Genomic DNA, 57,671 nt, shown 5'->3' on the forward strand with positions numbered 1-57,671 from the left:
CGGCACGCACTACAGGCCATGCACCCACCGGGACCGAGAGGTCACAACCCTACTCGTGAGGGCTGCAGAAGGGATGGTCCTCTAATGAGCACCACGGTTTCTCCCCACGGCACACGACCCCGTCGGCAGACGGGCGCCGTCGTCGAGAACGTAGTCCGCCGGTTCGGGGACCGGGTCGTCCTCGACCGGCTGGACCTCACCATCGCCGACGAGGAGCTGGTGGTCCTGCTGGGCCCCTCCGGCTGCGGCAAGAGCACCCTCCTCAGGTTGCTGGCCGGTCTTGATCGGCCCGACGGCGGGCGGGTGGAGGTCCCGGCGAAGCGCGCGATCGTGTTCCAGGCCGACCGTCTGCTGCCGTGGCAGCGGGTGCTGCGCAATGTCACCCTCGGCCTGCACGGACCGGACGCCGACCAGCGGGCCCTCGACGTACTCGCCGAGGTCGGACTCTCGGGCCGCGAGAGGGCATGGCCCAAGGAGCTCTCCGGCGGCGAGGCCCAACGGGTGTCACTGGCGCGGGCACTGGTCTCGGAGCCCGAACTCGTGCTGCTCGACGAACCGTTCGCGGCGCTCGACGCGATCACGCGGCTGCGCATGCACGATCTCGTGCGGGCGCTGCGGAGCAAGCACCACGCGGCCATGCTGCTCGTCACCCACGACGTCGACGAGGCGATCGCGCTGGCCGACCGCGTCGTCGTCATGAGCAACGGACGCATCGGCACCTCGCACCGTGTCGAACTGTCGGCCGCGGACCGCGAGGCGAGCATCGCGCGCGAGGAGCTGCGCTCCGCGCTCCTGGAAGACCTCGGCCTGGCCAACCAGCACTGAACTCTCCCGCCACACCAATGACTTCGCCTGGCCACACCACTGCTTTACCCGTCGCACTACTGAACTCTCGTGCCACACCACTGATTTCGCCCGCCGCACCAATGAATTCCCTCTCCACACAACCGACTTCTCCCAGCACACCTACTGACTTCTCCCGCCCCAGCACAGAAAGCACGTGAGAAACCATGTCCAGAAAGAGCTCCCGCATCGTCGCCGCCATAGGCCTGCTCGCCCTGGGGAGCACCCTCGTCTCCTGCGCATCGACGTCGGAGGCCGCCGCGCCCCTGAGCAGCCCCAGCGGATCGGGCGCCGGCAGCCATCCCGAGTGGGCGAAGTACACCTTCACCATCGGTGACAACGGTGGTGACGGCAGCCAGGAACTGGCGAAGATCACCGGCGTGTTCGACAACGCGTCCTACAAGGTGAAGTTCGCCCGCTTCACCTACGGCCCGCCGCTCGTGCAGGCGGCCGCGTCGGGTGACATCGACCTGGGCAGCGTCGGGGACGTACCACCGATCACCGGCGCCGCGAAGGAATACGGCTTCAAGGTCGTCGCCGTCAACCGTTCCCTCAGGCCCACCCAGGCGAACGAGAACATCATCGTGCCGAAGGGCTCGACGCTGAAGACGCTCGCGGACCTCAAGGGCAAGAAGATCGCTGTGCCGCAGGGCAGTTCGGCTCACGGTCTGGCACTGAACGCGTTGAAGAGCGTGGGCCTCACCCCCAAGGACGTGAAGCTGGCCTTCCTCGACCCGGCGGCCGGCGCCACGGCGTTCAACACGGGCAAGGTGGACGCCTGGTCGATCTGGAACCCGCAGTCGGCGATCGCGGTCAAGAACGGCGCGCGGATCCTGGCGAAGGGTCTCCCGCCGATCGACCAGACGAGCAGTTACTACGTCGCGAGTGAGAGTTCGCTGAGCGACAAGACCAAGCGGGCGGCTCTCACCGATGTCCTGCAGCGCCTCGCCCACGAGTTTGCCTGGGCGATCAAGCACGAGGACAAGTACGCGGAGGCGATCTCCAAGGAGGAGGGCATCCCCCTGGACGACGCCAAGGTGTCCCTGAAGGCCTTCGAGACCCGGGTGACCCCGGTGGCGAAGGCGGACATCGAGGCGGAGCAGAAGCTCGCCGACGCCTTCCTGGAGGCGGGCCAGATCACCAAGAAGGTCGACGTCTCGTCGATCACCGACAACCCCCTGCCGACCGGATACGACAGCTCGAAGCTGTCGGTCGGCTGATTCAGCGCACCACGAACGGACTGGAGAGCAGTTGTGAGCGACCAGAAAAGACGTCGGCTCCACCTCAACGCCTTCCTCATGGAGGCGGGACACCACGAGGCGGCATGGCGACTCCCGCACAGCAACCCGCGAGCGGACTTCGACCTGCGGCACTGGATCGAACTGGCTCAACTGGCGGAGAGCGCCAAGTTCGACTCACTGTTCCTCGCGGACGGCCCGGCGATCACCGGCACGGGTGAGTTCCGGCCGCCGGGCCAGCTCGAGCCACTCACCCTGCTGACCGCGCTGTCGCAGGCGACCAGCCGGATCGGACTCATCGCGACCGTGTCGTCGACGTACAACGAGCCCTACAACCTCGCCCGCCGCCTCGCGTCGGTCGACCACGTCAGCGGCGGCCGGGCCGGCTGGAACATCGTCACCTCGGCGGGCGCCGACGAGGCGGCCAACTTCGGCCTCGTCGACCGTCCGGACCACGCCGAGCGGTACGCCAGGGCCGACGAGTTCCTGCACATTGCCAAGGCACTGTGGGACAGCTGGGAGTCCGAGGCCGTCGTCGCCGACAGGACCACGGGCCGCTACGCCGACCCCGCCCGGCTCCACAGGCTCGACCACCGGGGCAAGCACTTCTCGGTGGCCGGTCCGCTCAACGTCGAGCGTCCGCCGCAGGGTCACCCCCTGCTCGTGCAGGCCGGCTCCTCCGAGGACGGCAAGGACTTCGCGGCACATCACGCCGAGGCGATCTTCACCGCCCACCAGACGTACGAGCGCGCGGCCGGCTTCTACGCCGACATCAAGTCCAGGACCAGGGCCGCGGGGCGTGATCCGGACGGCGTGATCGTGCTGCCGGGAATCGTCCCGTACATCGGGTCGACCGAGGCGGAGGCCCGGGCGCTGGCCAAGGAGTTCGACGACCTGCGCGTCCCGGAGTACGGGCTGCGTCAGCTGGCCGCCGTCTTCGAGACCGAGCCGTCGGTGTTCGAACTCGACGAGCGGCTGCCGGACTTCGTTCTCGCGAGACCGAAGCTGGAGGGCTCGCAGAGCCGCTCCGACCTGATCATCGAACTCGCCGTGCGCGAGAATCTGACGGTCCGCCAGATCATTTCGCGGCTCGGCGGCGGCCGTGGCCACTTCGAGTTCATCGGCACGCCCGAACAGGTGGCGGACGCGATCATCACCTGGTTCGAGGGCGGTGCCGCGGACGGGTTCAACATCATGGCGCCGGCCCTGCCGTCCGGCCTGGAGAGCTTCATCGAGCACGTCCTGCCGATCCTTCGCGGCAAGGGCCTGTTCCGTGAGGAGTACGAGGGCACCACGCTGCGCGAGCACTACGGGCTGGCGGTGCCGGCCAACCGGTTCCACCCGCAAGAGCTCGCCCTGTGAGGTCGGCTGTGGGCGCGCGGTGTCAGGGGTTTGCCCAGGCGTCCGGGGTGGTGGTCAACGCGGAGACCTCGGGAGGCAGTTGGGCCGACGCGACGTCGGCGAGCGAGACGCCCTCGAGGATCTCGCGCACGTTGGACCGCAGAGCGATCCACAGGGGGAGCAAGGACTGCGCCGGGCCGGTGTAGGAAAGGTCCGGGGGACGCACCCCGCGCACCGAGACGAGTGGTCCGTCCACGGTGCGTATGACGTCGGCGATGCTGATGGACTCGGCGGGCGTGGCCAGGCGGTAGCCACCGTTGCCGCCGCGCTGGCTGAGCACGAGACCGCCCCGGCGCATGTCGTTCAGGATGCCTTCGAGGAATTTGTGCGGGATGTCCTGGGCGTCGGCGATTGCCTCGGCCTTCAATGGCACGTCATCCCGTGACGCGGCGAGCTGCAGCGCGGCACGTACCGCATAGTCCGCCCTGGCTGAAATCCGCATGTGTGCATTATCCCGTACGGCTTCGGTCGGTTTCCATCGCGGGCGGTCCGTCGGGCGGAGAGCACCGGTCCCTGTCCCTGCCCGACGGCCCAGGTGCCCGGGCGGCCGCAGGCGTGCAGCGGTCGGCGTCGCCGCTATCGACGACGGGGCTGCGTGGAGGGTCGGCACCGGCCGGGGGATGGTCGCCGACCGCGACTGTCTCGGCGGCCCCACCTCGGCGCCGGCGCATGGGCGACGCCACCGCTCGGGCGCCCGGTCGGCCGCGAGTTGCCGCCGCCCGGGCGCGCGGTCACATGTGGAGCGTGCGCGCCTTGTCGCTGATCCGCCGCTCCACGGTCTCCCGGTCAGCCGGGCAGGACGAACGGAGGGTGCGCGCCGTTGAGGAAGTAGTCCCCGACGTCCCGGAGTCGGTGGGCGACGGGCTCGTACAGGGCGAGGGTTCGCGCATTGCGCCAGAAGCGGTCGAAGCCCAACCGCGAGGACGTGGAGCGGACGCCGATGATGTCGAGGGCACGTGTGGTGGACTCCTGCGCAGCCCGGGAGGCGGCGGCTTCGGCCATGGCGACGAGGACGGCGATCTCCGCGTACTCGTCGTAGGTCAGGTCTTCGCCGCGTGCCAGCCCGCCGTGCACGGCTCGCACTGCCTGCTCGCTGAGTGCTGCGGCGGAGCGGGCGAGGACGGTGAGTTCTCCGTAGAGGGTGAGCATCCGCGGGTCCTGGGGAGAGCCCACCGGCCAGGCGGGATGCCAGAGCGAGTGGCCCGACCTGCTGCACTCGCGGACTTCGGCGAGCACTCCCTCGGCGATGCCGAGAAGGAGCTGGACGGAGAGAAGGCGTCCGACCGGCGATGCGAAGGCGGTCAAGGGTGACAGGACATCCTCGTCCGCGGACAGGGAGCCGAGTACGTTGTCGGCGGAGACCCGTACGGCGTCGAACTCCACGCTGCCGCCGGCCGCGAGCCGCTGGCCGAAGGTGTCGGCGTCGCCGTCGATCTTCACGCGGGGATGGGCGGGATCGACGAGAACGGCGAAGGGTTCGCCGGTGTCGGCCCGCTCGGCGCGCACGGCGAGGCGGTCGGCGACCAGGACCCCGGTGGCGTAGCTCTGCCGGCCGTCCAGTACATAGCCACTGCCTTTCCGGGCCAGCCTCAGAGGTGCTTCCTGGCGGGCGAAACCACCACCCCAGGCCAACTGCTCCGCCGCGGTCTGCCGCCCGAGCTGAACGGCGCGTGCGGGCCCGGTGAAGAATTGGGCGCTCCACGACAGGAAGTAGTGACAGCCCAGCAGTTGACCGATCGCACCGTCCGCGGCGGCGATCTCCCGGACGACGGCGTAGGCCGTGGACCAGTCCGCGCCACCTCCCCCGGCCTCGGCCGGTACGAGGAGCGTCAGCAGTCCCGCCTCGCGCAGCCGGGACACCTCGTCGAAGGGGGTCTTGCCCGCCTGCTCCCTGGCTACCGCGTCCGTGGCCAGGTCGTCCGCCGTTTCGCGGGCCGCGCGCAGCCAGTGCGCGCGGTCGGGTCCGGCCCGGTCTGATTCCGGGGTGGGTCCGGACGGCGCGGTGGCAACGCCCATGGTGGTGGTCTCCTCAAGGTGGTGGCGAGGCGCGGTATTGGGGCTCGCCGGCTGGTCCGGCATGTACTCGCAGCCCCGACCCCGTGCGGTGACGACCCGGTGCGGACGGCGCCGTCTCGCGTGTACCGCACGGGAGGTGAGCCCGTGCGGGCGACCGGTCGGATCGCCGGCCGTGTCACGTCCTTGCCGAAGAGCCGGGTGGGATCGGTGCCTTCGCGGACGAGCACTGGGTGGCCGGCGAGGGGGTGCGGAGCTGTATTCCGCGGCGTGGTGTCACTCCGCGCTGCGCCGTCCACGAGGCGGAGGTGGCGTCCGCCGGGGAGTGCGACGTGGGTGCCGCGTGCCCTATACGCGACAACAGGCGGCGCTGGCGACGTGACCAAAGTCGACATGCCGACGACGAACGAGTCGTTGCTGCGTATGGGCCATGTACATCATCCTGCGCATCCGTTGGACGGACGGTCAATACTTTCCTAGTAAATCGATAGGAAATATAGAGAAGGCAGCACGTCCGACTGGTTCACCGGCCGCCGCGATTCTGGCCGAACTCCGCGCCGCCGCAGACGAAGTGGGGTTCTTCCAGGTCACCGGACATCGTGCTCCCGCGTCCCTTAATTCCCGGGGCCGATCCGCCTTGATGACGTAGGCTGGGTTCACCGACGCGGGGTGGAGCAGCTCGGTAGCTCGCTGGGCTCATAACCCAGAGGTCGCGTGGTTCAAATCCCGCTCCCGCTACGAACATCCGGCCTCTTGCGACACACGTCGCAAGGGGCCGGAGTCCGTGGTCGTCCGTTCGTGCGTATGCGTTCGACCACGGGGTTCGAGTCCAACTGGTGCGGGGCGAGGCCTTGCTGCGACGGTGGATGGCGGCCTGGCGGCCTGACGGCCTGACGGCCTGGCGGCCTGGCGGCCTGGCGGCCTGACGGCCTGACGGCCTGGCGGCCTGGCGGCCTGGCGGCCTGGCGGCCTGGCGGCCTGGCGGCCTGGCGGCCTGACGGCCTGACGGCCTGACGGCCTGACGGCCTGACGGCCTGACGGCCTGACGGCCTGACGGCCTGACGGTTCGCGGGTGGTGGGATGGTCCGGCCGGTCCACGGCCCGCGGCGGCGCCGGTACCGGCGCCTGCACCGGGTCCGAACCGGTGTGCCGGTCCATCTGCCGGGCGGTCAGCGGCAGCGGCCTGGAGGGCAGTTGAACCCAGAATGTGCCGGGCCGCCGACACCGCCCCGGTCCCGGTCGGCCGCCCCCGCGTCCTGATGTGGCTCGACCGGGGCGCCGGGTCGCACGGTCGGGCGCCTCGCACTGGTGGCGGCAAGCCGGCCACGGATCGTTCGCGCGAGGTGAGATGCCGGACGATGCCAGAGCCAGACGTCTCCACGGGGCGATTCGTCGAAGTAGCCCTGGTATGAGGTGGTCCTCTCTAGCATGGGACGCCGGGTGGGAACCCGGGCGGGGGAGGGCGTATGGGGACTGGGGGGCACTGCCGTCACGGGGCCGTCGTGTCCGTGCGGGGTGCGGATGGCGGAATCGCGGACGGGGGCGCTGTTTCAGCACGCGCGGACAGCTCCGCCGCATGCGTGGCCTGCGTCAGTTCGACCAGCTGCCGCGCGGTCAACTGCCCTGCGACGTGGCCGTGTTTGAGCAGCCAGCGCTGCTGGCGCTGTGCGGGTGCGAGCGTCCGGCGGGACACGGCTCCCACGACCTGGCGGCCGAGGCCTGCCACGATCGTCACCAGGGCGGCGAGCACGAGGCCACGCCAGCCGTGCCGGACACCCAGAATCGCGAGCGGCGTTCCCGCTGACACCGCCAGCGCACGGGAAAAGGCACTCATCGGGACCACCCACCGGCGACGACGGGACGACCGGGCGTGGAACGCCCTCCTGTACGGAACATGGGTGCCTCCTCGGGCTCGGGGCCGTACGGAGGGTCAGGCCGGGTCCGGCGGATTTTTCCCGCGTCCCGAGCAAGTTTCTTCAACAGGCTTTCTCCGACCGCCGTTTCCGCAGCTCACGGGGGCGTCGGATGAATGAGCGGGCTTCCAGTCACACACTGGCCGACGAGACGGACGAGGAACTGCTGCGCCTGCTCGCGCGGTACCCGGACCCTGCCGCCCGGGCCGACGTCTATGCCGTGATCGCGGAGCGCCACCGCCCCGTCGTCCTGCGATTCGTCGCCGGCCGGGTGAACGCCGACGACGCGCCGGACATCGTGCAGGACACGTTCGTCGACGCCTTCCGTTACTTCGACCAGTACACCTCGCTGGGACCGCCGTACCAACTCGAGGCCTGGCTGGTCGAGGTCGCCCGGCGCCGGGTGCTGAAGTACTGGTCGCGAGGCCGCAAGGAGCGCCCAGGTATGGCCGACGGCGCGGTCGAAGAGCTGAAGGAACGCGAACGCGTCGTCGAGGCGGGCCATGACCTGATCCGCCTCGAACGGGTCCACCGGCTCCTGGGAACGGTGTTCGAGAGCCTCGATGACGACCAGCGGGACCTCTATCGACTGCGGAACCTCGGAGGGCTGACGGGACGGGAGATCGCGGCCCGCAAGGGCGAGGACCCCAACGCCGTCAGCAAGGCGTGCACCAAGCTCGACAAACTGGTGGCCAAGCGGTTCCACGTCCTGCTGCTCGTCCGGGACGGCGGAACCCGGTGTGCAGCGCTCAGTGAGCTGCTCGCGGACCATGAGCGGCAGAACGGCCCCGGCTACACAGCGGCCCTGGCCGAGCGCGTGGTCGAGCACTACAGCACCTGCCGGACCTGCGGCAACTGTGCCGTGTGCCGCACCACTCAGCAACGGCTCGTCTGGCAGGCCGCCCCGGTCGCCATTCCGGTCATCCTGGCCGCCGCCTTCCGCGAGCGCGTCGAGCTGGCCATCCAAGAAGTCTCCAACTCCACCGGCGTACTCACCCGTTCACCTCAGGAGCCGCCCCCGCCACCCGGACCTCCGGACGGCCGACCGCCGGCGCCAGGGAAGGGCAGGACGATCCGGCGGCGAGCCGTCGGCACCGGAGCGGCCGTCGCTGTGACGGCCCTGCTCGCCCTGCTCGCCCTCCGCGCTCTGAACGGGGGCGCGGCGCCGAACACCGCTCCGGACCAGCGGGCCGCGGCGGCATCCGCTGTCACCTCCGCGATGCTCAAGCAGGGGCTGGTCGCCTTCGACATCAACGCCAGGCCCCCGGGCGACCCGAACTTCTTCGTCGGACAGGGCCGGCTCGACATGACCCGAAAGCCGGTCAGAGCCGCGACACATGTGCTGTACGACTACGGCGAGGGCCACACCTGGACTCCGCCGGACATCGTGCTGGTCGGCCGGAGCGCGTACGTCACCCCGGACAACACACCGGTTACCAAGGGCGCCGGAGCCTACGGGGCCACCAAAGTCGTCCCCGTGCCCGTCACCGGCACGGTCACCGACCTCTCCGTCCGCAACGCTCTGGAAGCCCAGTGGCTCGCGCAACCCGCGGACCTGTCGGCCCTCATCGCGAAGGCCTCGGGGTTCACGGAGAAGATGCAGCGGGGCAGCGGACCAACTCTCCGCGGCACCGCCACGCTGAGCGACCTGGCCGCCGATCCGACGGTGGGAGCGTTCTACCGCCCGTACCTCAAGGCCTCCCCGTCCGGAACGGCAACCTTCACCCTGGCCACCGACTCCCGCCACCTGCCGACGTCGTTGACACTGAACATCCCGGTCACCCGCACGGACGGCTACGCGGGAGAAAAGCCCGTCGACACCTTCACCATCACCTACAGGAACTGGGCCGGCGGGAAACCCGTCACCGCCACGGACCCGGGCAAGCCGACCCCGCAGTGGGGCGGTACGGCCTAGCCACGTAGAGACCTTCGGATCGTCAGGGTGGCCTCGGCCACCCTGACGGTCGAAGCCGCTCCTGGCGTGGCAGAGTGTGCGTGTGCCGACCACTGATGCCGCCCGTGACACCGACGCCGTCGACGTCTCCCGCAACGTGACCGATGCCGCCCACGAGGGGCCCGGTCACCTCATCGATCTGCGCAGCGACACCGTCACCCGGCCCGGCGAGGCGATGCGCCGGGCGATGGCCGAGGCCGAGGTGGGTGACGACGTCTTCGGTGATGATCCCACCGTCAACGCGCTGCAGGAGCGGATCGCCGGGCTGCTCGGATTCGAGTCCGCGCTGTTCGTCTCCTCGGGGACGCAGAGCAATCTGTGTGCTCTGCTGACCCACTGCGGCCGCGGGGACGAGTACATCGCCGGCCAGATGGCCCACATGTACCGGTGGGAGGGCGGTGGCGCCGCCGTGCTCGGCGGCATTCAGCCCCAGCCGCTGCCGCATCGGGCGGACGGGACGATGGACCCACTGGACATCGCGGCGGCCGTGAAACCGGACGACTCGCACTTCGCGCGCACGCGGTTGCTCTGCCTGGAAAACACCATCGGTGGCCGGGTCGTGTCAATGGACTACCTGAAGACCGCCACACAGGTCGCCCGCGACCACGGACTCGCCACGCACCTTGACGGGGCGCGGCTGTTCAACGCGGCGGTAGCCGGCGGGGGCGACCCGTACGAGCAGGCACGGGCGATCGCGGGCCACTTCGACAGTGTCTCCGTCTGCTTCAGCAAGGGCCTGGGCTCGCCGGTCGGCTCGGCGCTCGTGGGATCGGGTGAGTTCGTGGCCGAAGCGCGGCGCTGGCGCAAGGTCCTGGGTGGCGGAATGCGCCAGGCCGGCGTGCTGGCGGCCGCGGCGCTCTACGCGCTCGACCACCACGTGGGGCGGCTCGCGGACGACCATGCGCACGCTGCCCTCTTCGCCGAGGGACTGAAGGACGTGGAGGGCCTGACCGTCGAGCCCAGCGGGACCAACATGGTCTTCGCGAGGTCCGCTCCCGGCCTCGATACCGACGAGGTGAGCGACCGACTGGCGCGCCGGGGCCTGCTGTGTGGGGGATACCCCGGCCAGTTGCGCTTCGTGTTCCACCTGGACGTGACGCGCGCCGACACGGAACGCGCGGTGCGGATCGTGCGCGAGACCATGGCCGAGACGGCAATACGCTGAGCCTGTAGGGCCGTTGGCCCCGCGTTCGTCCTGCGGCAGGGCTGTTGTACTCGGTGAGTTGACGGGTCAGGCGGGTCAGTCGGGCGCGGTGGTGGAGCGCAGGCACGTGGCGGGCTTTCGTCAGTCCACCGGCCACGTGTGGACCGGCGCGTTCAGGTGCATGTAGTCGATGTACTGCCGCGTCATGCGCCGCAGGGCCTCGTGACGGCCGCAGTGCTCCGACGCCTCGAAATGGTGCAGCATCTCCTTCTGCCAGACCGCGCCGTTGCGCGCGGTGACGCACCGCTGCTCGATGATGCCGAGCAGCGGTTCCCGCCAGGCCGCGTCCATGCCCGAGCGCTCCAGGCCCTCGTGCGCCAGCGGCAGCAGCCGTCGCAGGACGAGTTCGGGCGCCGGCACCTCACCGACCCCGGGCCAGTACAGCCGGGCGTCGATGCCGTGCCGTGCCGCGGCGTGCAGGTTGTCCTCGGCGGCCGAGAAGGACATCCGTGACCACACCGGCCGGTCCTCGTCCACCAGGGCGCGGGTGAGACCGTAGTAGAAGGCGCCGTTGGCGAGGGTGTCCGCGACCGTCGGGCCCGCGGGCAGCACGCGGTTCTCCACTCTCAGGTGCGGTCTGCCCTGGGCGACGGCGTAGACCGGACGGTTCCATCGGTAGATCGTGCCGTTGTGCAGTGTGAGTTCGGACAGGTCCGGTGTGTCTCCGCGGTCCAGCGTCTGTGTGGGGTCCTGGTCCTCGCACAGAGGCAGCAGCGCCGGGAAGTACCGGAGGTTCTCCTCGAAGAGATCGAAGACGCTGGTGATCCACCGCTCCCCGAACCAGACCCGGGGCCGTACTCCCTGCGCCTTGATCTCCAGCGGGCGGGTGTCCGTCGCCTGCTCGAAGAGCGGGATGCGGGTCTCGTGCGCCAGCTCCTTGCCGAACAGGAAGGGCGAGTTGGCCGCCAGCGCGACCTGGACTCCGGCGATCGACTGCGCGGCGTTCCAGTAGTCGGCGAACTCCTCCGGCGACACCTGGAGATGGAACTGCGTGCTCGTGCACGCGGCCTCCGGCGTGATGGTGTCCGCGTACGTCCGCAGCCGGTCGACTCCGTCCACCTCGATGAGCAGATCCTCGCCGCGCGCCGCGAAGACCTGCTCGTTGATCAGCTGGTAGCGGGCGTTCTCCGACAGGGCTTTCGGGCCGACGTCCGACTCCCGCAGGGTGGGCAGGATGCCGATCATGATCAGATGGACGCCGACCGTCCGGGCGCGCTCGTCCGCGTGGTTCAGCGCCGCGCGGATCTCCTCCTCCCAGGCGTCGGGGCCGCCCGCGGTCAGCCGCCGGGGCGGAATGTTGATCTCCAGGTTGAACCGGCCCAGCTCGCTGTCCCAGGCGGGATCCGCGATCGCGTCGAGCACGTCGGCGCTCCGCATCGTCGGCTCGGCCTCGGCATCGGTCAGGTTCAGCTCGATCTCCAGGCCCACCTGAGGCCGCTCCGCGTCGAACCGTGACTCGCGCAGCATCTGCGCGAAGGCATCGAGACATTCCTGCATCTTGATCCGGTACCGGCGACGGTCCTCGCGGGTGAAGACCAGCGCCGGAACATCGCGTCCCATCGGCCCTCCCGGGTTGCCCCACGGATACCTCTGCCCTCCAGCGTCGCACCACCGGGCGGGTCTGACCATGCGGGACGGGGCTCCGCCCCCGTGACCGGGGCCGACGACCGCGTGGAGCCCCGGACACGGTGTGGAGCCCGGGACACGGCGTGGAGCCCCGTGGCCGGAGGCCCGGCGGCCGGGGCCGGCGACCAGAGGCCGGGGGCGGCGACCACGATCTGCCTACGCTGTCCGGACGGGCACCGGTCCTGCACCCGGGGCACCGGTCTCGTATCCGGACTGGGACGAGTGCCTCGGTCCGGCCCGAATCCGTCAGAGATCGTGACGGCACTGCATGGCCTCGGACGGGTGCTGCCGGGGTGTGAGTGCTGGTCGTTCCGCAGCGCATGCGATGAGCGACGTCGTCAGTCCTGTGACCGGTCGACGGCGGGCACGGCGGTGACGGGGTTGTGGCCCGCCGCGACCAGCCGCATGACGAAACCCGCCACGTCTTCAAGCTGCCGGGCGTGCTCCAGTCCGCCTATGACGGCGGGTACGCCACCGAGGTCGCGGATCAGCTCGGCGGCGATGCCGAGCGACGCCGTGTCGTCGCCGCACATCGCCACGGTCCGCTTCGGTTGCCCCGTCGGTGTGGGCGCCAGCCAGCTCATCCCCGCGAACAGGTGCAACGCCTTGACCACGTGGCTGCCCACGGCTCGCTCCGCGATGTGCTGCACCGCCGACCCGGTGGGCGGCTTGAGCAGGCCGGAGGTGTACTCGACTGCGTTGGTGCAGTCGATCACGGCCTTGCCCGCCAACGACCCCTCGCCGGCCTCGGCGAGTGCGAGCACGTGGTCGAGCCCCTCCCATGCCACTGCCACGACCACGGCATCGCTCGCCCTGGCCACCTCCATGGGGCCGACCGCCTCGACCGCGTCGCCGAGCCGCTCGGCGATCGCCCGAGCCCTGTCCTGTGAACGGCCTCCGACGAGGACGTGATGACCGTGTCGCGTCCACGCCTCCGCCAGTGCCGAGGCCATCACACCGGTGCCCAGAATTCCGATACGCACGTCGCTCTCCCATTCCTCGAAGGCCTGATCCCTCGCTACGGTAGGAACTTCGGGCCTACCGATCGGTAGGCCCGAATCCGGTAGGAAGAGACGCGTGAAAGACCACTGCCCGCCCTTCACCGCCGACTGCGCGGTGCGCCTGGCCGCCGATTTGATCGCCCACACCTGGGACCCCGTGGTGCTGATGGCGCTGCGAGCGGGCAGACGCCGCCGGATCGACCTGCTGCGCGACATCGCGGGCGTCAGCGACAAGGTCCTGACCCAGACGCTTCGCCGTCTGCACGCCAACGGCTTGATCAAACGGATTGCCACGCCGGCCGACCGCTCCGTGGCGTATGAACTGTCCGAGTTGGGCGGCAGTCTCGCTGACGGACCGCTCGCTGCCCTCGGCCAGTGGGCGATCGATCACGTCGATGAGGTCCTTGCCGCTCAAGAACACCACAGCACCGGCACCGGCATCGGCAACCGGGCGACGGCGACCCATTAGCCCTTCAGTAGGCCCTTTCGGCGCTGTAGTTGGTCTGCCGGAGCGTCATGGTCGACCCGCAGGGCAGACAAGGCGCTGTTGACCTGGTCCTTCCGGAGCCAGAGGGGCGTCGGCCGTCCGGGCTCCGGCTGACCCAGTCCCTGGCGGACATCCCGGGGACCACGGCGTCGGGTGCCCTCGTGGAGCTGTCGCGTGACGGGGACCGCGCCGTTGCGCTGACTGCGGTATACCTCCTCCGGCTACGCGACGCACGGTGACACATCTGGCCTGCGCTGCCGTGTATGTCCCGCTGGCCGGAAGGTCCCGGACCCGACCCTCGCCGCGTGAACCGGCCGATGGACGGCGGGAGTTCGTAGCGGGCCGGGGCATGGTGGAGCGTCGGTCCCTCACCCTGGGCTCGAGTCGGCGGGCGCCGATGAGCCGTGCGTCCGAACGCTCACGACGGCGGTTCCGTCCCGGCCTGCTCGCTCACCATGTACCGCGCGTACCAGTCCGGCCAGTCCGGGTCCTCCGCGCCAGTGCGCGCCTCGTGCTCACCGTGCGCTGCCGCGGCCCGCCGCAGTGCGCTCGCCAGTTCCTCGGCCGAGGCGAACGAGGTGGTCGCGGGGTCCAGCCGTCCCGGAAGCCGTGTGGTGATCTCCTGCAGGAGCCAGCCGTTGCCGTCCGGGTCGCTGAACGACAGGAAGGAGCCGTAACTGCCGCGTTGAGGAGCGGGGCCGGGCACCCGGGCATCCGTCCCGGCGTGGTGGAAAACGCCGCCGGCGTCGTGAAACACATCGCTCGGGTCGGCGCCGCCCCGTCTCAGCTCGTCGCGGGCGGCCTCGATGTCGTCGACGACCAGGTGCAGTCCGCGAGCGGAGCCCGGGGCCTGATCAGTGACCGATCTGCCGAAGATGACCGAGGCCGGAGAACCCGGAGGGGTCACCTGCACCACCCGGAAGTCCCCGTCGGTGGCGACGTCCGCGTCGAGTCTCCAGCCCAGCGCCGTGTAGAAGTCCTTGGCCCGGTCGACGTCGGACACCGGCACCACGACGACCTCGAGTTTCATGTCCATGGCATGCTCCTCTCGTCTCGGACCCGGATGGGATACCGGCGACGACCTCATCCGCGAGTGGCGCCTGACCGTGCTCGACTGCCACTGCCACTGCCACTGCCACTGCGGCTTGGGCTTGGGCTTGGGCCTGGGGCAGTGAAGGGTCAGTGAACGGTCAGTGCGCGACGAGCTGCTGGCCGCCGTCGATGTCGTATGTGGCGCCGGTGAGGGCGCCGTTGGCCATGATGTGCAGTGCGAGAGCGGCGACGTCCTCAGGTCCGACCACCCGGCCGATGGGCAGTGTCTTCCTCAACTCCTCGCGGCGCGCGTCGAGTCGGTCACCGAGGAGGGAGGCCGACAGCGATGTGTCCACGAACCCGGCCGCGATGAGGTTGACCCGAACAGGGGCGACCTCCAGTGCCAGGTTGGCGGTCAGAGCCGGCAGCGCCGCGGTGAGAGCGCCCGTCACGGCCATCCCGAGCGCGGGCCGCCGACCGCCGGTGCCGCCGATGAACAGCAGCGTTCCCCCGGCTCTGACTTTCTCCCGGCTCGCCCGTGCCACTGCCAGCATCATCGCGATACGCCCGCCGAAGTCATACCCGGACTTGGCCAGGTCGAGTTCGGCGATGGGGGTGTACGACGGGCTGCCCGCGGTGACCATGACATGGTCGACCTGCCCCGGCAGTTCGCCGATGAAGCGCTCCAGGCGTTCGACGTCCCGGGCGTCGAACGCGGCCGTGCTCAGGGGGTTCAGTTCGTCCGCGGCCCGCTGGAGGCGTCCGGTGTCGCGCGCCACGAGAACCAGTTCGCCGCCGGCCGCACGCACCTGTCGCGCGGTCTCCAGGCCGATGCCCGCGCTGCCTCCCACCACCACGACCGTCTGCCCGGCAAATCCTCCACGTGCTCCACCGGCTTCTCCATCGGTCCCACTCACAGGGAGTCACCACCCTCAGAACACGGTTTCCGTACGTTCCCCGCTCGCGCCTACGAACGCGCGGCCTCGGCCGCTGCCGAAGGAGGTGGTGGAAGGCACCAGCCTGCTCGACCACGTGCGCAGCACGCTTGCCGCACCCCTCGGCTGGGGCTCCGCGTCGGCCGCGTCATGTCCCATGCCCTCCGACCCGGCGCGCCGATTCGTCTCTCAGTCTGTCACCCGTTCGACTGGACGGCATCCGCGCCGCGGACTGCCTGCGGGACTGGCCCCTGACGATGACTTTCCCCGTGACGAGGTCGGTCTGACTGGGCTGATGAATGCGGCAGGGCTCAGCGAGACGGTGTGGGAGACCCTGCGCTGGGGTCATCGTGCGACCGCCGACGAGTGGTGGAGCGGTCCTGCGAGTGACGTCGCCTTCGGCGGCCAGTTGGTGCAGAGCCAGATCCCGCAGATCCGTGCCGAGATCAAGCACCACGATCTGTTCAGCTCCGGGTTTTTGGTGAGGACGGTGAACTCACCTTGCCGCATACGGCGTTGCTCGCCAGCGCTCGTCGATAAGGCCATCTGCAAGGTGTGGAGTGGTGCCCAGGGCCGGAGTGCGTCCCCCGGCGTCCCCCTTTACGCCGGAGGGAACTCCCTTTGTGCCAGAAGCCGTCTCCCTGGGGATCGCCTTGTACCGAGCGTTTGACACAAGGTTCCGACCAGGGCATCTTGTACCCACTGCTTGATACAAGATTCTGGGGGATCTCCGTATGCTCGACCCCGTCCCGCTCCAGTCCCGGTTCCTCGACCACGCCGACCACTACGCCCGCTGGTCCGGTCTGGCCATCGGCATCGTGGTCGCACAGCAGTTGGTCACGATGGACAGCGACGACATCACGATGCCCCTCGTCTTCGCCATCACCGCTTTCGGCCTGTGCGCGGTGGGCGGTGTACTGCTCGGCGACGCCCTGACCCTGCGTCCCCAGGAGGCGGTACGCACCGCGAGTCTCGCCCCGCGCCTGGTCCGAGACCAAGTGCCGCCCCGTATGGCGCCCCTGCTACTCGTGCAGGCGGCGTCCCTCGTCACCATGCTGGTGCTTGGTGCGGTCACGGCCTCCTCCGACTTCGACCGGCCACGCGAAGCGGGGCGTGTCATCACCGTCACCTGCGAAGGGATGCGCACATCGCTGGGGCCCTGGCCCGGCCTGTACTACAGCGGTCCGATGGTCGCCGCCCTCGCGGTCGGAACCCCGGTCTGCGTCTGGGCCCTGCGCCGCATCGCTCACGGCCCGGGCGACGACCGGCAGCGCCGCGACCGGGCGTGGGCGATCACTGGAGCCTGGGGGCTGCTGGTGTCGAGCCAGGTGCTGCTCGTCGTGCTGATGGTCTTCGTCGCGCTCACGGACAAGGCCTGCGCCGGACCGCTGGGCGCCGCCACCATCGTGGCGATCTGCCCCCTGGGTCTGCTGGGCATGTTCACCTTCGGATGGTCCCTGGTCACCGTGGTGGCACCCCGGGCGGTCGACGACGAGGCAGCCGACGACGGGACTTTCGACGATGAGTGACCCCGCCGTCCGCGTCGACACCACCAGCCAGGTACCGCCGTACGAGCAGATCCGCGCCCAGCTGGCCGCGCTGATCCGGACCGGCCGGCTGGCCGAGGGTGAGCGCCTGCCGACCGTGCGCCAGCTCGCCGCCGACCTCGGTCTGGCGCCGGGCACCGTGGCCCGCGCCTACCGCGAGCTGGAGATGACCGAGCTGATCCGCACCCGCCGTGGCGCGGGCACCCGGGTCGCGGCGCTCCCCTCTGAATCGCACGCGCACGATGCTGGCCAACTCGCGACTCTGGTAAGGGACTTCACGTCCGCAGCCCGAGCGCTCGGTGCCGACACGGAGGACATCCTGACCGCCGTCCGCGAGGCCCTGGCCCCCGGGCCCGCCTCCTCCTCGGCCACCGCCGACAGCAGAGCGGGTGGCCCCAACACGCCAGGCGTCTTCATCGTCGACGGTGACCCGGGCGACCGCATCGAGGGCGATGCCATCGCGACGCACTCACGGCGGCCGTCCCGGAGCTAGGCCGACCGCGTAGTCACGGTGGGCGCAAGCCGCCTCTTGCCGCACGCGGTGGGACGGGCCGGCCGGCGCAGTGTCAGTTCTCCTCGTGGCCGCCGCGGTTCGGTGGCGAAGGTCTCCTCCTCCCGTTCTCCACCGTTGCCGGCGCTACCCGAACGGGCGGGTAGCGAGCTGGGTACGGGGAACAAGGGCGCCATCACCAGGGTCGGCAATGCCGCCCCGGTGATCGTGACACCTCCGCCGGGCCGCATACTCGTTGCTCGCCCGTCCGTGCCGTGAACCGGGACGGGTGCACCGAGGGCATGAACTGGAAGGACTGATGGGGGACATGAAGGTCGCGAACGAACCGGTCATACCGGCAGAGGTGGAAAGTCCCGCTCTACGGCCCCAGCCGACCGGACGCCTTGCGCTGTGGCTGCTGCGCCACCGGGTGCAGCCGGTCGGACCAGCGGCGGGCGAGGGACACGCCGAGCAGCACGCCTGGTGGAAGGTGATGTGCCTGACAGGGGTCGACTACTTCTCCAGCCTGGCCTACGTCCCGGCGATCGCCGCCCTCGCGGCAGGAGCGGTCTCGCCCCTGGCGACGCTGTTGATCGTGGCGCTGACCCTGGTGGGGATGCTGCCGATGTACCGGCGGGTGACTCATGAGAGCCCCAACGGAGCGGGGTCGGTGGCGATGCTGGAGGATCTGCTGCCGTTCTGGCGGGGCAAGCTGTTCGTCCTGGTCCTGCTCGGTTTTGTCGCCACTTCGTGGATCATCACGATCACGTTGTCCACGGCGGACGCTTCCGTGCATGTGGTGGAGAACCCCTACTTCCCGCATGTGCTGCACGGTCACGAGGTCGCTCTCACCGTGGCGTTGCTGGTGGTGCTCGGTGGAGTGTTCCTGCTCGGGTTCAGCGAAGCGGTCAAGGTGGCCATCCCCCTGGTCGTGGCCTTCCTGGCGCTCAACGCGGCTGTCATCGGCGTCGGTCTGGTGGACGTCTTCACCACGCCAGGCGCGTTCTCGGCGTGGACGGACGCCCTCGGCGACGGCGGAGGCGGTCTCGGAGATCTGGCGGGGCCCGCACTCCTGGCGTTTCCCCTGCTGGTGCTGGGCCTTTCCGGTTTCGAGACGGGCGTGAGCATGATGCCTCTCATCTCCGCGAAGGGCAGCGATCCCGAGGAGCAGAAGCAGGCACGGATCCGCAACACCCGGCGGCTTTTGACCACCGCCGCGCTCGTCATGAGCGTCTACCTGCTGGCCGCGAGTTTCGTGACCACTGTCCTCATCCCGCACAAGGAGTTCGAGTCCGGCGGCCAGGCGAACGGCCGGGCGCTGGCCTGGCTGGCGCACGAGAAGGTCGGCGAAGTGTTCGGCACCGCCTACGACATCAGCACCATACTGATCCTGTGGTTCGCGGGCGCGTCCGCGATGGCAGGGCTGATCAACATCGTGCCCAGATATCTGCCCGACTACGGCATGGCCCCGGAATGGGGACGCGCGGTACGCCCCGTCGTGATCGTCTACACCGCTCTCTGCATCATCATCACCATCGCGTTCGGTGCCGATGTCGACGCACAGGCCGGCGCCTACGCCACCGGAATCCTGGCCATGATGGTCTCCGGAGCGTTCGCCGTCACGGTTTCAGCCGTCCGCAGTCGCCGACGCGTGGCCGGTACGGGATTCGCGCTCCTCACCGCTGTCTTGTCCTACGCGCTGATGGCCAACATCGTCGACAAGCCCGACGGCATCACCATCTCGGGCATGTTCATCGCCGGCATCATCGCCGTGTCGCTGATCTCCCGGGTCTCACGCACCACTGAACTGCGCGCCGATCGGATCGTGTTCGACGACGAAGCCCGCCGGTTCATCACGGACACCCTCGCGCACGACAACGCCATCAACATCATCGCCAACCGACGACAGGCCGGCGACAGCGCCGAGTACGCCCATAAGGAGCGGGAGCAGCGCGGCACCAACCCCGTGCCCGGCCCTGCCGACGTGCTGTTCCTGGAAATCGACGTGGTCGACCCGTCCGACTTCAGTGACACCCTCTGCGTCCAGGGTGTCGAGGTGGACGGTTACCGAATCCTGCGTGCCGAGGCCCCGGCCGCTCCGAACGCCATCGCGGCGATCCTGCTCGCCCTGCGCAACGCCACAGGGGTTCAGCCGCACTGCTACTTTGCGTGGGCCGAAGGAAGTCCCTTGCGGCACATGTTCCGTTACTTCCTCCTGGGCCGCGGCGACACCGCTCCCGTCACCCGCGAAATCATCCGCAGCAACGAACGCGACCCCGACCGCCGCCCCGGCATCCACGTCGGCGGCTGAACTCTCGGCCGCACTTCGTGAGGCGGGCCGGCCAGGCTGATTCCCCCTCGCGCGCGGGGGAGCGTCAGCCCGCTGTTGACCGGCCAGGGCGTGCGGGTCAGCCGCCCTGGCCGGCGTTGCCGACCGGGCCGACCTTCACGGGGGAGCCGGTGCCGTCCGTGACGGGCAGCGTGGCGGCGCCGGGCCAGTCGAGGGTGACCGTCTTCGTCTCGTCCGGCGGGGTCACCAGCAGGCCCGTGACGCGGATGCCCGAGCCGCCCGACTTGTTGATGGGGTAGTTGATGCCGAAGGCCGTCGACTGCCCGTTCTTGAGGACGGCCGGGTTGGCCTTCTCGCCCGTGCGCTTCGCGGACAGCGACCCCGCGCTGGTCTTCAGGTCGACGCCCGCGTAGCCCGAGATCGCGCAGTCCCGCCCTCCGCTGTTCTTCAACTGCACCGTGACGGTACCGTCGGGGTCGCCGTCGATGGTGTTGTCCTTCGCCGTGATCTCCAGCTCGTCGGTGCGGCACTTGCCGACCTTGCCGTTCGCGTTGGAGCCGGTCCCGGCGGCCGTGCCCTGCCCGCCGGAGCTCTTCCCGGCAGAGCCCGTTCCGGTGGCGTCCTTCCCGCCGCCCTGATCCGAACCGCCCGGGCCCGAACCGGCGCCCGGTGAAGACGCGGTGGGCGCGGACGACGGCGCGCTCTGTCCCGTACCGTCGTCGCCGTTCTGGCAGGCCGTGAGCGAGAGACCCGCGGCAACGGCCAGGGCGGCGAAGGTGAGCTTGTGAACGCGCATCGTTTCTTCCTCAGTTTCGGTAGGAGCGCCGGCGGTGTCGGCTGCTCGGTTCGAGCGAGTGTTTCCGAGCACCAAGAGCCGCCTGTCCCGGCGATGCGTTCCGCTCAACCAGCCCGTAGTACATCCCTGTTACACGTACAGCCGGACACGACGCGCACCACCACCGGGCACGCCCCACCCGCACCTGTCCCCTGGACCCATCGTGCCGCACCCTTCCTTGCCGCCGTCCGGCGCGGGAAATGGGGCCGAACACGGCTCGCCACACCGCGCCGGGCAACGCCGCCGGCGGGCCAGGACGGCAGTTCCCGCCACCGTTCCCGCACCTGCCGGCGGCAGCCACCCGCTGGGACAGACCCGTAACCCGGCGGACCTTGACCCCGGCCACGTGGGCCGAACCGGATGTCGGGGGAGTGCCGGGTGGCCCGAACGCTGTTCGGAGCGCGTGACGCGGCACACATGTTTTCCGGTGCGGCCCGCGTACCAGCCACTTCACCCGGTTCACGGGTGGTGACCGACTGTCAGAACGCCCAATTCCGCATTTAGTACCCGGGGTTACATCTGCGGGGCCGGTCGGACTTGCTACTGTGTTACTCGTTGGTAGCAATCCGTAGGGGGCCACGGGGAGCCGGCGCGAGCATCGCCGCCGCTTCCCGGGCGGATTGGTCGAGAAGGACGTTCTGGCAAGGGGGCCAGGCGGCCACGGCATCTGCGCGTACCTATGACGCGGCCTCTGAACTTCAGTCTTCTCGCTCACTTATCCGAACAGGTGAGACTCCTCTTATGGCTCGTTCCCTGGTCGATCTGCTGACCACGCACGCCTCCCGACAGCCCGACCGGACTGCCTACCGGTACCTCGTCACGGGTGACTGCGACGGAGAGATCCAGGACATCTCCTACGGACGGCTCGCCGAGCGGTCGCGGGCCGTCGCCGCCTGGCTGCAGGAGCGCGGCCTGGCCGGTTCCCGCGCCATGCTGCTGTATCCGCCCGGCATCGAGTTCATCTGCGGTTACCTCGGCTGTCTTTCGGCCGGGGTCGTCGCCGTACCGGGCCTGCCCCCGCAGGGGCGGTTGCAGAACCACCGCGCCCTGCTCCGGATGAAGCGCCTGATCGCCGACGCGGACGCCAAGGTGATCCTGGGCGGCCGCGAGGTGATCGCGGCCCTCGCCACCATGTCGGAACACCTGCCCGAACTGGCCGAGATCACCTGCGTCGCCACCGAGGACATCCCCGACGAGGCGGCCGGCTCCTGGCGCGAACCCGACCTCACCGCCGACTCGGTCGCCTTCCTCCAGTACACCTCTGGGTCCACCTCCGCCCCGCGCGGGGTGATGGTGACCCACGGGAATCTGCTGGACAACGAGCGGGTCATCACGGAGCGGATGGGCCACACTCCCGACGTGATCGAGGAGTACGACCATGAGCTCTTCGTCAGTTGGTTGCCCGTCTACCATGACATGGGCCTCATCGGCCCGGTCCTGAACGCGGTCTACCTCGGCGTGACCGCCACTCTCTTCTCCCCGCTGCACTTCCTGCAGCGGCCCGAGCGCTGGCTGACCGCCATCGACCGGTACCGCCCGCACACCAGCGGCGGCCCCAACTTCGCCTACGAACTGTGCCTGAAGCACGCCACGCCGGACCTTCTCGACGGCCTCGACCTGAGCCGGTGGAAGGTCGCCTTCAACGGCGCCGAACCGGTGCGGGCCGCGACCCTGCGCCGGTTCACCGAGACCTTCGGCGCGGCCGGCTTCCGCCGTGAGGCCCTGTATCCGTGCTACGGCCTGGCCGAGGCCACGCTGATCGTCACCGGCAGCTCGGTACAGGCCCCGCCCACCCTGGCCACCGCCACCGCCACCGCCACCGCCACCGCCACCGCCACCGCCACCGACGGGGCCGGGGGCGGGCCGCACGCCGGCTCGGCGGACGTCGGGTCGGTGGACGCGGCAGCGGTCGGCTGCGGCCGGCCCGGCCCCGGCATCACTGTGGTGATCGCCGACCCCGAACGGCAGGAGGAACTGCCCGAGGGCGAGGTCGGCGAGATCTGGGTCTCCGGCGCGAGTGTCGCCAAGGGCTACTGGCGCAACGCGCTCGCCACCCGGCAGACGTTCCGGGCCACCCTCAGGGGCCGCGAGGGCCGTTTCCTGCGCACCGGCGACCTCGGATTCCTGCGGGACGGCGAACTCTTCGTCACCGGCCGTCTCAAGGACCTGATGGTCATCGACGGACGCAACCACTACCCGCAGGACCTGGAACTGTCCGCCGAGATGTCCCACTGGGCACTGCGGCCCGGCTGCACCGCCGCCTTCTCCGTGGACGGTGGAAGTGAGGGCGAGCAGCCCGTCGTCGTCGCCGAGACGGCGCCGGAGGCGGCGGGCGAGTCCGAGAAGATCATCGATCTGATCCGCGGCGCGATCGGCGAGGCACACGGCCTGCCGGTGCGCGACGTCGTGCTCGTCCACCCCGGCACCATCCCCAAGACGTCCAGCGGGAAGATCCAACGTCGTGCTTCCCGGGCGGCATATCTCGACGGCACTCTCTCCCTGGTAGGCGGGCCCGCGACGAGATGACCTCCCCCGTCGACGGCGTCCGCACACGCCGTCGGCGGCTCAACGGTGGTCCCGGGTACGTCTGTTCCCCGGGCCTAGGTCGTAGGTACGGCGCTCGTGCGTCAGCGCCATGAAGGTCGTACCGCGCTCGAATCAGCCGCCGAAATCCGCCGCACGCCACCCGAATTCACCGTCTGCCGTCTGCCGTCTGCCGTCTGCCGTCTGCCGTGCGTCGGCGGCATCAGTCGTACGCCGTGCGCGCCCGTCGAGTCGGCCGTACGGAATCCACCTGAGCCCAAGTTCACGAGGACACCAGCCCAGATGCCTGCGAACGAGTCCCCGAAGCAGTTCCCCGAGACGTCCGCGACGACCTCCGAGGGGGTGCGGGCCTGGCTGACGTCGGCCGTCGCCGAAGCGGCCGGGCTTGCCCCGTCGGCCGTCGTGCCGGACCGCCCGATCGCCGAATTCGGTCTGGGATCAAGGCAGTTGGTGACGTTGGCCGCCGGCCTGTCCAAGTGGACCGGGCGGTCCGTTGAGCCGTCCCTGGTCTTCGACCATCCCACGATCGCGGGGATCGCCGAGGCCGTCTTCGACGAACAGCCCCTGGGTACGGCCGATTTGGCCCCGGCCTCCGCGCCCGCCGGCCCCTCCGTGCGGAGGGACGACGACATCGCGATCATCTCCATGGCCTGCCGGTTCCCCGGCGGCGCCGACGACCCGGAGGAATTCTGGCGGCTGCTGGCCGCGGGCGAGGACGCCGTCGGCGAGGTGCCCGCGGGCCGCTGGGACACCCAGGGGCTCTACGACCCCGACCCGGAGGCCACCGGCAAGGCGTACACCCTGCGCGGCGGATTCCTGACCGGCATCGACCGTTTCGACGCGGCCTTCTTCGGCATCTCGCCGCGCGAGGCCGCGGCCATGGACCCGCAGCAACGGCTGCTGCTGCAGACCGGCTGGGAGGCGATCGAGCGCGCCGGGATCGTCCCGGAGACGCTGAACGGCAGCTCAACGGGGGTCTACGTCGGCCTGTACGACAGCGGATACCTCGCCTCGGCCCCGCTGGACCGGCTCGACGGGCACGTCGGCACGGGCTCGGCGTCCAGCGTGGCGTCCGGGCGCATCGCCTATACCCTCGGACTCCAGGGGCCGGCCGTCACGGTCGACACCGCCTGCTCCTCCTCTCTCGTGGCCCTGCATCTGGCGGCGCGGGCGCTGGCCGGCGGCGAGTGCGACCTCGCGCTGGCCGGTGGCGCGACGCTCCTCGTGACACCGCGCGGGCACGTCGAGTTCAGCAGGCTGCGCGGGCTGTCGCCGTCGGGGCGGTGCAGCCCGTTCTCCACCGAGGCGGACGGGGTGGTGTGGGCCGAGGGCTGCGGTCTGGTGCTCCTCAAGCGGCTCGCGGACGCGCGCCGGGACGGTGACCGGGTCCTCGCGGTCGTCAAGGGGTCGGCGATCAACCAGGACGGCCGCAGTCAGGGCCTGAGCGCGCCGAACGGTCCTGCGCAGGAACGGGTGCTGCGCGCCGCCCTCGACGACGCCGGGCTCCGGCCGGACGACCTGGACTACGTCGAGGCGCACGGCACGGGCACGCCGCTCGGCGACCCCATCGAGGGCCGGGCACTCGCGTCGGTCTTCGGCCCGGGACGCCCGACGGACCGGCCGCTCGGCGTCGGCTCCCTGAAGTCCAACATCGGTCACACACAGGCCGCGGCGGGCATCGGCGGCGTCATCAAGACGGTCCTGTCCCTCGGCCACGAAAGGCTCCCGGCATCCCTGCACGCCGACACCCCGACCGAGCACGTCGACTGGGCGGACGGCGGCCTGCGCGTGCACAGCGACGCCGAGCCGTGGCCACGGCGCGGTGACCGGGTGCGGCGGGCCGGGGTGAGCGCGTTCGGGATCAGCGGCACCAACGCGCATGTGGTGCTGGAGGAGTCACCGCAGGACCTGACACGACCGACGGTGACACCGACGCAGGGTGCGACACCGGCGAAGGGTGCGACACCTACTTCGGCCGCCACTCTGCCACAGGGCGTGACACCGACACCGGCTGCCACTTCGGAACACGCCACGGCGCCGACGCCGGCCCCCGAACCGGCGCAGGCCGCGACACCGGCGCAGGCCGCGACACCGACGCCGGCCGCCACTCCGGCACAGGCCACGACGCCAAGGCCGACCGCCCCTCCGACGCCCGTCCAGCACCCCCGTACCGGGCAACCGACGCTCTTCCCGCTGTCCGCCCGCACCCCCTCGGCCCTCCGTGGCCAGGCGGCCCGCCTGCTCGACGCGCTCGCCGCGCAACCGCGGCCGGAGCTGCCCGACGTGGCGGGAACACTGACCCACCACCGCACGCACTTCGAGCACCGCGCCGTCGTCAGGGCGGGCGACCACGACGAACTGCTCACCGCGCTCCGCGGCCTCGCCGAGGGGAAGCCGGACCCCGACCTGGTCGTGGGCCCGCAACAGACCCTCCCACCGGGCAAGTTGGCGTTCGTCTTCCCCGGCCAGGGTGCCCAGTGGTCCGGCATGGCCCGCGAACTCCTCGACCGGTCACCGGTGTTCGCCGACGAACTCGACCGCTGCGACGCTGCGCTGCGCCCGTTCACCGACTGGTCGGTGGCGGCCGTCCTGTGCGGCGACGAGGGCGCGCCCTCCCTGGAGCGGGTGGACGTCGTCCAGCCGGTCCTCTTCGCCGTGATGGTCTCCCTGGCCGCGGCGTGGCGGGCCCGTGGCGTACGGCCGGACGCGGTGATCGGGCACAGTCAGGGCGAGGTCGCCGCGGCCTGCGTCGCCGGGGCGCTGAGCCTCAACGACGCCGCAGCGGTGGTCGCCCTGCGCAGCCAAGCCCTGACCCAAGTGTCCGGCACCGGGACCATGGCCGTCGTCGCCCTCCCGCACACCGAGGTGGAGGCACGCCTCGCCGACCTCGGCGGCCGGGTGTGCGTCGCCGCCGTGAACAGCGGCCGCTCGACGGTGATCGCCGGTGACGAGGAGCCGCTCGACGCCCTGCTCGCCGACCTCGACCGGGAGCAGGTGTTCGTCCGCCGCCTCGACGTCGACTACGCCTCCCACAGCGCCCGGGTCGAGCCACTGCGCGCGACGATCCTCGACGAACTCGAAGGCGTTACGACCACTCCTGCCACCGTCGCCTGGTATTCCACGGTCACCGGCGAGCCGGTCACGGAGGAGCTGGAGGCCGGCTACTGGTACACGAACCTGCGTGAACCCGTGCGCTTCGCACCCACCGTGGAACGCATGGCGGCCGACGGCTACCGTCACTTCGTCGAACTCAGCCCCCACCCCTCCCTCGTCACCGCCGTGCGCACGATCGCCGAGGACGGCGGCCACGAGGATCTGGTCGCCGTCGGATCACTGCGCCGCGACGAGGACGGGCCCGCCTGTCTGGACCGGGCCGCCGCCGAACTCCACGTCCACGGACGGCGGATCGACTGGCGCCGCGTCGTTCCCGACGCCCAGGCGGCCGACCTGCCCACGTACGCCTGGGATCCGCAGTCCTACTGGATCGACCCCGAACCCGGGTCCGGGGCCGTGACCTCCGGTCTCTTCGACCGCGCCGCGCACCCGTTGCTCGGCGTCCAGTTGCAGTCGGCGGACGAGACCCGCTGGACCTTCCGCAACGAATGGTCCCCGGCCACCGCCGACTGGCTGCCGGAACACACCGTGTTCGGGCGGACCGTGGTGTCGGGCACGACCGTGCTGGAGCTGTGCCGTGCCGCGCTCGCCGCGGCCCGCCCGGACGTTCCCGCCGACGTCACCGATCTGCTCCTGCTCGCGCCTCTCGTGCTGCCGCAGACCGGCACGGTCGAGGTATCGGTCGAAGTGGTCACCACCGGATCCGCGCCCGAGGTGACCGTGCACAGCCGCCCGCGCGGCCGGCAGGCCCCGGGCTGGACCCTGCACGCCACCGCGTCGGCGGCGGCCCCCGCCCCGGTGACGGCGGCGCGGCCGCCGGTGTGGCCGGAGGCCGCCGAGTCGGCCTGGAGCGCGGGGACGTACGAACGGCTGGGCGCGCTCGGTCTCGGTTACGGTCCCTCCTTCCAGGGCGTCCGGTCGGCGGTCACGACCACCGCCGACGGCGAGCTGCTGGCCAAGCTGTCGCTTCCGGCCGTGGCCCGCGACGCGAGCGATCCCTACCCCGTCCACCCGGCGCTGCTGGACGCCGCACTGCACGTTGCCGCCGCGCTGGACGCGTCCGACGGCCGGGTGCTGCTGCCGGTCGCGGTGGGCCGCTGCGTCCTGCCGCCCGGCGGCGCGAGCGACCTCACGGCGCTGGTACGGCGGTCGGGCGGCTCGGGGACGGACCTCACCCTCGACGTGACCCTGTGGGACACCGACGGTCTCCCGGCGGGCCGGCTGGAGGACGTACGGCTGCGGGCCGCCGACCCGGCGGACCTGAACGGCGCGTCGGAGAACGGCCGTCTCCTGTACGAAGTGGCATGGACGGCGGTGACCGAACAGCCCGCGGCGGTACCGGGCGCCGTGTGGGCCGTCCACGGCGACCGCTCGGACCCGCAGGTCGCGGCCGCCCTGCGCGGCCTGGCGGCGGCAGGTGTCCAGGTGCGCGAGACGGACGCCGACATCGCCGTACGATTCTGGCCGCGTCCGGCGGCTGACGCCGAACCGGCTGCAGTGGCACAGGAGTTGGCCGCCACCGCGCTGGCCGAACTGCACACCCTGATCGCGCTCGCGGATGACGGACGGCCCGCCCGGACCGTCTGGGTGACCCGCGGCGCGGTCGCGACCGGTCCCGGGGACACCGTTCCCGGCCTGGCCCAGTCGGTGCTGTGGGGCCTCGCCCGCAGCGCCCGGACCGAACACCCGCACCTCGGGCTGACCCTGCTCGACCTCGGGGGCTCCGCTCCCGCCGACGTCCTGCCGACAGCCGTCGCCCATGCCGACGAGCCCGAACTCGCCTTCCGGGACGGCTCCTTGCTCGTACCGCGGCTGGTGCGTGCCCGCGCGGCCGACGCGCTGCGGATCCCGGCCGGTGACTGCTACGAACTGGCCGGCCCCGAGACCGACCCGACCCTGCGCGCGGTGGCGCCCCCGGCCCTGACCTCGGGCCGAGTGAGGATCCAGGTGCACGCCGTGGCGGTTCCAGGACCCGGCGGGAAGCAGCCGCGTATCGCCTGCGCAGGTGTGGTCACGGAGACCGCCGCGGACGTGACGGACCTGAGCCCCGGCCTGCGGGTGGTCGCCCTCGCCGACACCCCGCCCGGCTCCATGGCGGTCGCCGACGCACGGCTGGTCGCGGTGCTCCGGGACGACGTTCCGTTCACCACCGCCGCAGCCCTGCCCCTCGCGCCCGACGGCGCCACCGGCATCGAAGAGGCGGCCCGCACGCTGCACGAGACCGTCGCCGGGCGGCCGCGTCCGGCCCGCCCCCAGATCCTGCCCGTCACCGCCGCACGTGAGGCGATACGGCGGGGCAGGGCGTCGAGCACACCCGTCGTCCTCGACCTCGTCGGCCGTGGCGCCCTGGCGCCCACCGACGGCACGGTGCTGATCACGGGCGGGCTCGGTGCCGTCGGCCGGCACATCGCCCGGCTCCTCGCCGAACACGGCGTCCCCCGACTCCTTTTGACGTCACGTCAGGGACCGGCGGATCCGCGTGCCGCCGAGGTGACCGCCGAACTGACCGCGCTCGGCGCCGAGGTCGAGATCGCGGAGTGCGACATCGCGGACGCGACCGCCCTGGCCGGCGTACTCGCCGCTGTCGGCGACGAGTTGCCCCTGCGCGGTGTCGTGCACTGCGCCGGAATCCTGGACGACGGAGTGGTCGCCGACCTGACGCCCGACCGCCTCGCGCGGGTGCTGCGCCCCAAGGTGGACGGCGCCGCCCATCTGCACCGGCTCACCGCCGACACCCCGCTCGACCTGTTCCTGCTGATCTCCTCGGCGGCCGGCGTGCTCGGCAATCCGGGCCAGGCCAACTACGCGGCGGCCAACGTCTTCCTCGACCAACTGGCCCACCACCGGCGGGCCCTGGGCCTCCCCGGGATCTCGGTCTCCTTCGGCGCCTGGGCGGGCGAAGGACTCGCCGCCGAACATGCCGACCTGGACCGGATGGCCCGGCTGGGCCACCGCGCCCTCACCCCCGACCAGGGCCGTGAACTCGTCGAACTCGCCCTGCGCCGGGGCGCACCGCACCTGATCGCCTGGTCCCTGGACCTGCCCCGCCTGCGCGAGAGCACGGCTGCCACGGACGACGGTACGGCGGCCCTTTGGCGTTCCCTGCTGCCCGCGCCCCGCACCGGTCAGGACGGCGGTGCCGGTCTGGTGGACCGGCTGGCCCGGCTCCCGGAGGCCGACCGCGCCGCACGTGTCCTGGCCCTGGTCCGTGAGGAGGCGTCCCGGGCGCTCGGCCTGCGCTCGGCGGAGTCCGTCCGTCCCGATCAGCCGCTGCGTGAGCTCGGCATGGACTCGGTGACGGCGGTGGAACTCCGCAACCGCATCGGCACCCGGATCGGCGCCAGGCTCCCCGCCACCCTGTTGTTCGACCACCCCACCGCGGCCCGGCTCTCCGCCCACCTGCTTGCCACCGCCCTCGCCACGGACGGCCGCACCACCCGGCGCGGCGCACCCGATCCGCGGCCCCCCCGCACCCCGGCGCCGGCGTCGGACGAGCCGCTGGCTCTGGTGGCCATGGCCTGCCGTCTGCCCGGCGGAGTGAGCGACCCCGAGGGCCTGTGGCATCTCGTCGCCGAGGGCCGCGACGCGGTGGGCCCGTTTCCGGCCGACCGCTGGGACGTGGAGTCGCTGCACGACCCCGACCCGGAGGCCCTGGGCAAGTCGTACGCCAAGGAAGGCGGCTTCCTCGACGACCTGGAGTCCTTCGACGCGGGCTTCTTCGGCATCACCGCGAAGGAAGCGGCGGCCATGGACCCGCAGCAGCGGATGCTGCTGGAGACCGCGTGGGAGGCACTGGAACGCGCCGGGATCGTGCCGGCCGAGCTGGCGGGCACCACCACCGGCGTGTACGTCGGCATGTTCGGCAGCGACTACCTCGCGGGCTCCCGGCTCGATGAGCTGGACGGGTACGTCGGCACGGGATCGGCGCCGAGCGTGGCCTCGGGCCGGCTCGCGTACACGCTGGGCCTGACCGGACCGGCGCTGACGGTGGACACCGCGTGCTCGTCGTCCCTGGTGGCGCTGCACCTGGCGGCGCAGGCGCTGCGGTCGGGCGAGTGCGACCTGGCGCTCGCCGGCGGGGTGACGCTGATGGTGACGCCGGGAACCTTCGTCGAGTTCAGCCGTCTGCGGGGGCTGTCCCCGACCGGCCGCTGCCGCTCATTCTCCGACGACGCCGACGGCGCCATCTGGGCCGAGGGCGCGGGCATGGTCGTACTGAAGCGGCTCGGCGACGCGCGGCGCGACGGCGACGAGGTGCTGGCCGTGCTGCGCGGTACGGCCGTCAACCAGGACGGCCGCAGCCAGGGCCTCTCCGCGCCGAACGGTCCGGCCCAGGAACAGGTGATCCGGCGGGCGTTGGAGCTGTCCGGTCTTGAACCCGCCGACATCGACTACGTCGAGGCGCACGGCACCGGCACCACCCTCGGCGACCCGATCGAGGCGAACGCCCTCGCCGAGGTCTTCGGCACCTCTCGCCCCGAGGGCCGCCCCCTGTATCTCGGCTCGCTCAAGTCCAACATCGGTCACGCGCAGGCGGCTTCGGGCGTGGCCGGTCTGATCAAGGTCGTGCAGTCCCTGCGGCACCGGTCCCTGCCGCGCACCCTGCATGCGGGCACGCCCAGTCGCCATGTCGACTGGGACGACAGCGGGTTGCACCTGCTGCGGGAGACGGTCGCCTGGCCGTCGTCGGGCGAACGCGTACGTCGGGCCGGAGTGAGCGCCTTCGGGATCAGCGGAACCAACGCGCACCTGATCGTGGAGGAGGCCGATCCGGCCGAGGCCCTGCCGCAGGGCGAAACCGCCAAGGGCGCAAGGCTGTTCGCGCTGTCCGGGCGCGGTGAGGCCGCCGTGCGGGGGCAGGCGGGACGGCTGGCCCGGTACCTGGACGAGGATGTCGCCCTGCCCGACGTCGCCCACACCCTGGCGCGACACCGCAGCCACTTCGAACGGCGAGCGGGCATCGTGGCCGCCGACCGGGACGAACTGCGGTCACGGCTCGAGGCGTTGGCGACCGGACGGACGTCACTGGCCCCGCCCCGCGCGGAGCACACGGGCAAGGTGGCCTTCGTCTTCGCCGGGCACGGCGGCCAGTGGCCGGGCATGGGCCTGGAGTTGGCGGCCGAGTCGCAGGCCTTCCACGAGGAACTGGCCCGTATCGACGAGGCCGTGCACCGACAGGTGGGCTGGTCGGTGCTCAACGTGCTGTCGGCACCCGAGGAGTTCGCCCCGCTCGACCGCACCGAGTACCTGCAGCCGGTGCTGTTCGCCGTCAACGCGGCCCTGGCCGCCGCCTGGCGAGCGCTCGGCGTCCGCCCGGACGCCGTGATCGGGCACAGCCTGGGCGAGATCGCCGCCGCGTACAGCGCGGGCGCCCTCACCCTGGACGACGCCGTGTCCGTGGTGACCGGGCGCGCCGGAGCGGTCGCCCCGTTGGTCGGACAGGGCGGCATGCTGGCCCTGGAACTGCCGCGCACGGAGGCCGAGAAGCTGCTCGCGTCCCACCCGGACCGGCTGTTCGTCGCGGCGGTCAACAGCGCGCACTCCACGGCCGTCTCCGGCGACACCGAAGCGCTGGCCGAACTGCGCGCGCACCTCGAAGCGCGGGGTATCCCAGTACGGCGGCTGTCGACGCCGTTCGCCTCCCACACCCCCCTGATGGACCCGGTCCGCGCTGATCTGCTGGACCGGCTCTCCGGCATCCGGGGAACGCGCACACCGACCCCGCTGTACTCGACGGTGCTGGCCGAACCGGTGCCCGGCGACCGCCTGGACGCCGACCACTGGTACGCGAACCTCGGGCGCCCCGTCCGTTTCGCGGACACGATCCGGCGGATGCTGGACGACGGCTACCGCTACTTCGTCGAGTTGAGCCCGCACCCCTCGCTCACCGCGTCGGTCGAGGCGGTGGCGGCCGAGGCGGGGATCGACGCGGTCGCGGTCGGCTCGCTGAGCCGCGGGCGGGACGGACGGGGTGTTCTGCTGGGCCGGCTGGGGGAGTTGTACGAGGCCGGGCACACGCCCGACTGGCCGGTGCTGCTCCCCGAGGGCCGCCGGATCGACCTGCCCACGTACGCCTTCGCCCGCGAACGCCACTGGCGCGCACCCGCCCCGGCCACCGCGACGGCCGGGGGTTCACCGCTCCTCGGCACGCATGTCGAGGCCAGCGACACACCCGGCCGGCACATCTTCCAGAGCGACATCGACCTGCGAGACAACCGCTTCGCCTACCTCACCGACCACCGGGTCACCGGAGAGGTCTGGCTGCCCGGCGCCGCCTTCCTCGACCTGGCACTGGAGGCCGCGTCCGCACTGCGGGACGGCGGCGAGGTACGACTGGCCGACGTGAGATTCGTGCGGCCCCTGGTGCTGGACGCGGACAAGCCCGTACGGCTGCAACTGGTCCTGCGGCCCGCCGGGGAGGACGGCTCACGGGAGTTCACGATTGCCTCGGCGGCCACCGGGGAGCGGCGCGCGGCGTGGGAGCAGCACGTCACCGGACGGGTCGTCGACGGCGTCGCCGAGCCCGCGCCCGCCGCGCCCGACGCGGGCGAGGAGCCCGCCGCGCTGCGCGAGCGGTGCGACGAAGCGGCCGACCTGCCCACCGTCTACGCGGGACTCACGGCCCTGGGCATCGACTACGGCCCCGCCTTCCGGATCCTGGAGCAGGGCCACCGCACGGACACCGCGGCGATCGGCCGACTCGCCCGGCGGCCCGCCGCCGGTCATCTGCTGCACCCCGCGGTCCTCGATGCCGCCTTCCACACGGCGGCCCTGCCGGCCGACGCACCCGCGGGCCGGGCCTTCGTGCCCGCCGGTGTCGGACGGCTGCGCTTCACCGGCCTGCGCTCCGCGCCCGCGTGGGCGACGTGCCGACTGCGCTCCGTGGACGGCGACACCGCACTCCTGGATCTGCGGCTCTGGGACGAGAAGGAACAACTGGTCCTGGAGGTAACGGAGTTCGAACTCGCCGCGCTCTCGCCGCTGGACGGCGCGCTCTTCGAGACCCGCTGGCAGCCGCGCCCGGCCGCACAGGAGCAGCCCGTCGACGGCAGCTGGCTCGTCCTGGCCGACGAGACCGGGGTGGCCGACGCGCTCGGACAGCGGTTGGCCTCCGCCGCCGTGCCGCATGTGATCGTGCGCAGGGGCGCGGTGTTCGGCGCCGAGGGCCCCGGCCGCTATGTCCTCGACCCGTCCGATCCACGGCAGTTGACCCGTCTGCTAGACGAGGCCTTCGCCGACGGGCCGCCGGAGCGGGTGGTGCAGCTGTCCGCACTCGACGCGCCGGCCGTCGAGGACGCCGCCACGGCCGAAGAGGCCGCGCGGTACTGCTGCTTGAGCACCCTGCACCTGGTACGGGCGCTCGCCGACCGCCCCCGGGGCCGCGCCCCCCGCCTGTTCGTGGTTGTACGGGGCAGCCAGGCCGCCGGTGACAGCACACAGGTGACGCACCCTCAGCAGGCCCTCGCCTGGGGCTTCGGACTCTCGGTGGCCCAGGAGTACCCGGAACTGCTCACCACACTGATCGACCTGCCGCCCAGGGACGGCGACGACGATCTGTGGACACAGCTGCGGCACGCGGACGACGAACGGCTCGTCGCGCTGCGGGAATCGGGCCGGCTCGTGCCACGGCTGGCCCGCACCCGTCCGGACGACGGCGGGAACGGCGGGATCACCGCGGACGGCGTGCACCTGATCACGGGCGGCCTGGGCGGCCTCGGCCGGGTGGCCGCCGAGCGGCTGGTACGCCGGGGTGCCCGCAGACTGGCCCTGCTGAGCCGGGGCGGGCCCGACGCGGCCGCGGAGAGCTGGATCAAGAGGATCGAAGCACGCGGTGTCACCGTGCACCTCGCCCGCGCGGACGTCGCCGACCGCGCCGCGCTGGCAGCCGCCCTGGACGCCGTACGACGTGAGGTGGGACCGATCACCACTGTCGTCCACGGGGCAGGTGTCCTCGACGACGCCACGGTGGCGAACCTGACCGACGACCGCGTCCTGCGGGTGCTCGCCCCCAAGGTCCTGGGCACCACCCTGCTCACCGAACTGGCCCCGGAGGCCGAGAGGTTCGTCCTCTTCGCCTCGGCGGCCGGTGTCCTCGGCTCGGCCGGTCAGAGTCCGTACGCGGCGGCGAACGCCTTCCTCGACGCCTGGGCACACCACCTCTCCCGCACCGACCGCCGGGCGCTGAGCCTGGACTGGGGTGCCTGGACGGAGGTCGGCATGGTGTCCGGTTCCGACACCCGGGCCGCCGAGACCAGCCGTTCGGGTCTGGTCGCCTTCACCCCGGCGGAAGGCGGCGACCTGTTCGAGCGGGTGCTCGCCACCTCCCGCCGTCAGCTCGCCCCCCTCGCCCTGGACCGGGAGGCACTGGAGCTCGACCCGGACGCGGCGCGCATCCGACCCATCCTGGGCGACCTGATCACCGTCGCCGCGGGCCCGGCGGGCACGGACAACCTCGTCGCAGGGGTGTTCGCGGCGACGACGGACCAGGATCGGACCGCACGGCTCGAAGCGTATGTACGGGCCAAGGTCGACCAGGTCTCCGGCGGAGCCGGGGAGCTGTCCGCGACCACGCCCCTCAAGGAACTGGGCCTGGACTCGCTCATGCTGGTCCGGCTGCGCAACGCCTTCACCCGCGAGCTGGGCGCCGAACTCCCGGCCGCCGCCGTCTTCTCGGCGTCCGACATCCGGGGCCTCGCACGGGTCCTGGGCGAGGTGCTGCCCAAACACGGCACCGGGGCACGCAGCGAGGAGCCGCAGCCCGAAGCCACCGCCGAGGTGCCCGAGAGCGAGCTGCGGCCCGCGACCCGCGACGTCGTACGGCTGCTACGCAGCGCCCAGCCCGGCATGCCGGCCGCGGCGCACGCCGTCGGCCTGGCCGTCCGGCTCACCGCGCCGACCACCCGCGAAGCGCTCACCGACATCGTCACCCGGCTCGCCGGACGGCACGCGGCCCTGCGCACGGCGATGGCCGGAGGCGGCGGACGGGGCCGACAGCTGCGTGTGGAACGGGAGTCGACCGAGCCGTTGCTGCACTGGACGGACGTGCCCGCCGATGCCGTACTCGACGCCGGCGACCGGTTGTCCCGGCTGCTGGAACCGCCGTTCGACCTGGCGAGGGCGCCGCTGTGGCGGTTCGAGCTGCTCGACGCCGGTGCGCGTGGCCAGATCCTGGTGTTCGGCGCGCACCACGCGGTGAGCGACCTGCAGTCGCTGCTGCTCGTCGCGGGGGAGATCGACGCCGAACTGTCCGGCACCGCACTCGGTGACGCCGTCACCAACCGTGACATCGACCTGCTGATCGAGGCCCAGCGGACCGGCGATGCCGCCGGCGCCGACGCCACCGAGTGGCGCGAGGCCTTCCACGGCAGCGAGCGTCTCGACCTGACGCTCGCCCGGCCGCGCCCGGCGGCGCGTTCGTACCGGGCCGGGAGCGTGACCGTGGCGATACCGGACGGCCTGATGGAACGGGTGTCGGCGGCCGCGAGCAGGCTCGCCGTCACACCGGCCGCCTTCTGCCTCGGCAACCTGACCGTACTGCTGGCCAGGATGCGGGAGCGGGAGCGTTTCGTGCTCGCCGTGCCCGTCGACACGCGCATCCACGCCGACGCGTACGACGCGGTGGGCTTCTTCGGCGTACCGGTGCCGTTCCCGGCACAAGCGGCGGCGGGGGAGCGGATCGAGGAAGTACTGCACCGGACGGACGCGCGCCTGGACCGGGTCCTCGCGAAGGGCGCCATGTTCTCGGACGTGCTGTCGACCCTGGCCGGGCAGGGGCTGCACCGGGCGAACGCCCCGCTGGTGGAGGTGTACTTCAACTATGTACGCTCCTCGGCGGCGGCCCGCCTCGGCCGGCTGGAGGTGCTCCCGGCCGGAACGGGATATTCCGACCTGGACCTCATGGTCACCATGACCCCGGACGCGGGCCGCGTACGGCTCGACCACAACCTCGACATCCTGGACGCGGTGACCTCCACCGAGCTGGCGGAGGCGTTCCTGCGGCTGCTCGCCGAGACGGCGGACGACCCGACCGGGGCGGTCCGAACGACGGGTGCGACGGCAACTGCCGCGACGGGCACGACAGCGACGCCGGTCGCTACGGACACGACGGCAGCGACGGTCGCGACGGGTACGACGGCAGCGACGGGTACGACGGGTACGACGGGTACGACGGGTACGACGGGTACGACGGGTACGACGGGTACGACGGGTACGACGGCAGCGCCGATCGTGACGGGTACGACTGCAACTCCGGCCGAGACGGGCGAGACGGCAACTCCCGTTACACGGAGGCCCGTTGCCCACCCGCGCCGCACGCTCGCCCTCGCCGCCACCTTCGCGCTCGGCAACCTGCCGCTGCTGTGCGAGGCGGCGCTCGAGGACGGCACGCGGGAAGGAGCGCCGGAACGGGAGCGGGACGAGGGTCCGACGGTCGCCGAAGCCCCTTACCACCAGGTGCTCGCCGCCCTGCGCGATCCCTCGGGCGTCTTCACCGATCCCACGACAGCGGTGGGCGTGGTGCTGCTGCGGGCGGCGGACCTGGAACGGTTCGGCCCGGTGGCCGACACGGTGCTGACCGAACTGCGCACCGCCTACCCGGCCGCGCTGCGGGCCCTGTCCGAGCGCACCCGCAGACCACTGATCGTCGGCATCCTGCCCTCGGCGCGGCACGAAGACCGCTTCGCGCGATGGGAGAGCGACCTGGTCGCCGAGCTGACCGATTCCCCCGGCATCGCGGTGCTGGGCCCGGACGACTGGACGCGGTACCACGCCGTCGCGGAACGCTTCGACGAACGGACCGAGCGGCTGGCCCATCTCCCCTTCACCCCGCACTTCCAGGCGGCGGTGGCCCTGCGGCTGGCCCAGCTGGTACGAGCGGTGCTGCGTCCCGCGCCGAAGGTGATCGCGGTCGACGGCGACGAGACCTTGTGGGGCGGGGTCGCCGGGGAGATCGGCCCCGCGTCGGTTGATCTGACCGGACCGCGCGCCCTGCTGGCACGGAGGCTGTTGCGGTGGCGTGCCGCGGGCGCGCTGCTCGCGCTGGTCAGCAACAACGACGAGGACACCGTACGGGCCGTCCTGGACCGTCCGGACAGCACGCTGAAGGCGGAGCACTTCAGCGTGCTGTCCGCCGGCTGGGGCCCGAAGCCGGGCCGTCTCACGGAGGCGGCGCGCACCCTCAACCTGGGGCTGGACAGCTTCCTGTTCCTCGACGACAACCCGGTCGAGATCGCGGGAGTGCGGTCGGCGCTGCCGGAGGTGCTGTCGGTGACCTGCCCACCGGAGGCCGAACTGGGCGAATTCCTCGGCCGGTTGTGGCCGCTGGTCCCCGCGGCGGCGACGGCCGAGGACGGACTGCGGGCAGGGTTCTACGCGCAGGAGCGGGAGCGTGACGCGGTACGCGAGCAGGCCGGTTTCGAGGAGTTCCTCGCCCAGTTGGAACTCGAGGTCGACATCCGGGCGCTGTCCGGGGCCGACGTCGAGCGGGCCGAGCAACTCGTCCGCCGCACCAATCAGTTCACCCTCCGTCCCCGGTCCGCCGACGGCGGCGATCTGGCGCGGTGGCGGGAGCACGGCGAGGTGTGGACGGCCGCGGCGCGGGACCGCTTCGGCGACTACGGCCAGATCGGCCTGCTCGCCCTGCTCGTGGACGGCGATCAACTCGACGTCCTCGCCTGGATGCTGAGCTGCCGCGCGCTCGGCCGAGGCGTCGAGGAACGGCTGTTGCGCTGGCTGGCGGACCGCGCCGACCGACTGGGCTGCGTGAAGGTCCGGTTGACGGCGGAGCGCACCGACCGCAACGTACCGGCCCGGCGTCTGCTGGCCGCGCTGGGTGGCGGCGACCAGGACGACGAGCACCTGGAGAGCGTGGTCACGCCGGAACAGCTGCGGGCCTTCCGCTCCTGGCGGCGGCAGTGAGCGGGGCAGCGGGCTCGGCCCGCGGAGGCAGTGCGGAAAGGGACAGTGCACGAGGGGGAAGGGCCCTGATGAGTGAAGTGAACGAGGACGCGTCGCCGTACGCCGGACAGTGGGCGACAGGTGAGGCGATCGAGCGGGGTGCTGGCGGGCCGAGCGTGGAGGCCCTGCTGGCCAGGCTCAGACAGGCCCCCACACCCACACCCACAGCGACTGGAACCGGCACGGAGCCGGGTCCGGGTGCCTCCGGGTCCCGTGCCGGTGGGGATGTGGGTGCGCCTGCCGTTTCGTCCATCGCTGGTGCGGCTGCCGGGCCGTCCGGTGTCGGGACGGATCTGCACGCGAATGCGCCCGCCGTGCCGCCCGGCGAAGACGCGAGTGTCGTTGCGTCCCGTACCCGCACGGACGCCGTGCCGTTCGGTGCGGGTGCGGGTGCGGGTGCCGCCACGGGGTCGGGTGCCGGTGCTGGTGGCGACACCGGTACCGGGACCGACCGTGGTGTTGGCGGCCCGCCCGCCCCCGCGGCACCCGACGCGGACGCCTTGGCCGTTGTCGTCGCCACGGCGGCCGGTGCCTTCGTGCCCGGAGGGCAGCTGTCGCCCGACACCGACTTCTTCGACGCCGGGGGCACCTCCGTGGGCGCCGTGGAACTTGTCGCGACGCTGGAGGACGAGCTGGGCATGGAGATCGACCTCGACGAGGTGTTCGCCGATGCCCGGCCGCGCAGCCTCGCCCTTCGCTGGCTGGCGACCGGGGGTGCCACGGCGACCCTGCCGGCCCCGGGTGTGCCGATAGCCGCGACGGCCGCATGGACCCCGACCCCGGCCCCGGCGACCAACACGATCGGCACCACACAGGTCCCGGACACCTTCCTGGTCCCCGCCCCTGCTCCCGTCCCGGGGTCCAGCCCTGCTCCCGTCCCGGGGTCCAGCCCTGCTCCCGTCCCGGGGTCCAGCCCTGCTCCCGTCCCGGGGTCCAGCCCTGCTCCCGCCCCGGGTTCCAGCCCAGCCCCCGCCACGGACACCCCATCCATCCCGTCGCCCCGCGTCCCGCCCGGGGCGACGGTCACCGCCCGGACCACCGGGGGCAGCACCCCGTACGCCACGGCCCGTCCCGAAGACCTCGACCAGATCCTGGCCGACCTCTCCCTGGCCGACCGCCTGCCCTGGACCGGCTCGCCCGAGCCCCTGCCGCCCCGCCGGATCCTGCTCACCGGCGCCACCGGCTTCCTAGGCAGCCATCTGCTTCTCGATCTACTCAGGCACAGTGACGCGCATGTCCACTGCCTGGTTCGCGCGGCCGACGAGGAGGCAGCGACAGCTCGCCTCGGCGAGGCGCTGAAGAGCCACCGGCTGCCCTGGTCGTCGGAGATCCGCCGCCGGGTGACGGTGCTCCCCGGCGACATCAGGCGTCCGCACCTAGGCCTGTCCGACGACGTCTGGAACAAGCTCGCCCACGATGTGGACAGCGTTGTGGGCGTGGCGGCAGCCGTGGACTTCCTGCGTGGCTACCAGTCGCTGCGGCAGAGCAACGTCATCGGCGCGCTGACCCTGGCCGAACTGGCGGCGACCGGCCCGCCCAAGCCGCTGCACCACATCTCCTCGATCGCGGTCTTCAACGAGGTCGGCATCGCCTCCATGGGCGAGGACGACCCGCTCGCCCACGTCGACCGCCTCGTCGCGGGCTACGATCAGACGAAATGGGCCGCCGAGGTCGCCCTGCGGCGGGCCCGCGACCACGGCCTGATCGTCACCGCGATGCGCCCGGGAGGCATCGGAGGCCACACCCGTACCGGCGCCCACAACCCGCAGGACCTCAGCAGCGGCCTCATCTCGGCCTTCGGCCGCTTCCGCACGGTGCCCGCCTTCCACCGTCTGAACGCGGCCCCGGTGGACTGGGTGAGCCGGGTCGCGGCAGGCGTCATCTGCGAACCCGACGCCTGGGGATTCGACTACAACCTGACCGGCGTACCCAACACCCTCGACGACGTCGTACGGGACATGGCGTACGGCGGGATGCATGTGCGCGTACAGGACTGGGACGAGTGGCGCACCGACGCCCTGGCCCGTCTGGAGGCCGACCCGGTTCCCGAACTCAACTTCCTCACACGGGTGTTGCGAAGTCCCACCGCCCTCAAGTTGTGCGAGGCGACCCTGAAGGGGCCGGCGGCCACCGACGAACGCACCGCCGCGCTCGTCGAGGCGCTCGGGCTCCGCCCCGCGGTCCGCTACGACGCCCAGGCCCAGCTCAGGACGTTCGAGCGGCTCGCCCAGGACGGCCTGGCCCGGCTGCCCCACAAGGACGACCAGCCGTACCTGTGGTTCTCCGAGACGACCGACGGCGCCGTGGGCCCGGTCGGTGCCGACGCCGACACCCCCTGCTCCATGGCGCTGACCCTCTCCATCGCGAGCATGTACCAACTGGTGAAGGAGCGCCGGGTCGACGTCGGCGGCGAGCTGGTGTGCGCCGCGGCCCATCCCGCGCCGCTGCTCGTGGAACGCGGCGACGTCTGGATCCGCCCCGAGGAGGGCATCCCGCAGCGGCACGGGATGCGCCACCAACTCCTTCGCTACCGAATGACGTTGCGCGACGCCGATGGAGGCCGCTGGTGGCTGGAGGGCCACAAGTACGCCCGCGCCCGCCGTGACGTATGGCGGCAGACCCGCGCGCTGAGCGTCGAGATCGGCCGCGAGGGCGAACCGGCGAGCCTCGCGGGCGAGTTGGTCGTGCCCGCGGACAGCTACGTACGCGACCAGATCGACGGCATCAAGGTGGACCCGCGACTGACCGGCCAGGAGAAGCGCGCCGCCAAGCTGACCTGGCTCGCCTGGTTCGGCGTGGAGATGGGCCGCGGACTGCTCGGCCCCTTCGCCCGCGCCGCCGCGGACCTCCTCGACCTGCGCCGTACCCGGACCCCCTCGGAGCGCCACCGATGATCCTCAGAACCACCAACTCCCGCACCAGGCAGCCGATCCGCAAGGTCAGGACCGGCACGGCCCTGCGGCCGCTGCGCCACCGCCTCGACCCGGCTCGGGTCGAGGAGATCCCCTTCAGGGCCGGGGACGGCGTACGCCTCGGTCTCACCCGAGTCGACAGCGGCGATCAGGACCGGCCCGCCGTGCTGCTCCTGCACGGGCACACCGCGTCCGCCGACATGTTCCTGCTCCCCGAGACCCGGAACCTGGTCGACGTCCTGCTCGACGACGGCTACGAGCCCTGGCTGCTCGACTGGCGGGGCAGTTGCCGGCTCCCCTACAACGAGACCGGCCAGAGGTACACCTACGACGACGTCGCTCTCTACGACATCCCCGAAGCCGTCTCCCGTATCCGCGAACGCATCGGCGACCGGCCACTGTTCGTCGTCGCCCACTGCATCGGCTCCCTCACCCTTTCGCTGAGCATGACGGCGGGGCTGGTGCCCGGGCTCGCGGGCGTCGTCTCCCAGGGCGTGTTCCTGACGCCGAAGCTCGCGGGACGCACCTCGCTGCGGATGACGGTGGCGGGTGAGCTGCTGAAGAACCGGATCGACCACATCCCGGTCGACTTCCGCAAGGTGGGTCTCCGGTCGAAGTACACGCCCCTGTTCGCGCTGGCCTCCCGCGGGGCGGGCTGCCCGGACCCGACCTGCCAGATCCTCCACAACTCGGCCTGGGGTTCGGGCGCCTCGCTGTTCCTGCACGAGAACCTGTCCGACGCCACCCACGACCGGCTCGCCGAGCTCCTCGGGCCGGCGCCCCTGTGGATCCTGCCGCACCTGCGCCGTATCGAACTGGCCCGCAGCGTCGTCCGCTGGCACGACACCGACCACCGCTACCGGGCGCTGCCGCCCAACGCGCTGGACGCGGCTGCCCGCATCGACACCCCGGTGCTGCTGCTCGCGGGCAGCGAGAACGGACTGTGGCTGGACTCGCAGCAGCTCTGCCACGAGGTGCTGGCACATCGCCAGCCCCAGCTGGACGTGTCGTACACCGAGATCCCCGCCTACGGCCACCTGGACACGTTCCTGGGCCGGGGCGCCGCCCTCGACGTGTTCGGGCACATCCTCGAATTCCTCTCCGAACGACGGTGACGGCGGCCCCGCGCCCGGATACCGTACCGACCAGTAACCAAACCGGCCGGTGACCAGAACGACCGGCGACCAGACCGCACTCCAGGAGGCACCATGCCGCAGCTCGAAGTCGACGGCGCCGCGCTGACGTACGACGACGAGGGCCCCCGCGACGGTGACGGTGTGCCCCTGGTGTTCATCCACGGCTGGACGGCCGACCGGCACCGTTGGGACCACCAGATGGACCACTTCGCCCAGAAGCGGCGGGTCGTACGACTGGACCTGCGCGGGCACGGGGAGAGCGAGGGTTCGGGGCGGCGGACCGTGGCGGAGCTGGCCGGTGACGTTCTCGCCGTCCTCGACCACCTGGAGCTCGACCGGTTCATTCTCGTCGGCCACTCGATGGGCGGGATGATCGCGCAGACCCTGACGCTGGACCATCCCGAGCGGGTCGAGCGGCTGGTGCTGGTGAACTCGATCAGCAGGATGACGTACAGCCGGGGCAGAGGTCTGCTGATGGCGGTCTCGACTCTGGTGCCGTTCAAGCTGTTCGTGGCTACCAACATCCAGCGGGCCTTCGCTCCCGGCTACCCGCGCGAGAAGATCCGCGAGTACGTCCGGGCCTCCGGGGGCACACCGCGCGAGGTGGTCATGACGTGCTACGGCGCCATGCGGTCCTTCGACGTCCTCGACCGGCTCGGGGAGATCCGCACCCCCACGCTCCTGGTCCACGGCTACCACGACATCCAACTGCCCGTCTCGCAGATGCTGCGGATGGCGAAGGCCTACCCGGACGCCGTGGTGCGGATCGTGGACGCCGGCCACGAACTGCCTGTGGAGAAGCCGGCGGAACTCACCGCCGCCCTCGACCGGTTCGTGACCGACCAGCCGTAGCGGAGCCTTCGATACGGGCGGAAGCGGATACCCGCCGCCGGTCGGCCTGCACGATGGCGTACTGGCACAAGCGCAGTCCGTGCAGGTCGACACCGTCGTCCGGGTCGTCGCCATGGTGGTCATGCTGCGGCTCGCCAGATGCCGGTGGCACCGGTGGCCGCCCTTCATCCGGTCACTTCGCCCTTGCGCAGGGCTCGTAACACGATCATGGTGACCGGCTGTTGAGTCGTCTCCAGCAGATCCGTCCGCAGGCCAGGGAGACTGTGGCGTTGTGGAGGTCGAGCCGGCGTTGCCGGCGGACTGCGGAGGCGCTTGAACTGGTGCGCGATGGTCTGCCTCGACGGCATTCCGCGGTTTGTCGAGACCGGCGATGTCCGGCGCCCCTTCGTTGTTACTGTCGCGTCATGTCCAAGATCGAGATAGACGTGGTGACCGCCGAGTTCTTCGGTGCCTTTGACAACCGGGGTGGCAAGGCTGCTGACGTGGCCCGGATCCGCCGGCTGGTTCTTCCGGATGGCGTGATCGTCAAGACCGGCCCGGATTTCACGGTCTATACCGTGGACGAGTTCATCGAGCCTCGCCAGCGGCTGCTGACCGACGGCCGGCTGGTCGAGTTCTCCGAGTGGGAGACCTCTGAACGGACAGAGATCGCGGGCGATATCGCGTCGCGGTTCGGCGAGTACCGCAAGTCCGGGATCTTGGATGGTGAGCCGTTCGAGGGAGACGGGACCAAGACCATCCAGTTCGTCCGCACCTCAGAGGGCTGGCGGATCGCAGCGGTTGCCTGGTACGACCAGCCCTGACCGCGGGGCGGTCCGGCTGCGGCTTATCAGCTCGGGTTGATGTGGTGCACCACATCGCGCTCAATCATCCTCGTTGGACACGGCATATCGAGCACCTTGACAGCCGGGTTCCCCCCGCACCCGGGAACGTGGACACTCCTTGCCACTTATGAACCCCTCGACGTGCTCGACGCCAACCACGCCGAACGGCTCGGCGGCCTGATTGAGGCACTCGGCGTCTCGCCACGCGGCAGGTCATGGGCCGCAACGGTGAGGTGATTTCGGTCCCGGAGGCGACGCCGAAGGACGGACGAGTGAGCCACGTGCTAGGGCTCACCCCGAGGACGTGGCGCCGGTGGATTGACGTCGGCCTACGCGGCCACACCCGCAGCGGAGCATCACAGCCGGGCTGGGTGGAACGGCTGGAGGACCGGAACGTGGCCTAGCTGCGGCCGCTGATGTCCTCGGCCCTGCGGTGTGGCGAGGGCGGATCGCTGCTGACTTTCGAGTTGCCGCTGCGGCGGCTGAACGGGGCGGGTACGACCGCCGAAAGGTCGCCGCGGCGGTGACCAGGTCGACGCGACCGCGGACGTACTACGTCGCCGCTGACGCGCTCGGCGACGTCGAGGCGTACGTCGACTCTTCGCGGGCGTGGATGGTCCGCATGGCCCAGCTTCTGGGCCGCTACGAGCGGCTCCTGCAGCCAATACGTCGGTGTTCGATGAACTCGGGGTGCGGAGGCCCCTGGGCTGTTGGTCGACGGACGCGATCTAGTCAGGGAGGCTGCGGGTTCTGACGTGGCATTTCATCGAGCCGGTGCCGGCTGCCGAGGTTCGGGGTGCTCAGGTTGCGGCCCGTTGCACCCCGCGTGAGCATCGTAAGTGCAGAGCTTTAGTCGGAAACCCTCGTTTGTTTTGGGCACCTGGTGTCCGAAAGAGGAGAGGCCCGGGTCCCCGGGCCATGGTCTGCGAACGGGATGCAGTGACGGCGTCCGGTGGTGCAGTGTCGCCTCCGGGCGCCGTGCCCAGGCCGCGCTGACGCTGCCCCCAGTGCTCTGAGGATGCCGTGGTAGACCTTCGTTGGCCCTTCTGTTTCCTATGCAATGGCCTTCAATTCAGAACACCGGCTTCCCGTTCCAGGCCCGACCAAGTAACCCAATCGGTTTCTGTGACTGCGTCATTTTAGGGACTAAACGGATGGGCTGCGAAGACTGTGGTAGCGAGCAAGAACCCCCGGAAGGGGTGCACACGTGCCCTCGCTGTGGTGGCCGATTCGACCGTTCGGATTCATATGAAGAGCCCGAGCCCGATCCGGTGCCGCCTCCCCCCATGCCTCCCCCTCCCCCTCCCCCTCCCCCTCCCCCTCCTCCGATAGTCGACTCTCCTAGGCCCTCGGCGAGCGGAATTGTCGAGGGAACGGTCCGAAATGTCCAGACTCGGACGGAGGGTGGGGGCGGAGATTCGGCTAGTACGTTCGTTATGAATTTCCGGGTGGAGGAATACGCCGAAACCACCGATCGGGTGAGGCTCGTGCCGGTCGAGATGAGAGGGTTCACATTCGAGGGCTCGGTGGCTGACGGTGACCGGGTTCGCGCAAGTGGCCGGATGCGATCCGGGACGTTGCGCGTGAAGAAACTCCATAATCTGACGACCGGCGCGGACGTCTCTGCCAAGCAGACATCGAAAATCGCATGTGCCTTCGTCATTGTCTTTTTTGTGGCCTTGGCCGTCTTCGCGTTTGTCATGGCACACCAACACGCTTGAGGGTCGAGAAGGGCGCCAACCGAGAGGCCATCGACCGACCCGTGGGCTTTCCAGTGGTTGTGCGGAATCTCCTGCGGTCACTGCCGTCGATGAGGGAACGGCACCCGCAGATCCACCATGTGGTAGTCGGTGGAGTCCTGGGGCAGTACGACCGCCAGGGGCGCGTAGTGATAGTCGATGCCGTGCGGTCGCTTCGGCTGAGGTCGGCCGTTGAGCCCGGTGGGCCACTCGACGTCACCGGTGACGACCCGGACCGGAATCGTCCAATAGTCGCCCCGGCGGTACTGCGGGGCCCGCTCGACGTCTCCCTCGAACCGGACTTCGATGCCGTCCTCGAGCGGAAGCCACGTGCCTTCCCTGATGTGCTGGGTGCCCTCGCTGTTCACGCCCGAGTAGGTGCCGCCGTCCCTCTGCTCCCGCCCTGCCGTCCCGTGGTCCCAGCGGCGTAGGAGCGGGTGACGTCCGGGGATCGTTCCGGCGTCCGGCTGGTACCGATCCTGGGCCGGCTCGTCGTCGAGGACGACCTTGCGCCTGGCTTGGTCGATCTCCTTGACGGTGTAGAGGCGGGGGCATTCGTCCTCCCACGCGTCGGCAGCGGCCCGGGAAACGGAGGCGTCGTCGACGATCTCGACCACGTCGTCGATTTCGAGCCCCAGTTTGTCGTCCCGGCCCAGCGTCTCCAACTCGATCGACGCACCGCTGACCGCCCTGATCGGCAGAATGACCGAGCCGTTCTCCCGGGACCACTTGAACGTCGCGGTATCGGCGGTACCGCCTTGGTGGACCTCGACCCGGTACAGCTGATTCTCCGGCCCGCGATAGCCGGACTGGGGCGGCAGGTCGCAGGGCGTGCTGTTGCCCTCGGGGTTGCGGACGCGGGCGGAGAGCAGGGGGCGAGGCCTGAACCTTCGACTGATCTGGTCGCGCAGGAACTGCGGTCCGCTCGTCATGTCGGGAATGAAGGATTCAGAGTTCAGAGACATCCAGCACAGCTGCCAGACCACCCGGGTGCGGACCGTCGTGTCCGGGCCGTGGAGCCCCAGAGCGACCTCGCGAATGCGGGGCGCTTCGACGGCCGTGACCAGACGCTCCCAGACCCGCAGGTAGACCATGAACGGGCTTGTCGGTAGCTGGTCGCGCTCCCGCCCTGGGTCGAGGTACCCGTCCGGCTGGCTCCAGTAGTCGGTGCCGTCGCATTCGCAGAGGATTCCGTCGACGTAGATCCGGCCCGGCGTCACGGTGAAGTTGTCCCCGTCGAACGTGTCGAGGCAGAACCCACCAGTGCTGTGACCGCCCGGGCCGGAGGGAAACGCGGCCGGCCCGAGCAAGTCGGCGGCCAGGGTGCGCATGTAGTGCAGGAGGATCGCTGTCTGCTCGTTGATCTCGGAGTCGAGCTGCACCCGTCCTTGCTGGGAAAGGACGGCCGAGAACCGTTGGGTCGGGTCGAAGGTGACCCGCGAGAAGTCTCCCTGCATGCTGTTGTGCTCCCTGACTGAACGACGCTGGCATTGGTGGACGATGACGGAGGGTCGGCTCGCCGCCGGGGCGGCGCTCTCAAGTGGCGAAGAAGACTCCCGCGTTGCATCCGGCGGGGGTGTATTCGGCGAGGCGGGCGTACAGGTTGTCCTGACGCTGCGGACGGAACAGGTCGTGGAATGCCCCCGGCTCCGACCCGTCTTCCGCTGCGCGCCTGATCTCCTCGGCGCAGTTGTCGGCGAGTTGGACGTAGTCGGGTGTGCCGTACCGGGTGCCGGCGAACTTCAGGACGACGTGGTCCGGGTCGCCCGAGTGCTCGGGCTGGCAGTACAAACGGCGTGGAGTACGGGAGTCGGGCGGCAGCCAGCAGAAGCGCACACGGCCTTGTGTCTGCCGGGCGATCTGGACGTCCCCGTCCAGCAGACAGTTCTCCAGCGTGCCGACGGCACGCGTGTGGACCGAGCCGATGACGGTGGTGCGCCGTGCCGTGAGGACGGCGTGTGCGTATCGGTCCTGCGGACCGGCCAGCGCTGCGCGCTCCCGGTGGGTGGCGTCGAGCACGGTGTCGGAGAGGAAGAGCCGGCTGGGTTCGGTGGTTTCCTCGTCCTGGACGACGACGATGCTACCGAGGATGCTGTGCTCGACCTCGACGCAGACCGGCGTGTCGATCAGTTCCAAGGCTGCCTCTTCGGGCGCCCGTGGCAGGCCACGCGGGTCGAGGTCCCAGCCGGGCACGAACGTGCAGTGCCGGATCATGAGTTGTCCCACTTTGCCCCGGAGCTGGATGCTGCCCCCGGTGACCATGAGGCCGTCGAGGACGATGCGGGGCAGCGGTCCCTCGCCCCGCCTGGTGCCGGTGATCCGCAGGGCGGCGTCGCGGTTCTCTGACGGGTCGAGCAGTGCGAGCACCGGTCGCGCACCGTCGTCGGCGCGTAGGGTGAGATGGTCTCCTGGTTCGAGAAGGATGTCCGTGAGGTCGTGATGGATGTCGTTCCCGGTGATTTCGACGATCGCTTCGGCAGGTGAGGGCCGGTGCCGTTTATCGGCGCGCCAGCGTTCGATCGCGTCGGTGATCCGGTGATGCGCCTCGCCCGGACCTACCCGGTAGCGAGCGACGGTGGGGCCCACGGCGTTGCCCGGACGGGGGTATTCGCCGCCGCCGAAGTCGCCGGCGAACGCGTGATGATAGGTCACCCGGACGCCTCGCTCCAGGTTCGTTTGCTCGGGAAACATGATGCGTCCGAGAACCGGGTCGAGGGCCACCTGTCCGGGGAGTGGGGAGTAGCTCCACTCGGACAGGTCTGTGGACACGATGCGGTCGAGGGGTACTACGTCACTGTCGGGGTCCGGTCCGGTCCATACGCACAGGCTCTTGAGCGGGCCGTAGTAGTCGTAGAGCCGTTCGGTCAGGGCCCTGCGCCGGATGGGCGCCGGGACGTTCATCTCGTCCGCGACATGGCAGGCCGATGGTTCGGGAACCGGCTTGGTGAACAGCTGGGTGTCGTTGCCCAGGATGCTGAAGGTGTAGCACGATCCGGCCTGGTCCACGCAGGACGCTGGGGCCCGGGTCACCGCATGGGCCCGCAGGCGCCATACGTGGAGGCCGACACCCGGGATGCCGTAGTGGCCCACGCGGCGGGTGGAGTCGGTGCGGGGGACCTCGACGGTGTGGGCCAGTTCGTCGAACGGCCCGTCGATTCGGTCCAGGACGTCGATACGGCGCAGGTCGACCAGGCCGCCGCGGCGCAGGCGCCGCCGTGCGTCGTGGTCCTCGGTGGCGTAGCGGCGGATCGGCTGGGTGACGGCGAGCAGACGGCGGTATTCGACCGCCCGGCTGGGCCAGTCCGCCACGTCGGCGGCGAGGTCCTCGAGCAGGGCGAGGGTGCCTTTGCGGCGGCGGTTGGCGACGGTGTTCGCGACCTCTCTGCGGGGCACGGCTGCGGCGAGCAGCCCGTCCGCCGCTGCGGAGCCGTCGGAGAGGGCGGCGGTCGTCCCCGGCAGCGTGCGGTAGCCGACGAGGTCGCCGAGGTAGGGCACCACCCAGTCCTCGCAGGTCTCGATGAACCAGTTGTCGTGGAGCTGCTCGATGTCGTCCTGGACGATGCGAGCCTGTTCGGCGATGACCGAGAGGAGCTCGTACAGCCTGCTGCCCTGGTCCGCGTCGAGCCTGCGGTGGAGGGCGGGCAACAGCGCGTACAACTGGTCGGGATTCATGGGATCCTCCGCAGGACGAGGGTCTCTGGCAGCGACGGATCGAGGAGTACGAGCTCGGCGGGGCGCAGGGCGCGCCGCACCACCATCGGGGAGCCGGGATCTGGGGAGATGCCGTCGGGATTCAGCAGGGCGAGTTGCTGTTCCGTGAGTCCGTTCACCGCGGCCACCGATGCTGTCGTTTCCCCGGGGGCCGGTGTGTAGAAGGAGTCGCGGTATCCCGCGGGGTGGCCGGGTACGCAGGGGGCGGCCGTGAGTTCTTGGGCGAATCGGATGACGCCGGCCGCGTCGACGTCGTCCCCGACACCGCCGAAGGCGTCGACATCCACGAAGTCGACTCCGGGGACAGTCTGCGCGGCGGCGATGGCGGCGCTGAGGAAGACCGGCTGGGCCAGCTCTGCCGCGGCGAATCCCAGCCGGGCCGTGAGGGCGTCCCGGACCGCCTGTTCGACCATGTCCCGCGAGTGGTCGGGCAATGTCCGGACGCCGAGTGACAGGACGAGCCGTACCCGTTCGCAGGCTTCCACGCGCACCGGCAGCGCCGGATCACCGTACTGGCTCAGGGCCGACTGGAGGGCGTCCAGGAGCAGTGAGCCCGCGTCGAGGGGGGCGTCGCCGGCGGCGGCGATCGTGACGTGCACGAGCTGGCGGGTGCCGTCGGGGCAGCGGCGCGCGGCGGCTTTGCCGACGCCGGCGAACGCCAGAGCGAAGTCCTCGTAGTCGCGGACCGACACCAGTCGGTCGAGGGCGCTGAGCCGCAAGGGGACACAGCGGCGGGCCTCTTCGCGGCCGTCGGCGTCCGTGCCTCCGGTGGCGGGCAGTGGGTTGGTCACGCCGCTGACTCCAAGGGGCCTGCTGACCACGTGGTTGACCTGTCCCGCCGCGACATTGGCGGAGCTGCCTCCACCGATGCGGTAGTGGGCCGTGACGTTCTCCGCACCGGTCGGAAGTCGGGAGCCGTGGCGGCCGTCGCCGAATTCGACGGCCGCCGTGCCGTCGACACCGAGGCGCAGTCGGTAGGCGGGAGTGGCCGGGTCGGCCTCGGTCAGATCGGCCATCCGTGGCCAGGCCACACCGGCGACCCGGACGGTCAGGGTCTCCTTTGAGCCGTCGGTCGTGCGGGCGGGGAGCCAGGTGAGGGGCCGTTGACGCAGTGGGAAGATCTGGCCCGCCTGCGTGGCGTCACCGCTGCCGAGGATCTCGGTTCGGGTCTCACCCGCGGTCGCGAACACGACATTGCCATGAATGAGCACGGTGTCCCGGCGATAGCGGTAGGCGAGTTTTGTGGTCAGAGCGAGCGTGCTGCGGCTGGAAGGGGTTGCGTCGAGTCCTTGACGCACTCCGCCGAGCATGACGAGTTCGACGCCCGGGACTCCGGAGACCTTCGGGATGTCGGTGCGTTCCCCGGAGACGATCAGCCAGCGACCGGGAGTCAGTCCCTCGTAGGTGCCGGCGAGTTGGATCTCGTCACCGGTGAGCTCGGAGGTGTCCGGGGGATCTGCGAGGTGAAGCGTCTCGCCGGCGGCCCAGACGGTCGTGGCGCGTCGTGCGGGAAGGTCGTCGGGATCTTCGGTCCACGGTCCGGCGAGTTGCAGACGGGTCACCCTTGCGGCGTAGTGCTCGTCGGCGACGGCGAGTTGCGCGACGGCGGTCACCTGAATGATCCGGGTCTTCGTCCGGTCGTCCGTCTGCCGCACGGCGATCCAGCTGCCGGGCAGGATCATGTCGTACACCGCGTCCAGCAGGAGAACGTTCCCCTCCTCGGCAGAGCGCTCCTGTTCGGGCCCTTCGGAGGAATCTGCGGTCCTGAGGAGCCGTCTGACCCGTGCCGCGTCAGGGATCGTCGCCCCGAGGGGAGCTGCCTTCACGCGGAAGCACTGGACGCCCGACGGATCGGCGGCGGTGGCCGAGACGGTGCTCAGGGCACGGTAGAGCGTTTCGGTGAGCCGGGGGTTGCTCGCGGTGAGCAGACGCGACATGGAGTCGGACTGCGGGCTGAAGAGGGCGGTGACGGGGGTGGCCATCTCACTGGGATTGCGAGGAGGCCGTGACGGGGACTTTTCGAGCGCATGCAGGACCTGACGGCCCAGGTTCACGGCACCGACGAAGGGTTCCCCGTCCGAGAGGGTCGAGGAGTGCTTGCCGGCGGCGTCCGTGGGTGAGCCCGTCACCGCCTCGGCGGCGGTCCGGACGGCCGCGACCCGGGCGGTGACCTTGTTCAGCAGGTCGGCCGCGTGCGCCGTGTCGGCCTGGGCCCCGGAGAGCCGCTCGCGGAACTCCTGCAGTTTGTCGTCGAGTGTTGCGGCCAGTGCGTCCGGATCGCGGAGGATGTCGCCGGCGTGCAGGACTTCGCGCAACCCTCTCAGGAAGTCCTCGAACGGTTTGGCCGGTAGCGGTTTCCGTGTCGCTCTGTCCACGTCCTCGCGAAAGGCCTGTACTTCGCGGTTCAACTGCTGGACGGGGCCCGGCGCCCTGAGGAGTACGGTGGTGCGCGCGCGGGACGGGTCCAGTCGAGTGCTCTCCACGAGACGGGTGATGTTCCGACTGGGGTCGCCGAACGTGAAGAGCAGACGGTCGCCCGCGCCGAGGTTGGGCTGCAGGCCCTCGAGTTCGAGCGACGGCATGGTCGCCGCGGCATCGGGATCGATCGACGCGGAGGCGGTCGCACGGACCGGAAACTGGTTCCATTCGGCGCGGGCGTTGAGATCCTCCGCGGTCTCGAAGATCTGGGGCAGTCCACCGGGCGGCGGGGCGCTCTTGACCTGGGATCCGGCCGGGATGGTGCAGCGGGTGCCGGCATCGAGGGTGTAGGCGAGGAACGTGCCTGCGGCGAGTGGGGGACGAGGTCGGTGGCCGACCAGCCGTCCGAGCCTGACCAGGGACTCCTGCTCGGTCGCGGTGCGCAGGTATCCCTCGTTGGCGATCCGTTCCTGATAGAAGGTCAGGACGTCGGCGATCAGGGCCCAGCCCTCCACCAGGGCGATGGAGGGATCGTTGGGCTCACGGGTGGTCAGCTGGGCGAGTGACGCGTGATGGGTGCTGGACAACCCGGCGAGCATCGACCTCAGGAACTGGTCGTAGGTACCAACGCGGTACCGCAGCTGGGGCAGGGCGGGCCGGTTCCAGACCTGTGTCGGAGTGGTGGTCGGCCGGGGGCTCGGGCAACTGCCGCAGAGGCAGGCCGGGGGGCTCATCGCCCTCCTCGCAGGTCGAGGGTCACCCAGCCGTTCTCCGGCCGGGTGGAGTCGCCGTCGAGCCGGGCGATCTCCAGGGGACGCAGCCTGAGCACGCCGGAGGGCGGGACATCCGGGCCCGGACTCGCCCCGTCGTTCGTGAGACGGTGCAGACGGCGCAGCCGGGTCACCTCGGCGTGGCGGACGCCGGGAATCGCGGCCGCTGCGGCGACCAGCGCACTCGTCCGTACCGGCGTGCCGAAGGTGAGGGCGTCGGGATCGAAGAAGCCCAGTCCACCGTCGGGTTGCGGGCCGGGGCGCAGGGCCCGCAGCAGGGCTTGGCGGACATGACCGGCGATGTGATCGGGGTCGACGAAGACGGTGAGGGCGACGTCGAGGGGCACCTGAAGGGCAGGCCCGGTGACCACGTCATGGCCGATGCGGCGAAACCTGTGCAGGGACAGCCGCACCTCCTCCGACAGTCTGTGCGGCAGGTCGGACGTGCCCTCGGCGTCGAGTGCGACGTCCGCCTCGTACCAGCTTCCTGTCCAGCGCAGGGTGGCGGCGGCCCGTTGTACTCCGGGGTGACGGGCGCCGAGGGTCTGGTAGTCCTCGGCGGTGACGGCCCGCAGCAGTTTGCGCAACGGCTCGCGCGGTGCTGCCAGCCGCACGTGCGCGACGGGTTCGGGGTCGGTGCCACCGGTCGCGGGCAACGGATTGCGAACCCGGACGACGGCGTCCAGCAGGGTGGAGCGGGACGCGATCCTGTTGATGGCTTCGCTGCCGACGTTGCCGGCCCGGCCGTGGCCGGTGCGGTAGGAGGCCAGCAGGTTCTGTCCCGGAGGCGGTGCGGTTCCGTTCCGGCCGTCTCCGAACCTGAGGTTCAGCTGACCCTGGTCATCGGTCTCGCCCACCACATGGCGGTCGCGAGGGCCGCTGGCCAGCAGGTCGCGGCGTGGCGTCCAGGCATCGGTCCCGCCGTCGGTGTCCGCGGCCCAGATCCGTACGGCGGGCAGGGCCTCGCGCGGGTCGGGACGCAGGGCGGCGCCCGCCGGACCGTGCAGTGCGGGGTTGTCCGGGTCGATCAACCAGGCGGCGTCCTCGCCCCAGGTCTGTGCGAGTTCCCAGCCGGTGTCGGCAGGCTCGAGCACATAGCCGGACCGGGCCTGTCGGGCCAGCGCTTCGAGCCGGCGGAGTTTGGGATCCAGGTACTCGTCGAAGCGCGAGAGCAGCCGGGCGAGGTCGAACCTGGAACCGTCCTCGTCGCTCACCCTGGCGAGGAGGCCCGCCTCGAACAGCGTTTCCAGGAAGGCGCGGTCGGCTGCGGACAGGGAGGCACCCGAGCGGTGCATGCCGCTCAGCCGTTCCCGGGCGCGGGCGGCCAGCCGTGACAGCTGTCGGTGTTGCCCGGCGCAGACGTCTGCGGGGCGTGGGTAGGGCGCGCACCAGGTGACCTGCGCACCGGTCAGCGGCGCCGCGAAGTGACGGGTGGTGGGGGCGGGGTCCGAACCGGGGCACCTTTGCTCGGGGCCGCGCCCGGCGGGTCCATCGATCGTTTGGGGCCCACTGCCGGGGACCCACGTGTTCTCGATGCCGTGCTCCACCAGAACCGTGTTCCCGCGGGCCACGGCGACGTTCTTCGGCTCATGGTCCGGTCCGCAGCGAGTGGTGACACACAAGGGGAACGCCAGGGCGTCCTGGTGAGCCCATTCGACATCGAGAACCTTGGTCTTGTAGAGCACGTCGATGCCCTGGGTGACCCGGGTGAGGCGGACGGCCTGGCGGTGAGTGGGGTCGCGGTCCGCCTCACTGCCGGTCCAGGGGTCCAGGTTCTCCTCGAACACAATCACATCGCCGGGGGCGAGCAGCAGCGGGCGGTCCTCGCCTTTCCCGTCCGGTCGCTGGTCCAGCAGTGTGGCCCGGGTGGTGCCGACGGGCAGCCGGCACTCCTGATCGCCCCAGGTCCACAGGCCGATGCTGTTGTGTTCGTGGCGCAGCACGATGTCCCGGCGTTCCAGCGGTCGGTACACGGGGGTGTGGCCGGCCGCAAGCAGCTCGGCCGGGATCTGCGCGCCCGTCTGCGGGATGTGGCCCGGGGGGAAGGCGGTGAAGGCGAGATCGTCGGGCTGCAGGGTCAGCCGGCCGCTGGTCTCGACGCAGACGAAGGTGCGGGCCGCACAGCCGTCGTGCATCGGATAGTCGACCAGGCGGGCATGGCGTCGTACGGAGGTGCGCAGCCGTGCCGTGTCAAGGTACGCCTCGGTGGCCACCGCGTCCTGCTGATAGCTGAGCTGGTCGCCGACGTGGGCGAGGAGTTCGACGATGGTGACGCCGATGTCGGGTGCGCGCCGCTCCGTCCATTCCGGCATGGTGAGGGCGAGTCGTTCGAGCAGCAGACGGCGAAAGCTTGCGTAGTCCTTGGCCAGGTAGTCGATGGCCGGTGCCGGGGGGATCTCCGGCGGAGCGGTGCCGCCGGCCGGGGCGCGGGCCGCAGTCTCGGGGTCGGCCTGTTGGAAGGAGAACTCGAAGCAGTCGTAGCAGCGGTCGAAGCCGTGCCCGAGTGCACGGAGCCGGTAGGTGGACCCGTCGCCCGGCCCCTCGAGCTCCACGGTCAGGGAGGTCGCCGGGGCGTCCCCGGACTCGGGGTCGGCCGGGCCAGTGACGGAGACGACCCGGATGCCGTTGCCCCGCCGTCCGCCCTCGACACGGAAACTGTGCTGGTCCAGCCGCTCTGGGAGCCTGCCGAAGAAGAGGACGCTGAGACTGCGTCGGTCGGCGCCGACCGAGACGCTCTCGATGCCGGCCAGCCCGGCAGCCCGTACGGCGGCGCGTCGCGGCTCGTCGTCACAGAGCTGACGGGCGCTCATGACGAGGTCCCTCCGCGCATGAGCACGGTGTGACTCTCCCCGGTGGCTGCCAGAACGTAGTTCACGGAAACGGTCAGGGCCGACTCCTCGGTCCTGACGGCCAAGGACTCGACGGTGAGCAGGTCGCCGAGCCAGCGCTGCAGGGCAGCCTGCGCGGTCATCTCGACGGCCGCCGCAAGTTCCGGGCCGTTCTGGGCGAATACGAGGTCGAGCAGACCGCAGCCGAAGTCCGGTCGGTTCACGCGTTCACCGGGGGTGGTGAAGAGCACCTGCTCGACCATGTCGCGGACGTGGTCGGCGTGTTGGGTCGTCGCGGTCCGACCGCTCGCGTCGACGTTGTAAGGGAAGTCGATGTGCATCGCGCTCACGTCCCCCGCACCCGAAGCTGCATGGCCTGGACCATGGGCGGGCTGGGCGGCGTACCGACACCGACGCCCGCGCCGCAGCTCGGGGGCGGTGTCGGCTGGAGCAGCACCGGTAGCCCGTTGACCAGTAACCGGGTGGAGGTCTGGGTCCACCGGATACTTGTACAGGGCGGCGCCCCCAGGGAGGCCGCAGGGAAGCCGCAGCCCAGGACGAGGAAGGTGTCCGCTGTCGTGGCGACGGGTTGCGTGCCGACGAGCACCCGCTGCTGGGCGGGTGCCGGGGGGTTCGCGGACCCCTGGTGCGCGCACGACATAGTGGCACCGCTGTGGAGAATCAGTCCGGGCATCTCGTCCTCCTCACTGCACTGTCAGCGCTTCGCCGTTGATGCACACCCGGTTTCCCTCGAGCTTGATGCTCGCGCGCCCGGGGCCCGTACCGCACGAGATCTCGATGGACGTCTCGTTGATCTTGATGAACGGGCCGATGGCGCCGTGGAGTTGCAAAGTGATGGCCCCGCCACCGGTCGGCCCGCTCTTGTCACTGATGACCAGGGCGTTCTGGGAGGGTGTGGCGAGCACGATCTGCGGTACCCCCGGCGGGGTGGACTTTGCCGCGGGCGGCACCTCGCCCGCCCCGCCTCGCCAAAAGCCGGTCCACACAGCTTTGCTGAGGTCGCCTTCGAGGAACTGCAGCCACACCCCGGAATTCTGCAGCGGCACGACGTACATGCCGCTGGCCGTCCCCGCCACCGGAGACAGCGGCGTGGCCCAGATGCACGGGTCGTCCCCGAGCACCTCCGACACACGCACCAGCAGGCGCCCCATGCCGGTGGTGTCCACGTTGGACACCACCACCCCCTGATAGAGGCCGTGCCATTTCTTCACGGACTGAGCCGTCACGGGATCACCACCGGTGTGTTGGAGACGAGAGCGTCTCGGGTGAGGGTGAAGCTCTGTTTGTACGCGCCGCGGGCGATGTCGTGCGTGACACTGCGCACGTAGTAGAGGCCGTCGTAGGTCAGGCCCGCGCCGCGTACCCCCACGAGGTTGCGAGCGCTGAGCACGTGTCCGTAGCGCAGTACGTCGAGTCTGCCCTGACCGGTGACGGCTTCGGCGGACTTGGCGGTACGGCTCAGCCCCCACAGCAGAGTCTCCGTGAGCGACCGGCCGGTCTGTCCGGGCAGTGGTTCCTCGCGCAGAGCCGGCGCCGGCCGCAGAGCCAGGGGTGGGTGGAGAAGACTGACGTCGGGTACCGGTACGGGTACTTCGACCTTGGTGACGGGTTCGAGACGTCGGGCCGTGTACCGGGTGTGGGACAGTCCGTCCAAGCCGAAGCTCAGGGCTTCGACGTTGCCCGCCGTCCCGGAGTCGACCGTGAGTGCCGGCTGCGGCAGACCCACACGGACCTCCGGACCCCAGTAGGCGATGCTCACTCCTGGAGCGGGGCCAGGTTCGATGAAGAACACATAGCCGACCTCGTCGGCCAGCGAGCGGAGATAGGCGAGGTCGGTGGCGGACTGGACCGGGACCTCGATCGCCGGGTTCGGAAGGCTGCTGATCACCGGCGGGACGGCCAGCGGGACGATCCCGTACTGCGCGTATCCGGCGCACACCAGCATCACCCGCAGGTGGTGCGGAAGGCCCGGATAGCAGCGCTCGACGTGCCGGAGGTCCATGAGCAGCGACAGATCCTCGCCGGTCAGTGTGAGGGT

General features: G+C 70.9%; 32 protein-coding genes, 1 tRNA gene and 1 pseudogene (1 of these 34 running past the window's edge). 18 read left to right on the forward strand and 16 right to left on the reverse strand.

Features of this window, described 5'->3' with window-relative positions; genetic code table 11:
* Window positions 1–84: 84 nt before the first annotated feature.
* The 3 genes from ACFYR3_RS39025 to ACFYR3_RS39035 all read left to right on the forward strand — a co-directional run bounded on the left by ACFYR3_RS39025 (window position 85) and on the right by ACFYR3_RS39035 (window position 3,443).
* Window positions 85–825, forward strand: coding sequence for an ABC transporter ATP-binding protein (locus ACFYR3_RS39025; protein ID WP_355858781.1), 741 nt, complete (start codon window positions 85–87; stop codon window positions 823–825).
* Between the two features lie 185 nt (window positions 826–1,010).
* Entirely contained in the window at window positions 1,011–2,063 is a 1,053-nt protein-coding gene (locus tag ACFYR3_RS39030; RefSeq protein WP_355858778.1) for an aliphatic sulfonate ABC transporter substrate-binding protein, read from the forward strand.
* A 33-nt stretch (window positions 2,064–2,096) separates the two neighbouring features.
* On the forward strand, window positions 2,097–3,443 hold the full coding sequence (locus ACFYR3_RS39035) for an LLM class flavin-dependent oxidoreductase (protein ID WP_389286811.1): 1,347 nt from the start codon (window positions 2,097–2,099) through the stop codon (window positions 3,441–3,443).
* A gap of 22 nt (window positions 3,444–3,465) precedes the next feature.
* Here ACFYR3_RS39035 and ACFYR3_RS39040 read toward each other — a convergent pair whose 3' ends face one another.
* Both ACFYR3_RS39040 and ACFYR3_RS39045 read right to left on the reverse strand, forming a co-directional pair.
* A complete protein-coding gene (locus ACFYR3_RS39040) occupies window positions 3,466–3,924 on the reverse strand; it encodes an RrF2 family transcriptional regulator (protein WP_389286813.1) in 459 nt (152 codons plus the stop codon).
* A gap of 344 nt (window positions 3,925–4,268) precedes the next feature.
* Window positions 4,269–5,498: an acyl-CoA dehydrogenase family protein gene (locus tag ACFYR3_RS39045; protein ID WP_389286815.1), complete on the reverse strand. Its 1,230-nt coding sequence runs from the start codon at window positions 5,496–5,498 to the stop codon at window positions 4,269–4,271.
* A 660-nt stretch (window positions 5,499–6,158) separates the two neighbouring features.
* Here ACFYR3_RS39045 and ACFYR3_RS39050 point away from each other — a divergent pair.
* Window positions 6,159–6,233 (forward strand) — tRNA-Met (locus ACFYR3_RS39050).
* 751 nt (window positions 6,234–6,984) lie between these two features.
* Here the strand turns inward: ACFYR3_RS39050 and ACFYR3_RS39055 are convergent.
* Window positions 6,985–7,329, reverse strand: a complete 345-nt coding sequence (locus tag ACFYR3_RS39055; protein WP_355854405.1) for a hypothetical protein — start codon at window positions 7,327–7,329, stop codon at window positions 6,985–6,987.
* A gap of 191 nt (window positions 7,330–7,520) precedes the next feature.
* Between ACFYR3_RS39055 and ACFYR3_RS39060 the strand changes: the two genes are divergently transcribed.
* Both ACFYR3_RS39060 and ltaE read left to right on the forward strand, forming a co-directional pair.
* A complete protein-coding gene (locus ACFYR3_RS39060) occupies window positions 7,521–9,323 on the forward strand; it encodes an RNA polymerase sigma factor (RefSeq protein ID WP_389286817.1) in 1,803 nt (600 codons plus the stop codon).
* 82 nt (window positions 9,324–9,405) lie between these two features.
* A complete protein-coding gene (gene ltaE, locus ACFYR3_RS39065; protein ID WP_389286819.1) occupies window positions 9,406–10,527 on the forward strand; it encodes a low-specificity L-threonine aldolase in 1,122 nt (373 codons plus the stop codon).
* A 120-nt stretch (window positions 10,528–10,647) separates the two neighbouring features.
* Here ltaE and ACFYR3_RS39070 read toward each other — a convergent pair whose 3' ends face one another.
* A complete protein-coding gene (locus tag ACFYR3_RS39070; protein ID WP_356785298.1) occupies window positions 10,648–12,126 on the reverse strand; it encodes a glutamate--cysteine ligase in 1,479 nt (492 codons plus the stop codon).
* A 404-nt stretch (window positions 12,127–12,530) separates the two neighbouring features.
* Window positions 12,531–13,175 carry an NAD(P)-binding domain-containing protein gene (locus ACFYR3_RS39075; protein ID WP_355854393.1) on the reverse strand — a complete coding sequence of 215 codons (645 nt, stop codon included), beginning with the start codon at window positions 13,173–13,175 and terminating at the stop codon, window positions 12,531–12,533.
* 94 nt (window positions 13,176–13,269) lie between these two features.
* On the opposite strand from ACFYR3_RS39075, the gene ACFYR3_RS39080 reads away from it, so the two are divergent.
* Complete coding sequence (locus tag ACFYR3_RS39080) at window positions 13,270–13,662, forward strand: winged helix-turn-helix transcriptional regulator (protein WP_355854390.1); 393 nt, start codon at window positions 13,270–13,272, stop codon at window positions 13,660–13,662.
* Between the two features lie 113 nt (window positions 13,663–13,775).
* Window positions 13,776–13,919 (forward strand): annotated as a pseudogene (locus ACFYR3_RS39085) (MerR family transcriptional regulator); the annotation flags it as partial.
* 179 nt (window positions 13,920–14,098) lie between these two features.
* Here ACFYR3_RS39085 and ACFYR3_RS39090 read toward each other — a convergent pair.
* Together ACFYR3_RS39090 and ACFYR3_RS39095 are read right to left on the reverse strand one after the other, a co-directional pair.
* Window positions 14,099–14,716 carry a VOC family protein gene (locus tag ACFYR3_RS39090; protein ID WP_356785303.1) on the reverse strand — a complete coding sequence of 206 codons (618 nt, stop codon included), beginning with the start codon at window positions 14,714–14,716 and terminating at the stop codon, window positions 14,099–14,101.
* 154 nt (window positions 14,717–14,870) lie between these two features.
* Window positions 14,871–15,629, reverse strand: coding sequence for an SDR family oxidoreductase (locus tag ACFYR3_RS39095; protein WP_389286822.1), 759 nt, complete (start codon window positions 15,627–15,629; stop codon window positions 14,871–14,873).
* A 752-nt stretch (window positions 15,630–16,381) separates the two neighbouring features.
* Here ACFYR3_RS39095 and ACFYR3_RS39100 point away from each other — a divergent pair.
* From ACFYR3_RS39100 to ACFYR3_RS39110, 3 genes are all read left to right on the forward strand, one after another.
* The gene (locus tag ACFYR3_RS39100) at window positions 16,382–17,176 is read left to right on the forward strand and encodes a hypothetical protein (protein ID WP_356785307.1); all 795 of its coding nucleotides are present in this window, start codon (window positions 16,382–16,384) and stop codon (window positions 17,174–17,176) included.
* Complete coding sequence (locus ACFYR3_RS39105) at window positions 17,169–17,687, forward strand: GntR family transcriptional regulator (protein WP_389286824.1); 519 nt, start codon at window positions 17,169–17,171, stop codon at window positions 17,685–17,687. Before ACFYR3_RS39100 ends, ACFYR3_RS39105 begins: the two co-directional genes overlap by 8 nt.
* A gap of 325 nt (window positions 17,688–18,012) precedes the next feature.
* A complete protein-coding gene (locus ACFYR3_RS39110; RefSeq protein ID WP_389286826.1) occupies window positions 18,013–19,995 on the forward strand; it encodes an amino acid transporter in 1,983 nt (660 codons plus the stop codon).
* 97 nt (window positions 19,996–20,092) lie between these two features.
* On the opposite strand, the gene ACFYR3_RS39115 is transcribed toward ACFYR3_RS39110, so the two are convergent.
* Window positions 20,093–20,770, reverse strand: coding sequence for a DUF4232 domain-containing protein (locus ACFYR3_RS39115; RefSeq protein WP_355854375.1), 678 nt, complete (start codon window positions 20,768–20,770; stop codon window positions 20,093–20,095).
* A gap of 780 nt (window positions 20,771–21,550) precedes the next feature.
* Between ACFYR3_RS39115 and ACFYR3_RS39120 the strand changes: the two genes are divergently transcribed.
* From ACFYR3_RS39120 to ACFYR3_RS39150, 7 genes are all read left to right on the forward strand, one after another.
* A complete protein-coding gene (locus ACFYR3_RS39120; RefSeq protein WP_389286828.1) occupies window positions 21,551–23,335 on the forward strand; it encodes a fatty acyl-AMP ligase in 1,785 nt (594 codons plus the stop codon).
* Window positions 23,336–23,635: 300 nt separating this feature from the next.
* Window positions 23,636–38,383: an SDR family NAD(P)-dependent oxidoreductase gene (locus ACFYR3_RS39125; RefSeq protein WP_389286830.1), complete on the forward strand. Its 14,748-nt coding sequence runs from the start codon at window positions 23,636–23,638 to the stop codon at window positions 38,381–38,383.
* Window positions 38,384–38,922: 539 nt separating this feature from the next.
* Window positions 38,923–41,316, forward strand: a complete 2,394-nt coding sequence (locus ACFYR3_RS39130) for a thioester reductase domain-containing protein (RefSeq protein ID WP_389286832.1) — start codon at window positions 38,923–38,925, stop codon at window positions 41,314–41,316.
* Entirely contained in the window at window positions 41,313–42,449 is a 1,137-nt protein-coding gene (locus ACFYR3_RS39135; RefSeq protein ID WP_355854363.1) for an alpha/beta fold hydrolase, read from the forward strand. Before ACFYR3_RS39130 ends, ACFYR3_RS39135 begins: the two co-directional genes overlap by 4 nt.
* 93 nt (window positions 42,450–42,542) lie before the next feature.
* Window positions 42,543–43,322 (forward strand): alpha/beta fold hydrolase, encoded by a 780-nt coding sequence (locus ACFYR3_RS39140; protein WP_355854361.1) that lies wholly within the window; start codon window positions 42,543–42,545, stop codon window positions 43,320–43,322.
* A gap of 404 nt (window positions 43,323–43,726) precedes the next feature.
* Complete coding sequence (locus ACFYR3_RS39145; protein ID WP_355854358.1) at window positions 43,727–44,125, forward strand: nuclear transport factor 2 family protein; 399 nt, start codon at window positions 43,727–43,729, stop codon at window positions 44,123–44,125.
* A 1,469-nt stretch (window positions 44,126–45,594) separates the two neighbouring features.
* Window positions 45,595–45,867 carry a hypothetical protein gene (locus ACFYR3_RS39150; RefSeq protein ID WP_389286834.1) on the forward strand — a complete coding sequence of 91 codons (273 nt, stop codon included), beginning with the start codon at window positions 45,595–45,597 and terminating at the stop codon, window positions 45,865–45,867.
* 77 nt (window positions 45,868–45,944) lie between these two features.
* Here ACFYR3_RS39150 and ACFYR3_RS39155 read toward each other — a convergent pair whose 3' ends face one another.
* The 8 genes from ACFYR3_RS39155 to ACFYR3_RS39190 all read right to left on the reverse strand — a co-directional run.
* Window positions 45,945–47,342, reverse strand: a complete 1,398-nt coding sequence (locus ACFYR3_RS39155) for a DUF6519 domain-containing protein (protein WP_389286836.1) — start codon at window positions 47,340–47,342, stop codon at window positions 45,945–45,947.
* Window positions 47,343–47,421: 79 nt separating this feature from the next.
* The gene (locus ACFYR3_RS39160; RefSeq protein ID WP_389286838.1) at window positions 47,422–49,557 is read right to left on the reverse strand and encodes a hypothetical protein; all 2,136 of its coding nucleotides are present in this window, start codon (window positions 49,555–49,557) and stop codon (window positions 47,422–47,424) included.
* The gene (locus ACFYR3_RS39165; protein ID WP_389286840.1) at window positions 49,554–52,748 is read right to left on the reverse strand and encodes a putative baseplate assembly protein; all 3,195 of its coding nucleotides are present in this window, start codon (window positions 52,746–52,748) and stop codon (window positions 49,554–49,556) included. The genes ACFYR3_RS39160 and ACFYR3_RS39165 overlap by 4 nt, the downstream gene beginning before the upstream one ends.
* Entirely contained in the window at window positions 52,745–55,594 is a 2,850-nt protein-coding gene (locus ACFYR3_RS39170; RefSeq protein ID WP_389286842.1) for a putative baseplate assembly protein, read from the reverse strand. The genes ACFYR3_RS39165 and ACFYR3_RS39170 overlap by 4 nt, the downstream gene beginning before the upstream one ends.
* Window positions 55,591–55,953: a GPW/gp25 family protein gene (locus ACFYR3_RS39175; RefSeq protein WP_355854408.1), complete on the reverse strand. Its 363-nt coding sequence runs from the start codon at window positions 55,951–55,953 to the stop codon at window positions 55,591–55,593. Before ACFYR3_RS39175 ends, ACFYR3_RS39170 begins: the two co-directional genes overlap by 4 nt.
* Before the next feature lie 5 nt (window positions 55,954–55,958).
* Entirely contained in the window at window positions 55,959–56,306 is a 348-nt protein-coding gene (locus ACFYR3_RS39180; protein WP_389286844.1) for a hypothetical protein, read from the reverse strand.
* 10 nt (window positions 56,307–56,316) lie between these two features.
* Complete coding sequence (locus ACFYR3_RS39185; RefSeq protein WP_355854337.1) at window positions 56,317–56,859, reverse strand: phage baseplate assembly protein V; 543 nt, start codon at window positions 56,857–56,859, stop codon at window positions 56,317–56,319.
* Window positions 56,856–57,671, reverse strand: partial view of a hypothetical protein gene (locus ACFYR3_RS39190; RefSeq protein WP_355854334.1) — the 3' portion only. Its footprint extends 306 nt past the window's final position; 816 of the gene's 1,122 nt are visible here — the last part of the coding sequence; the start codon falls outside the window, past its right edge; its stop codon occupies window positions 56,856–56,858. The genes ACFYR3_RS39185 and ACFYR3_RS39190 overlap by 4 nt, the downstream gene beginning before the upstream one ends.

It is taken from the genome of Streptomyces sp. NPDC005784, from assembly GCF_042871525.1.
Lineage (GTDB): Bacteria > Actinomycetota > Actinomycetes > Streptomycetales > Streptomycetaceae > Streptomyces.

Bases quoted from the DNA above. Each gene is read 5' to 3' on its own strand.
- ACFYR3_RS39055 (WP_355854405.1), bottom strand. From the start codon at position 7,329: ATGAGTGCCTTTTCCCGTGCGCTGGCGGTGTCAGCGGGAACGCCGCTC.
- ACFYR3_RS39110 (WP_389286826.1), top strand. From the start codon at position 18,013: ATGAAGGTCGCGAACGAACCGGTCATACCGGCAGAGGTGGAAAGTCCC.
- ACFYR3_RS39120 (WP_389286828.1), top strand. From the start codon at position 21,551: ATGGCTCGTTCCCTGGTCGATCTGCTGACCACGCACGCCTCCCGACAG.
- ACFYR3_RS39145 (WP_355854358.1), top strand. From the start codon at position 43,727: ATGTCCAAGATCGAGATAGACGTGGTGACCGCCGAGTTCTTCGGTGCC.
- ACFYR3_RS39135 (WP_355854363.1), top strand. From the start codon at position 41,313: ATGATCCTCAGAACCACCAACTCCCGCACCAGGCAGCCGATCCGCAAG.
- ACFYR3_RS39025 (WP_355858781.1), top strand. From the start codon at position 85: ATGAGCACCACGGTTTCTCCCCACGGCACACGACCCCGTCGGCAGACG.
- ACFYR3_RS39180 (WP_389286844.1), bottom strand. From the start codon at position 56,306: ATGCCCGGACTGATTCTCCACAGCGGTGCCACTATGTCGTGCGCGCAC.
- ACFYR3_RS39100 (WP_356785307.1), top strand. From the start codon at position 16,382: ATGCTCGACCCCGTCCCGCTCCAGTCCCGGTTCCTCGACCACGCCGAC.
- ACFYR3_RS39060 (WP_389286817.1), top strand. From the start codon at position 7,521: ATGAATGAGCGGGCTTCCAGTCACACACTGGCCGACGAGACGGACGAG.
- ACFYR3_RS39140 (WP_355854361.1), top strand. From the start codon at position 42,543: ATGCCGCAGCTCGAAGTCGACGGCGCCGCGCTGACGTACGACGACGAG.
- ACFYR3_RS39160 (WP_389286838.1), bottom strand. From the start codon at position 49,557: ATGAATCCCGACCAGTTGTACGCGCTGTTGCCCGCCCTCCACCGCAGG.
- ACFYR3_RS39125 (WP_389286830.1), top strand. From the start codon at position 23,636: ATGCCTGCGAACGAGTCCCCGAAGCAGTTCCCCGAGACGTCCGCGACG.
- ACFYR3_RS39070 (WP_356785298.1), bottom strand. From the start codon at position 12,126: ATGGGACGCGATGTTCCGGCGCTGGTCTTCACCCGCGAGGACCGTCGC.
- ACFYR3_RS39155 (WP_389286836.1), bottom strand. From the start codon at position 47,342: ATGCAGGGAGACTTCTCGCGGGTCACCTTCGACCCGACCCAACGGTTC.
- ACFYR3_RS39175 (WP_355854408.1), bottom strand. From the start codon at position 55,953: ATGCACATCGACTTCCCTTACAACGTCGACGCGAGCGGTCGGACCGCG.
- ACFYR3_RS39090 (WP_356785303.1), bottom strand. From the start codon at position 14,716: ATGGACATGAAACTCGAGGTCGTCGTGGTGCCGGTGTCCGACGTCGAC.
- ACFYR3_RS39165 (WP_389286840.1), bottom strand. From the start codon at position 52,748: ATGAGCCCCCCGGCCTGCCTCTGCGGCAGTTGCCCGAGCCCCCGGCCG.
- ACFYR3_RS39040 (WP_389286813.1), bottom strand. From the start codon at position 3,924: ATGCGGATTTCAGCCAGGGCGGACTATGCGGTACGTGCCGCGCTGCAG.
- ACFYR3_RS39105 (WP_389286824.1), top strand. From the start codon at position 17,169: ATGAGTGACCCCGCCGTCCGCGTCGACACCACCAGCCAGGTACCGCCG.
- ACFYR3_RS39170 (WP_389286842.1), bottom strand. From the start codon at position 55,594: ATGAGCGCCCGTCAGCTCTGTGACGACGAGCCGCGACGCGCCGCCGTA.
- ACFYR3_RS39115 (WP_355854375.1), bottom strand. From the start codon at position 20,770: ATGCGCGTTCACAAGCTCACCTTCGCCGCCCTGGCCGTTGCCGCGGGT.
- ACFYR3_RS39045 (WP_389286815.1), bottom strand. From the start codon at position 5,498: ATGGGCGTTGCCACCGCGCCGTCCGGACCCACCCCGGAATCAGACCGG.
- ACFYR3_RS39030 (WP_355858778.1), top strand. From the start codon at position 1,011: ATGTCCAGAAAGAGCTCCCGCATCGTCGCCGCCATAGGCCTGCTCGCC.